This window comes from Chamaesiphon sp. (assembly GCF_041738855.1).
GTDB lineage: Bacteria > Cyanobacteriota > Cyanobacteriia > Cyanobacteriales > Chamaesiphonaceae > Chamaesiphon.
Genome location: NZ_JBGSPA010000191.1, coordinates 56556 through 114226, shown reverse-complemented (window position 1 = coordinate 114226; position 57671 = coordinate 56556). Strand labels below are relative to the sequence as shown.

Annotated in this window: 55 protein-coding genes and 3 pseudogenes (2 of these 58 cut by a window edge); 22 read left to right on the top strand and 36 right to left on the bottom strand. The window is 47.8% G+C overall.

Features of this window, described 5'->3' with window-relative positions; translation table 11 throughout:
* Positions 1-862, top strand: the 3' portion of a protein-coding gene (locus tag ACEW9I_RS20905) for a glycosyltransferase family 4 protein (RefSeq protein ID WP_373542275.1). 230 nt of this gene lie to the left of the window's left edge; only the last 862 of its 1092 coding nucleotides appear in the window; its start codon lies off the left edge, out of view; its stop codon occupies positions 860-862.
* A gap of 97 nt (positions 863-959) precedes the next feature.
* Here the strand turns inward: ACEW9I_RS20905 and ACEW9I_RS20900 are convergent, their stop codons facing one another.
* Positions 960-2408 (bottom strand): aldehyde dehydrogenase, encoded by a 1449-nt coding sequence (locus tag ACEW9I_RS20900; RefSeq protein WP_373542256.1) that lies wholly within the window; start codon positions 2406-2408, stop codon positions 960-962.
* 198 nt (positions 2409-2606) lie between these two features.
* Here ACEW9I_RS20900 and sbcC point away from each other — a divergent pair, with 198 nt between their 5' ends.
* The 3 genes and pseudogenes from sbcC to tadA all read left to right on the top strand — a co-directional run.
* Positions 2607-5645 (top strand): exonuclease subunit SbcC, encoded by a 3039-nt coding sequence (gene sbcC, locus ACEW9I_RS20895; RefSeq protein ID WP_373542255.1) that lies wholly within the window; start codon positions 2607-2609, stop codon positions 5643-5645.
* Positions 5646-5748: 103 nt separating this feature from the next.
* Entirely contained in the window at positions 5749-6591 is an 843-nt protein-coding gene (gene cobM / locus ACEW9I_RS20890) for a precorrin-4 C(11)-methyltransferase (RefSeq protein WP_373542254.1), read from the top strand.
* Between the two features lie 2 nt (positions 6592-6593).
* A pseudogene (tadA, locus tag ACEW9I_RS20885) lies at positions 6594-7058 on the top strand (tRNA adenosine(34) deaminase TadA); the annotation flags it as partial.
* A 152-nt stretch (positions 7059-7210) separates the two neighbouring features.
* Here tadA and ACEW9I_RS20880 read toward each other — a convergent pair.
* The 4 genes from ACEW9I_RS20880 to ACEW9I_RS20865 form a co-directional block, all read right to left on the bottom strand.
* On the bottom strand, positions 7211-7579 hold the full coding sequence (locus ACEW9I_RS20880; protein WP_373542253.1) for a hypothetical protein: 369 nt from the start codon (positions 7577-7579) through the stop codon (positions 7211-7213).
* Positions 7580-7684: 105 nt separating this feature from the next.
* Entirely contained in the window at positions 7685-8920 is a 1236-nt protein-coding gene (hemW, locus tag ACEW9I_RS20875; protein ID WP_373542252.1) for a radical SAM family heme chaperone HemW, read from the bottom strand.
* A 198-nt stretch (positions 8921-9118) separates the two neighbouring features.
* Positions 9119-9337 carry a hypothetical protein gene (locus ACEW9I_RS20870; RefSeq protein ID WP_373542251.1) on the bottom strand — a complete coding sequence of 73 codons (219 nt, stop codon included), beginning with the start codon at positions 9335-9337 and terminating at the stop codon, positions 9119-9121.
* Positions 9338-9414: 77 nt separating this feature from the next.
* A complete protein-coding gene (locus ACEW9I_RS20865) occupies positions 9415-10149 on the bottom strand; it encodes a superoxide dismutase (protein WP_373542250.1) in 735 nt (244 codons plus the stop codon).
* Between the two features lie 323 nt (positions 10150-10472).
* On the opposite strand from ACEW9I_RS20865, the gene ACEW9I_RS20860 reads away from it, so the two are divergent.
* From ACEW9I_RS20860 to ACEW9I_RS20845, 4 genes are all read left to right on the top strand, one after another.
* Positions 10473-10667, top strand: a complete 195-nt coding sequence (locus tag ACEW9I_RS20860; protein WP_373542249.1) for a DUF2862 domain-containing protein — start codon at positions 10473-10475, stop codon at positions 10665-10667.
* A 1-nt stretch (position 10668) separates the two neighbouring features.
* Positions 10669-11763, top strand: coding sequence for an ArsA family ATPase (locus tag ACEW9I_RS20855; RefSeq protein ID WP_373542248.1), 1095 nt, complete (start codon positions 10669-10671; stop codon positions 11761-11763).
* A 589-nt stretch (positions 11764-12352) separates the two neighbouring features.
* Positions 12353-13486 (top strand): HetZ-related protein 2, encoded by a 1134-nt coding sequence (locus ACEW9I_RS20850; RefSeq protein WP_373542247.1) that lies wholly within the window; start codon positions 12353-12355, stop codon positions 13484-13486.
* A 65-nt stretch (positions 13487-13551) separates the two neighbouring features.
* On the top strand, positions 13552-15321 hold the full coding sequence (locus tag ACEW9I_RS20845) for a M61 family metallopeptidase (RefSeq protein ID WP_373542246.1): 1770 nt from the start codon (positions 13552-13554) through the stop codon (positions 15319-15321).
* Positions 15322-15551: 230 nt separating this feature from the next.
* On the opposite strand, the pseudogene ACEW9I_RS20840 reads toward ACEW9I_RS20845, so the two are convergent.
* From ACEW9I_RS20840 to ACEW9I_RS20830, 3 genes and pseudogenes are all read right to left on the bottom strand, one after another.
* Positions 15552-17435 (bottom strand): annotated as a pseudogene (locus ACEW9I_RS20840) (CBS domain-containing protein); the annotation flags it as partial.
* A gap of 331 nt (positions 17436-17766) precedes the next feature.
* Positions 17767-17910 carry a hypothetical protein gene (locus tag ACEW9I_RS20835; RefSeq protein WP_373542245.1) on the bottom strand — a complete coding sequence of 48 codons (144 nt, stop codon included), beginning with the start codon at positions 17908-17910 and terminating at the stop codon, positions 17767-17769.
* A gap of 48 nt (positions 17911-17958) precedes the next feature.
* Positions 17959-19542 carry a rhomboid family intramembrane serine protease gene (locus tag ACEW9I_RS20830; protein WP_373542244.1) on the bottom strand — a complete coding sequence of 528 codons (1584 nt, stop codon included), beginning with the start codon at positions 19540-19542 and terminating at the stop codon, positions 17959-17961.
* Positions 19543-19627: 85 nt separating this feature from the next.
* Here ACEW9I_RS20830 and ACEW9I_RS20825 point away from each other — a divergent pair, with 85 nt between their 5' ends.
* The gene (locus ACEW9I_RS20825) at positions 19628-20038 is read left to right on the top strand and encodes a DUF4332 domain-containing protein (protein ID WP_373542243.1); all 411 of its coding nucleotides are present in this window, start codon (positions 19628-19630) and stop codon (positions 20036-20038) included.
* A 187-nt stretch (positions 20039-20225) separates the two neighbouring features.
* On the opposite strand, the gene ACEW9I_RS20820 is transcribed toward ACEW9I_RS20825, so the two are convergent.
* The 3 genes from ACEW9I_RS20820 to ACEW9I_RS20810 form a co-directional block, all read right to left on the bottom strand.
* Positions 20226-20687, bottom strand: coding sequence for a hypothetical protein (locus ACEW9I_RS20820; RefSeq protein WP_373542242.1), 462 nt, complete (start codon positions 20685-20687; stop codon positions 20226-20228).
* A gap of 28 nt (positions 20688-20715) precedes the next feature.
* Positions 20716-21330 (bottom strand): TetR/AcrR family transcriptional regulator, encoded by a 615-nt coding sequence (locus ACEW9I_RS20815; RefSeq protein WP_373542241.1) that lies wholly within the window; start codon positions 21328-21330, stop codon positions 20716-20718.
* A gap of 311 nt (positions 21331-21641) precedes the next feature.
* Positions 21642-22055: a universal stress protein gene (locus ACEW9I_RS20810; protein WP_373542240.1), complete on the bottom strand. Its 414-nt coding sequence runs from the start codon at positions 22053-22055 to the stop codon at positions 21642-21644.
* Between the two features lie 230 nt (positions 22056-22285).
* Here ACEW9I_RS20810 and pgk point away from each other — a divergent pair, with 230 nt between their 5' ends.
* Positions 22286-23488 (top strand): phosphoglycerate kinase, encoded by a 1203-nt coding sequence (gene pgk, locus ACEW9I_RS20805; protein WP_373542239.1) that lies wholly within the window; start codon positions 22286-22288, stop codon positions 23486-23488.
* Between the two features lie 358 nt (positions 23489-23846).
* Positions 23847-24099: pseudogene (locus ACEW9I_RS20800) on the top strand (hypothetical protein); the annotation flags it as partial.
* Here ACEW9I_RS20800 and ACEW9I_RS20795 read toward each other — a convergent pair.
* Positions 24058-24966 carry a TetR family transcriptional regulator gene (locus ACEW9I_RS20795; protein ID WP_373542238.1) on the bottom strand — a complete coding sequence of 303 codons (909 nt, stop codon included), beginning with the start codon at positions 24964-24966 and terminating at the stop codon, positions 24058-24060. The pseudogene ACEW9I_RS20800 and the gene ACEW9I_RS20795 sit on opposite strands and share 42 nt — an antisense overlap.
* Positions 24967-25144: 178 nt before the next feature.
* Between ACEW9I_RS20795 and ACEW9I_RS20790 the strand changes: the two genes are divergently transcribed.
* The 3 genes from ACEW9I_RS20790 to ACEW9I_RS20780 all read left to right on the top strand — a co-directional run bounded on the left by ACEW9I_RS20790 (position 25145) and on the right by ACEW9I_RS20780 (position 28918).
* Positions 25145-26137 carry a Rieske 2Fe-2S domain-containing protein gene (locus ACEW9I_RS20790; RefSeq protein WP_373542237.1) on the top strand — a complete coding sequence of 331 codons (993 nt, stop codon included), beginning with the start codon at positions 25145-25147 and terminating at the stop codon, positions 26135-26137.
* A gap of 97 nt (positions 26138-26234) precedes the next feature.
* Positions 26235-26930: a Uma2 family endonuclease gene (locus tag ACEW9I_RS20785; protein WP_373542236.1), complete on the top strand. Its 696-nt coding sequence runs from the start codon at positions 26235-26237 to the stop codon at positions 26928-26930.
* A 146-nt stretch (positions 26931-27076) separates the two neighbouring features.
* Positions 27077-28918 carry a VWA domain-containing protein gene (locus tag ACEW9I_RS20780; RefSeq protein ID WP_373542235.1) on the top strand — a complete coding sequence of 614 codons (1842 nt, stop codon included), beginning with the start codon at positions 27077-27079 and terminating at the stop codon, positions 28916-28918.
* Between the two features lie 63 nt (positions 28919-28981).
* Here the strand turns inward: ACEW9I_RS20780 and ACEW9I_RS20775 are convergent, their stop codons facing one another.
* Positions 28982-30160 (bottom strand): histidine kinase, encoded by a 1179-nt coding sequence (locus ACEW9I_RS20775; RefSeq protein WP_373542234.1) that lies wholly within the window; start codon positions 30158-30160, stop codon positions 28982-28984.
* Positions 30161-30507: 347 nt separating this feature from the next.
* On the opposite strand from ACEW9I_RS20775, the gene ACEW9I_RS20770 reads away from it, so the two are divergent.
* Complete coding sequence (locus ACEW9I_RS20770; RefSeq protein ID WP_373542233.1) at positions 30508-32097, top strand: glycoside hydrolase family 57 protein; 1590 nt, start codon at positions 30508-30510, stop codon at positions 32095-32097.
* An 88-nt stretch (positions 32098-32185) separates the two neighbouring features.
* Here ACEW9I_RS20770 and ACEW9I_RS20765 read toward each other — a convergent pair whose 3' ends face one another.
* A complete protein-coding gene (locus ACEW9I_RS20765; protein ID WP_373542232.1) occupies positions 32186-32335 on the bottom strand; it encodes a purine permease in 150 nt (49 codons plus the stop codon).
* 126 nt (positions 32336-32461) lie between these two features.
* Between ACEW9I_RS20765 and ACEW9I_RS20760 the strand changes: the two genes are divergently transcribed.
* Both ACEW9I_RS20760 and ACEW9I_RS20755 read left to right on the top strand, forming a co-directional pair.
* Positions 32462-33298 carry a class I SAM-dependent methyltransferase gene (locus ACEW9I_RS20760; RefSeq protein ID WP_373542231.1) on the top strand — a complete coding sequence of 279 codons (837 nt, stop codon included), beginning with the start codon at positions 32462-32464 and terminating at the stop codon, positions 33296-33298.
* 73 nt (positions 33299-33371) lie between these two features.
* Positions 33372-34067, top strand: a complete 696-nt coding sequence (locus ACEW9I_RS20755; protein WP_373542230.1) for a serine/threonine protein kinase — start codon at positions 33372-33374, stop codon at positions 34065-34067.
* Positions 34068-34159: 92 nt separating this feature from the next.
* Here ACEW9I_RS20755 and ruvB read toward each other — a convergent pair whose 3' ends face one another.
* Positions 34160-35296 (bottom strand): Holliday junction branch migration DNA helicase RuvB, encoded by a 1137-nt coding sequence (gene ruvB, locus ACEW9I_RS20750; protein WP_373542229.1) that lies wholly within the window; start codon positions 35294-35296, stop codon positions 34160-34162.
* A gap of 278 nt (positions 35297-35574) precedes the next feature.
* Between ruvB and ACEW9I_RS20745 the strand changes: the two genes are divergently transcribed.
* Positions 35575-36051 carry a hypothetical protein gene (locus ACEW9I_RS20745; RefSeq protein WP_373542228.1) on the top strand — a complete coding sequence of 159 codons (477 nt, stop codon included), beginning with the start codon at positions 35575-35577 and terminating at the stop codon, positions 36049-36051.
* Between the two features lie 150 nt (positions 36052-36201).
* Complete coding sequence (locus ACEW9I_RS20740) at positions 36202-37188, top strand: ABC transporter ATP-binding protein (protein ID WP_373542227.1); 987 nt, start codon at positions 36202-36204, stop codon at positions 37186-37188.
* Positions 37189-37215: 27 nt separating this feature from the next.
* Here ACEW9I_RS20740 and gmk read toward each other — a convergent pair whose 3' ends face one another.
* The 9 genes from gmk to ACEW9I_RS20695 all read right to left on the bottom strand — a co-directional run bounded on the left by gmk (position 37216) and on the right by ACEW9I_RS20695 (position 43025).
* Entirely contained in the window at positions 37216-37767 is a 552-nt protein-coding gene (gmk, locus tag ACEW9I_RS20735; protein ID WP_373542226.1) for a guanylate kinase, read from the bottom strand.
* Positions 37768-37976: 209 nt separating this feature from the next.
* A complete protein-coding gene (locus ACEW9I_RS20730; protein WP_373542225.1) occupies positions 37977-38246 on the bottom strand; it encodes a 2Fe-2S iron-sulfur cluster-binding protein in 270 nt (89 codons plus the stop codon).
* 9 nt (positions 38247-38255) lie between these two features.
* On the bottom strand, positions 38256-38900 hold the full coding sequence (locus tag ACEW9I_RS20725) for a hypothetical protein (protein ID WP_373542224.1): 645 nt from the start codon (positions 38898-38900) through the stop codon (positions 38256-38258).
* 108 nt (positions 38901-39008) lie between these two features.
* Entirely contained in the window at positions 39009-39479 is a 471-nt protein-coding gene (locus ACEW9I_RS20720) for a phycobilisome protein (protein ID WP_373542223.1), read from the bottom strand.
* Between the two features lie 76 nt (positions 39480-39555).
* Positions 39556-40050, bottom strand: coding sequence for a hypothetical protein (locus ACEW9I_RS20715; RefSeq protein WP_373542222.1), 495 nt, complete (start codon positions 40048-40050; stop codon positions 39556-39558).
* Entirely contained in the window at positions 40047-40799 is a 753-nt protein-coding gene (locus ACEW9I_RS20710) for a V4R domain-containing protein (protein ID WP_373542221.1), read from the bottom strand. The genes ACEW9I_RS20715 and ACEW9I_RS20710 overlap by 4 nt, the downstream gene beginning before the upstream one ends.
* Before the next feature lie 124 nt (positions 40800-40923).
* Positions 40924-41394, bottom strand: coding sequence for a 2Fe-2S iron-sulfur cluster-binding protein (locus ACEW9I_RS20705; RefSeq protein WP_373542220.1), 471 nt, complete (start codon positions 41392-41394; stop codon positions 40924-40926).
* Positions 41395-41419: 25 nt separating this feature from the next.
* Complete coding sequence (locus ACEW9I_RS20700) at positions 41420-42304, bottom strand: hypothetical protein (RefSeq protein WP_373542219.1); 885 nt, start codon at positions 42302-42304, stop codon at positions 41420-41422.
* A 505-nt stretch (positions 42305-42809) separates the two neighbouring features.
* On the bottom strand, positions 42810-43025 hold the full coding sequence (locus ACEW9I_RS20695) for a hypothetical protein (RefSeq protein WP_373542218.1): 216 nt from the start codon (positions 43023-43025) through the stop codon (positions 42810-42812).
* Positions 43026-43059: 34 nt separating this feature from the next.
* Here ACEW9I_RS20695 and ACEW9I_RS20690 point away from each other — a divergent pair, with 34 nt between their 5' ends.
* Together ACEW9I_RS20690 and ACEW9I_RS20685 are read left to right on the top strand one after the other, a co-directional pair.
* On the top strand, positions 43060-44244 hold the full coding sequence (locus tag ACEW9I_RS20690) for a hypothetical protein (RefSeq protein ID WP_373542217.1): 1185 nt from the start codon (positions 43060-43062) through the stop codon (positions 44242-44244).
* Between the two features lie 90 nt (positions 44245-44334).
* Positions 44335-44934 (top strand): hypothetical protein, encoded by a 600-nt coding sequence (locus ACEW9I_RS20685; RefSeq protein ID WP_373542216.1) that lies wholly within the window; start codon positions 44335-44337, stop codon positions 44932-44934.
* 148 nt (positions 44935-45082) lie between these two features.
* On the opposite strand, the gene psb34 is transcribed toward ACEW9I_RS20685, so the two are convergent.
* The 3 genes from psb34 to ACEW9I_RS20670 all read right to left on the bottom strand — a co-directional run bounded on the left by psb34 (position 45083) and on the right by ACEW9I_RS20670 (position 47572).
* Positions 45083-45256 carry a photosystem II assembly protein Psb34 gene (gene psb34 / locus ACEW9I_RS20680; protein WP_373542215.1) on the bottom strand — a complete coding sequence of 58 codons (174 nt, stop codon included), beginning with the start codon at positions 45254-45256 and terminating at the stop codon, positions 45083-45085.
* A gap of 201 nt (positions 45257-45457) precedes the next feature.
* On the bottom strand, positions 45458-46204 hold the full coding sequence (locus ACEW9I_RS20675) for an SIMPL domain-containing protein (protein WP_373542214.1): 747 nt from the start codon (positions 46202-46204) through the stop codon (positions 45458-45460).
* A 108-nt stretch (positions 46205-46312) separates the two neighbouring features.
* Complete coding sequence (locus ACEW9I_RS20670; protein ID WP_373542213.1) at positions 46313-47572, bottom strand: hypothetical protein; 1260 nt, start codon at positions 47570-47572, stop codon at positions 46313-46315.
* A 257-nt stretch (positions 47573-47829) separates the two neighbouring features.
* Between ACEW9I_RS20670 and ACEW9I_RS20665 the strand changes: the two genes are divergently transcribed.
* Complete coding sequence (locus ACEW9I_RS20665; protein ID WP_373542212.1) at positions 47830-48624, top strand: hypothetical protein; 795 nt, start codon at positions 47830-47832, stop codon at positions 48622-48624.
* Between the two features lie 57 nt (positions 48625-48681).
* Here ACEW9I_RS20665 and ACEW9I_RS20660 read toward each other — a convergent pair whose 3' ends face one another.
* The 9 genes from ACEW9I_RS20660 to ACEW9I_RS20620 form a co-directional block, all read right to left on the bottom strand.
* Positions 48682-49170 carry a DUF4079 domain-containing protein gene (locus ACEW9I_RS20660; protein WP_373542211.1) on the bottom strand — a complete coding sequence of 163 codons (489 nt, stop codon included), beginning with the start codon at positions 49168-49170 and terminating at the stop codon, positions 48682-48684.
* Positions 49171-49636: 466 nt separating this feature from the next.
* Positions 49637-50107, bottom strand: coding sequence for a TspO/MBR family protein (locus ACEW9I_RS20655; protein WP_373542210.1), 471 nt, complete (start codon positions 50105-50107; stop codon positions 49637-49639).
* Between the two features lie 159 nt (positions 50108-50266).
* Positions 50267-50704 carry an NADAR family protein gene (locus tag ACEW9I_RS20650; RefSeq protein ID WP_373542209.1) on the bottom strand — a complete coding sequence of 146 codons (438 nt, stop codon included), beginning with the start codon at positions 50702-50704 and terminating at the stop codon, positions 50267-50269.
* A gap of 288 nt (positions 50705-50992) precedes the next feature.
* Positions 50993-52303, bottom strand: a complete 1311-nt coding sequence (locus tag ACEW9I_RS20645) for an HhoA/HhoB/HtrA family serine endopeptidase (protein WP_373542208.1) — start codon at positions 52301-52303, stop codon at positions 50993-50995.
* 213 nt (positions 52304-52516) lie between these two features.
* Positions 52517-53365, bottom strand: coding sequence for a lysostaphin resistance A-like protein (locus ACEW9I_RS20640; protein WP_373542207.1), 849 nt, complete (start codon positions 53363-53365; stop codon positions 52517-52519).
* A gap of 159 nt (positions 53366-53524) precedes the next feature.
* On the bottom strand, positions 53525-54862 hold the full coding sequence (locus ACEW9I_RS20635; protein ID WP_373542206.1) for an N-acetylmuramoyl-L-alanine amidase: 1338 nt from the start codon (positions 54860-54862) through the stop codon (positions 53525-53527).
* Positions 54863-55316: 454 nt separating this feature from the next.
* Positions 55317-55871: a peroxiredoxin gene (locus ACEW9I_RS20630; protein WP_373542205.1), complete on the bottom strand. Its 555-nt coding sequence runs from the start codon at positions 55869-55871 to the stop codon at positions 55317-55319.
* Between the two features lie 245 nt (positions 55872-56116).
* Complete coding sequence (locus ACEW9I_RS20625) at positions 56117-57178, bottom strand: DUF3474 domain-containing protein (protein ID WP_373542204.1); 1062 nt, start codon at positions 57176-57178, stop codon at positions 56117-56119.
* A 187-nt stretch (positions 57179-57365) separates the two neighbouring features.
* A protein-coding gene (locus ACEW9I_RS20620; protein WP_373542203.1) for a phycobiliprotein lyase crosses the window boundary here: on the bottom strand, positions 57366-57671 show its 3' portion. The gene runs 249 nt beyond the window's last position; 306 of the gene's 555 nt are visible here — the last part of the coding sequence; its start codon lies off the right edge, out of view — the gene reads right to left on this strand; its stop codon occupies positions 57366-57368.

Here is a 57671-nt window from a genome sequence, read left to right as displayed (position 1 = left end):
AACTCAGGAACAGGCTGCATCGATCTCCATGCCTGGAGATCCCGTACTGGCGAATATGTGGGCAACAGCCAGAGCGATCCAACATGATTATGACCTGATATTTAATACTGCCTTCGACTGGCTCCCCTTTTATCTCACGCCATTTTTCGATCGCCCGATCGCTCATTTCGTCAGTATGGGTTCGCAGATAGCCGCGATCGATCTGGCGATCGAGCGAGTCGCGGTCGATTTTCCAGGTACGATTGGCGTCTGTACCCGCACTCAAGCCGCGACTTTTAGCTTTGGCGATCGCTGTCACATCGTCGGTGGTAGTGGCGTCGATCCGGCTGTCTATGACTACTGTGACACTCCCGAACAGACGCTGGCGTGGTTGGGTCGGATTTCGCCCGAAAAGGCTCTCCAAGACGCTGTGGCTGCCGCTGAGCGTACAGGGATGAAGCTCAAAATCATGGGCAAGATCCAAGATCCAGATTATTGGGCGCAAATCCAATGTGACTATCCCCACGCCCCGATCGAATATCTGGGATTTTTGCCCACTCATCAGTTACAGCAAGCTCTCCGCACCTGTAAAGGACTATTGATGACACCGCGCTGGGTCGAAGCTTTTGGCAATGTCGCCATCGAGAGCTTTGCCTGTGGCGTCCCAGTCATCGCATATCGGCGCGGGGGGCCTGCCGAAATCATCACCGATGGTAAAACGGGATTTTTGGTAGAGCCAGACAGTATAGACGGCTTAGTGAGCGCGATCGCCCGATTGGATGAGATCGATCGTGCTCAGTGTCGTCACGCCGCTGAGACAGTTTTCTCACAATCCGTCTGGGGCACGGTGATGGAAAGCTGGTTTTATCGATTAGTGGACTAACATCAGTAGACCTCCTGCGAAAGTAAAAATACCATCTTTTTTAGTACTGTTTTCATCTGAAATTCCCCCTATCCCCTATCCCCTATCCCCTGACTGCTCACCCTGTCACAATTCCCTTGATTTGTTTGAGCTTTTGAGCAGTATAAGGGGCATAACGCCAACCCAAATCTAGCCAAAATTCACGTCTGAGCACACTTTTAGAGTGAGAAAAAGTATCGAAACTTGCTTTGCCGTGGTAAGCACCCATGCCACTTTCCCCGACACCACCAAAGGGTAAACTATTGACACCAACCTGCATAACTGTATCGTTGATACAGACACCGCCGGATGAAGTCGCCTGCAAAATCCGGTCTTGCTTGTGGCGATCTTGACTAAAAAAGTACAGGGCTAGCGGTTTGGGGCGAGCATTGACTTGAGCGATCGCCTCTTCTAGCTCGTCATAGGTCAGAATTGGCAAAATTGGGCCAAATATCTCCTCCTGCATCACTGGATCGTCCCAAGTGACCCCATCGATCAGAGTTGGAGCCAAATAGCGATCGGCCAGATTGTGGTCACCACCTAGTACAATCTCCCCGCGATCCAAAAAGGTAATCAGTCGATCGAAGTGTCGGCGATGGATAATCCGACCATAGTCGCGGCTGACGGCTGGATTTTCACCATAGAATTCTTTGATGTAGTATTTGATGCGATCGACCAGATCGGGCTTGATTTGACGCTGTACCAGCAGGTAATCCGGTGCAATGCAGGTTTGACCAGTATTGATAAACTTGCCCCAAGCAATGCGTTTGGCGGCCCGATCGAGGTGAATATCACTATCGACGATACAGGGACTTTTGCCACCCAATTCTAAGGTCACGGGCGTGAGATGCTGTGCCGCCGCCGCCATCACAATCCGCCCGATCGCTGTCCCACCCGTAAAGAAAATATGGTCGAATTTTTCAGCTAAAAGTTGTTGGCTAATATTGGCATCGCCTTCGGCAACAGCAATATACTGGGGGTCGAAGGTGTCGGAAATTAGTTCAGCCACCACCTGCGATGTGTGAGGCGCATGTTCGGAAGGTTTGAGCATAGCACAGTTACCCGCCGCGATCGCCCCCACCAAGGGTGACATCATCAACTGAAAAGGATAGTTCCACGGGCCAATAATCAACACCACACCGAGGGGATCGGGCTGAATCCAAGCCGAAGCTGGAAACTGATCGATCGGACTTTTGACCCGTTGTGGCTTGACCCAATGTTTGAGCTGTTTGAGGGCGAGATTAATTTCGCCCAGAGTCGCAATTTCAAAGTAAGCTTCAAAAGCTGGACGACCGAGATCGGCTTTGGCTGCCTGGATAATTGCCTCTTGGCGATCGATGATGGCTTGTTTGAGCTTGGCAAGCTGTTCGAGCCGAAAGGCGATCGATTGAGTCTGTTCTGTCCGAAAAAACTCTCGTTGTCGCTGGACGAGGTTGGGGATGGGCAGGGCGGTGAGTTGCTGGGTCATGATTAGCGGTTGAGAATCTGCTAGACATTTAGATTTTAACGAATCAGACTTAGCCTGCAATCTGTCGAGGATCTTGCTTTACTCTCAACAGATACTTTCAACCGTAAAATAAGTCGCAGCATCCGCAATTATCGATTATAAATTATCAATTAATTTAAGCAAGATCCCCCGTAGTGATTCAACTAGCACAAAAATACCACAAATGTCCCAAAACTCTCTATCCTAGAGGTTAGATGCTTTCCCCTTCAGCGAGCGATTATGATTCCACTGCAACTGTCACTCAAGAACTTTCTCAGCTATAACGAAGCCAGCTTGGACTTCACAGGGCTGCATACCGCTTGTATCTGCGGTGCCAATGGGGCGGGCAAATCCTCACTTCTCGAAGGGATTACCTGGGCGATTTGGGGCGAATGCCGTGCGGTGAGCGAGGATGACGCGATTAGTATGGGGGCGATGGATGTGCGGGTGGACTTTACCTTCAAGATGCACGGCGAGACTTGTCGGATCATTCGCTCCCGTCAGCGCGATGGTAATGGAGGGTTGGAGTTTCAGATTCAGACGAGTGGGGGACAGTTTCGCACCCTGACTCAGAAGGGGATTCGGGCTACTCAAGTACTGATCGATGACTATCTCAAAATTGATTACGATACTTTTATCAATTCTGCTTATTTACGTCAGGGAAAAGCTGATGAGTTCATGCTCAAAAAGCCTACCGATCGCAAACAAATTTTAGCAGATTTGTTGAAGCTCGATCGCTATGAGCAGTTAGCCGATCGCGCTAAGGAGTCCGCTAAACAATATAAACTGCAACTAGAAGTATTGACCGAAAGTTTAGCTGAAGATCGATTGCAGTTGGCGCAAGTTGAGGGGATTACGCAGCAGCGAGATGCGGTAAAAGTCGAGATCGATCGATTGCAGCAAGCCCAAACTAATGAGCAACAAGAATTAGAAAGTTTTAAAACTATTGCCAGACAGCGCGAGACTTGGCAACAACAATTGGCATGGGAGCAAAAACGCGATCGCGAATTGAGTCAAGCGGCAACTCAAATTCAAGCAGATATGCAACTGCTGCTGCTCGATCGCACTCGCTTGGATAGTTTATTAAGTCGCTCGGATGAAATCTCGATCGCTTATCAAGCCTATCTCAGTTTACAACAGCAAGTAGCAGGATTGGACAAGCAGTTTGATACTTATCAACAGAGTCAAATCCAACAGCAACAACTCCAGCAACAATTGGATCGCCAAACTCAAGAGTTGCAATTAAAACTTGGCAAAAGTCAGGCAGAATTAGCATTAGTTGCTCAGCAAGAGCAAGAGCTAATCACGATCCTAGCGACAGCCGGAGATGTTACTAAAGCAATGGCGCAATTACAAGTATGTCGTCAGCGATTAATAGAATTGGATCGCCTTCAAACTGAAGTCTTACCACTCCAGCAAGAGCGTGTCAGATTAAATAGCGATATCGATCGCGAGACAGCCAAAATCCAGGCGAAATTAAATGAGCTAATCTTACGAGAACGACAAATCAAAGTCAAAATTGACGAGCAGCCCCAGCTAATTACCCAGTTGAGTTTACTCGATACCCAGATTACTGAATTAGACAATAAAAAAGTTTATCAAAAGCGGATTGAAGAGAAAGGGCTGGTTAAGCGAGAAAATCTACACCGACTTGATGCCGATCTCCATAATTATCAGCGACAATTGGTAGAGCTAGATCGCAAGCTCGAACTATTAGCCGTTCCCAATGCTAGTTGTCCGGTATGTGACTTACCATTGGATGAAAATCATTGGCAACATGTATTGACAAATGCCCAAAGTGAGCGCGAGAATATCGAACAGCAGATTTCCGCAACTCAAGAAGAGCAATCGCGTTATGTGCGCGAACGTGAAGTGCTACTGGCTGAATATAAGCAGTTAAGTCGTGAATTAGCTGATTCTAAAAGTCTATGCGAACAACGGGGTAAATTGCAAGCAAAATTAGATACGATCGCGGAATTACAGATCGATATTCAGCAACTAGTAAGTGAAAAATCTCAGATCGAAATAGCGATCGACTCCAAGAGTTATGCAAGTGAATTACAAGCTCGATTGGTAGAATTATCGAGCCAAATTGAATCAACTAAATATAACGAGCAAAGTCACGCTTTAGCTAGAGGTGATGTTGATAAATTACGCTGGGCAGAAATCAAACAAGAACGAATTAAAGATGCCGAACGCAAACAAATTCAACTAATCGATCGTCATAGTCAGTTACAAAGCGAGATTACTAAAATAACTGAAGACATCGCCAAACTCCAGACTGAATCTGAGCTATATATAGAGTTACAAGAACTAGATCGCCAAATCGAAAAATTGGGTTACGATCGCCACACTCATAATCAACTAACTACTCAGCTCCGTCAATCACAATCAATTCAATTTCAATATCAAGAATTACAGCAAGCACAACAAACTTATCCGCAATTACTAGAACGGATTAAAATATTAGCAACTACCGAACACCAAAACTTGGCAGATCGTCAAAGATCGATGGTAGAAATCGATCGTATCAATCTGGAGATTGCCAAAATACCCGATACTGATGAACGAATTGCATCGATCGAATCTCAGCTAGCTCAACGCCGTCACCAACTAGATACCAACCTCTCTATCTTAGGTAGTCTAACCCAACAACTCACCCAACTAGACAATATTCAAGCCCAACTGCGATCGCAAGAACAACAACTAGATATCTACAAAACCCAAGCTAAAATCTATGAAGAACTCGGTAAAGCCTTCGGTAAAAATGGAATTCAAGCATTAGTGATCGAAAATGTCCTCCCTCAACTCGAAGCCGAAAGCAATCAAATCCTCTCCAAATTGAGCAACAATCAATTTCACGTTCAATTTATCACTCAAAAAGCAACTAAAGCCAGCCGTACCAAGAAAGCCAACATCAAAAATGCCAAATATATCGATACATTAGATATCGTCATCGGTGATGCCAATGGTACCAGGTCCTACGAAACATACTCTGGCGGCGAAGCCTTTCGGATCAACTTCTCGATCCGCCTCGCACTCGCCAAACTCCTCTCCCAACGCGCCGGGACACCCCTCCAAATGTTGATCGTCGATGAAGGCTTCGGTACCCAAGATCGCGAAGGATGCGATCGCTTGATCTCCGCGATCAATGCGATCTCTGCCGACTTTGCCTGTATCCTCACCGTCACCCACATGCCCCAATTTCGCGAAGCCTTCCAAACTCGAATTGAAGTCCAAAAAACTAATCAAGGTTCGCAAATTCAGGTAATTACTTAGGATTGGTGGATGGTGAATAAAATAGAATGGTAGGGTGGGCACTGCCCACCAGCTAAGTTTGCAACTATCCACCATCCACCATTCACCATCCACTATTTAATGAATGCCTGAAAATATCATCACTAAACAATCGAATCATCAACCCCCAAGCCCCCAAGTATATATCATCGGTGTCGGCCCAGGCGATCCCGATTTATTGACAGTCAAAGGACAAAGAATCATTGCAACTGCTGACGCGATCTTGTACGCTGATTCACTTATCCCCGATCGGATCTTACAAGACACCCGCCCAGATGCCGAAATTATCAAAACTAGCGATCGCACACTCGAACAAATCGTAGCAATAATCGGCGATCGCGTGCAAGCTGGTCTAATTGTCGCCCGATTGCACTCCGGCGACTTGACACTTTATAGCGCGATTTCCGAACAAATTCACGCCCTGAGAGCGGCAGAGATCGCGATCGAATTAGTACCAGGAATTAGTGCTTTCCAAGCGGCTGCTGCCCAGCTCCAAGTCGAGCTGACAGTGCCTGAAATCGTCCAAACGATAATTCTCACCCGCCCGACGGGGAGAGCCTCAGCCGTCCCCCCAGCCGAAGATCTCGCCAGTTTAGCCGCCCATCAAGCGAGCTTGTGTCTTTATCTCGCCGCTCGTCATGTCGAGACAGCTCAGGCTCAATTACTGCAACATTACCCACCACAGACACCTGTGGCGATCTGTTTCCGTGTCGGGTGGGAAGATGAGCAAATTTGGGTAGTTCCGCTGATCGAGATGGCACTAGCCACTACTACTCAAAATCTCACCCGCACAACGATGTATATTATCAGCCCAGCATTAGCCCAAATTCAGCACCAGAGCAGCACTCCACCCACCCGATCGCAACTTTATCATCCCGACTACGATCGCTTATTTCGCCCCTCATCCCACCCTGTACCCCCTCTGTAACCATGGAGCTAGATTTTGAATTACATCAACGCTGGATAGCGCGATCGATCGAGCTGGCGACAATTGCTGGCAATGCTGGTGAGGTGCCTGTTGGGGCGATAATCGTAGCTCCTGATGGAGCGATAATTGCTGAAGGTGAAAATCGGCGCGAACGCGATCGCGATCCGACGGCTCATGCGGAAATTGTGGCGATCCGAGCGGCAGGGAGGAATCTAAATAGTTGGCATCTCGATCGCTGTACACTATATGTGACGCTGGAACCCTGTCCGATGTGTGCTGGAGCGATCGTCGCAGCGCGGTTGGGATTGCTGGTATATGGTGCTGATGATGCCAAAACTGGCAGTGTGCGGACGGTGTTAAATATTCCTGATAGTGCGGCTTCCAATCATAAGTTAAGGGTAATTGGCGGCATTCTAGCAGCTACTTGCCGTCAACAGTTACGGGATTGGTTTAAGCACAAGCGGATGTCTGACTCTCTTCCTAGTGTCAAATTGCGGAGTTCGTCCGGCCTTTGTTCCCACGGCTCGGGTGACCCGAGACGACGACCATGGAACGAACCCAAGTTAGATCTCTAGGGTAGTGAGTGAATGGTGAATGGTGGTGGTAGAGCGTCTATTTCTTAGCTCGATCGCTTGACTGACAGGATTTCAATCACCTCGATGTGGTAGGCGCACATTTGGCGATCGCCGCATCCTTGTGCGACAATTTTACCTCTAAATTCAATATTTAAGGTGCGATAGTAACCTGATTTAGTAGTGGTTCTCAATGCTTCAATCAGCAGATTGCGATCGCTTTTGGCTGGAATATCCAGTTGACAGTTGACAGACATCAATTCAAATCTAGATGTCTCCCAATGCGAGACATATTTGCCTCGAAAAATACATACGGCACCAAGCGGATATTCAGCTTGAATCAAGGTGTCGATCTGTTGCCACCTGGTGATATTCGACTTAGTGGCGCGATCGAGAATTGCCGCAATATTTCTCATCCTCAAAAAAAGTACTAACTTTAAAACGATCGATAGACCGAGTATTAGCCCCAATATGCAGATTAGATTTAACATAACTAAGTCCAGACAGGTTCGCAATCGAGATTAGAACTCTTGACTAAATATTTCTGTCAATACCACATTAGAAAATAATAATCCTTCTGGATCTGCCAATCTCAACTGGCGATTGTCATCGGTATGGGTGACAATCTCTACCCAGCCCTGTTGTTGATAAGGCTGCAAACATGTCAACAACCGCTCGACTCGATCGATTCCAAATTCAGCCGAGATCGATCGCAAACTCACACCTTGCGTCAATCGCAATCCCAGCATGAAAGTTTCTAAAAACCGATCCTCTACTGATGTAATTACCTCGTGCCAATTGCAGCCAGCGGCTACCCATTGGTAATACTCCTGAGTTTTGCGGGGACGCGTAAACCGATAACCCTCCAGATAACTAGCCGCACCCATGCCGAAAGCATAATACGGCTGGTTGCGCCAATAGGTGAGATTGTGACGACACTGATAATCTAAGTGGCGGACATAGCTAGAGATTTCATAGTGCGCGTACCCCGCCTGAGTGAGCTTCTGTTGGGCGATCCGAAACATCTCGGCGGTGGCTTCATCGCTAGGTAAAGGAGTATCCCCTGGTTGATACTGTTTGGCGAAGGGAGTTTGGACTTCGACTACTAGATCGTAGCAGGCAATGTGCATCGGGTTGAGGGCGATCGCACACTCCAAAGAAGCTTCCCAATCGGCGATCGTTTGTTGTGGTAAGCCTGAAATCAGATCCAAGCTCCAGTTCGTCATCCCCCCTTGATGAATTAGCTCTACAGCCTCATAAATATCCCGCACACGATGCGATCGACCGCACAATTGCAAGATTTCGTCTTGAAATGCTTGCACCCCAATACTGACGCGATTTACCCCCGCTTGGCGATAACCTTGAAGTTGCGCCAAATCGAATGTCCCCGGATCGATCTCCATCGAAATTTCAGCATCACTAGCAATCCCGAATTTGGCGGCTAGCCAATCTACGATTTGAGCCAGTTGTGCTACAGTCAGGAGCGAAGGGGTACCTCCACCAAAAAAGATCGTTTCTAATGGTCGATCGTAACTGACTTGGGCGGCGATTTCTGTGCCCAACTGCTCGACATAGAGTTGGATATTGCCAGAAGTAGCTCCATTGTGCCGATCTCCAACGACAAATACTGGAAAGTCGCAGTAAAAACACCGCCGCCGACAAAAGGGGATATGAATGTAAGCCGCAGTTGGCAGCATCTGTACATTCGCTAGATATTTGTCCATTGTGAGATATTGAAGATCGATCCGATCGAGCATTGCCTCCAGAGCTTAACTCAGATCGATCGATAAATGATTGAGAATGTGCCTAAAAAAACTCCAGTCTGGTGTAGCGATCGCACTATTAAACTTTGAGATTTAAGTTTAAATTCGATCGCCAATCTGTGGTCAAAGTGATATCGATCGCTACTAAGCCGATCGTCAACTGTCAACTGTCAACTTTTTAAGAAGAATCTCTCAACTGCTCGATCGGAATACCTCATTTTCCATCCCCACCCACCATTCACCCAAATTCATCATATCTTGGTGAATATCTTCCAATCTGACAATGTATTCTTCCGGTGATAGATCTGGCTTGGCTTCGGCTAGCTTTTTCAGGCGGAGTTGCACCAATAGCCATGATTTACCCATGCCATCGGTGTGTTCGATATATTTAGCTAAATCTTGGCTATTCATGGTGGGTAACTAATCTCATCTCGATCGCTAGAAACTTGATGCTATAAGTGCAGCTATTACCCTGGCCAGGGCTGAATTTAAGCTGTGAGCGATCGCTCGAATCGCCGATTTACTTCAGTCCAGTTAATCACATTCCACCACGCTGATAAGTACTCAGGGCGACGATTTTGATAGGTGAGATAATAGGCATGTTCCCACACATCATTTCCCATAATTGGGTATAAACCTTGGAAAATTGGACTATCTTGATTAGATGTAGTCACGATTTTTAGCTTACTTTTATCATTTATCAACCACACCCAACCACTGCCAAATAACTTGGTGCCTGCGTCATTAAATTGGGTTTTGAAAGTATCGAATGTCCCAAATTGAGACTTAATTGCAGTGGCGATCGCCCCTGTCGGCGCACCGCCAGCTTTTGGTCCCATGATTTGCCAAAACATCGTATGGTTGAAATGTCCGCCACCGTTGTTTCTCACTGTGGTCTGAATATCTTTGGGGAGTGTGCCGAGGTTGGTGAGCAGTTCTTCGACAGTTTTGGGCTTGAGCTGAGGATATTTGGCGATCGCCGCGTTCAGATTTTTGACATAAGTAGCGTGGTGGTTATCATGATGAAATTTCATCGTCTTGGCGTCGATATGCGGCTCTAGGGCGTTGTAATCATAAGTCAATGGTGGTAGCTTAAATTCGCCCGTGGTTGCGGTGGTGGCGATCGCTGGAGCCGCCCAGACGGGAGGATTGGCACTACCCAACCAGGTGACAACGGTACTCGCACTGAGTAGATAAAGGAAGTTGCGTCTGGTGGTCATCATAAGTCGATCGCCGCGATGAGATACTCTCTATAGTCTGACATATTTCACCAAGCGATCTAGCGATTGATGAGTTGCTTGTCAATTAAACCATTCACTGTCTTGATTCTCTAAACCCTTGGGGAACCCGTAGACGTTGGCGTTGGCGTAGCCTGCCGTAGGCATACGAAGCTCGGCGTGTCGTTGGCGTAAGCCTGCCGTAGGCACAGACGGAGCGAGAATCGCCATTCACCTTCCACACGATCGCTCCCATCCAAGTTAATCTGCGCCAATGATTGCTGGTAAACTGTGGAGTGGAGAAATTACACCAACTAACTAGAAGTTCAATGGAAATCGGTCAACAAGTCAAAGTTTTTCGCCTCAGAGATCGGGTATCGGACGGCATTGCCAGTAAATTAGGTAAAATAGGGACAGTGACAGAGTTCAAAATGACCGATGGTAGCGGTGTCGGTGCTGTCGTGCAATTTGAAGACAAAACCAGTACGTGGTTTTTTGAAGACGAACTCAAAGTTGTAGAATAATATGCCCCAAATTCTCACCTTCCTCGGCAAAGGCGGTTCAGGTCGGACTACAGTGGCGATCGCCGCCGCCAAACAACAAGCCAACCTGGGTCGGCGGGTGTTATTTGTCAGTCAAGATCCCACGCCAGCTACGGGGATCTTACTGGGTGTGCCCCTCACTGACAAACCCCAATCGATCGGTGCCAATCTAGCCGTAGTCTCAATCTCAGCGACTGCGGCAATCGAACGGGGTTGGGAAGATATCAAGCAAGTGGAAGCCCGCTACTTGCGATCGCCCCTGCTCCGCAATGTGTATGGGCAAGAGTTGGCAATCATCCCTGGTATGGATAGCGCGATCGCGCTCAATGCCCTGCGCCAGTATGATGCTAGTGGTCAGTACGATACGATCGTCTATGATGGCACTGGCGATATTACCACGCTGCGGATGGCGGGAATGGCAGATAGTCTGAGCTGGTATCTACGTCGTTTTATCACTGTCGTGGAAGCATCGGATCTCTGGAAAACGGTTTCCCCGATCGTGCAGCCAGCAATGGCAGGTATTTTGGCGATCGCTTGGACGGGTGAGAGTGTGACTGGGCAACCGCTCCAAGAGGCAAATAACGCCCTTTCAGCTAGTCAAGCTGTAATCAGTAATCCCCAGCGCGTGGTGGGTTATCTGGTGACGACAGACGAGCCAGCAGCGGTGGCTACGGCTAAATATTTGTGGGGAAGTGCCCAGCAATCAGGATTGACGATCGGTGGTGTGATTTTCAATCAAGCCGCTGCGACTGGGATCGGGTTGGAATTCGAGCCATTGGCGATCGCCGCGCTTCCGACGCGGATCGATACTGATTGGCAACCTTTAATGGATGCGATGCCGGACTTTAGTCAAGCGATAACTGCTCCCAAACCGATCGCCATTGATGTCTCCAAGCGGGAGGTACGGCTCTATTTGCCTGGTTTTGACAAAACCCAAGTGAAGCTGACACAATCGGGGCCAGAGGTGACGATCGAAGCTGGAGATCAACGCCGGAATATTTTGTTGCCGCCACCGCTGAAGGGGGCGAGTGTGACGGGGGCGAAGTTTCAGAATGGTTATCTGATTATTTCGTTTTAATCTAATAAATATTTACACTCATCTCCTGAGACGGTGAGCAACTGCCAAGCGCGGGACAGATCGCCGACTTCTCAAAGAAGTCGGCGATCTAGCGTGGTGTCTTGCAACTTTTTAGTTACCTTTTAGTTACCTTTTAGCTCTGATTTGGTACCTAATTTGGTTAGAATATATCTATCCTAATACAGATGGCTGACAAGCCAAAGCTGTAGGGATTCAGTTCCAGCCAGATTGGCTGTTCGCTCGACAGCAGCAATAGGCTGTCAGTGATGGCGATCCCTCACAGCCGCCCGATCTCATCACCTACATCTCGTTTTACATCCATACAATTAGTAATACACCGATCGCCACTTCTAGCCGATCTTGATTGTCTCGGATTAACTTGTGCTCCAAATTAGAATTAGCTATGCCGATCTACCACTTTCATCCCACTTCAGCATAATTACGCCCTGCCCATCCAATTAACATTTACATCGAGATCGAGATCGAGCCATTCAGCCGCCCCGTAGATCGAATACCATCAGTTATATTGTGGATCGAAGCTAAGCTGAGGCATCTTAATTTATACCGAGGGGATAGGAGCAATCGCCAGATGACGAAGGTAATCACAGATAAAATCGCCACTCAATGGGAAACCCGCATCGCCACAGAATGTCAGGGGCAAAGCCCCACCAATCAAGCAACTATTCTCAACTGGTTGCTGGGTGAAGATCGGGAACGGCTGGAAACACTCGATCCCGAACATCTCAAAATTGTCGATCGCGCGATGGACTATCGGTGGCGGATTCTGCTCCAACGTTACCTCGGATTGCCACCAGAACGAGCGTACAAAAATCTGATGCAGCGGTTGGGTGGACTGCCAGTATTGCGGGACAAAATTCGGGCATGGTTGACACTGAGCAACGATCGCCAACGTCAAGTCATCGATGTCTTGCAAGAAGTAATTCAAGAGCTACTTCAGGGTGATAAATATATCCAACAACAAATCGCCTGGATCGGACAATGTACCAAAAATCCGCGCCTACGCGATACGCTCCTATTTGCCAGTATTGAAGAGTATTGTCTGCGCCCAGTTCGCAATCAACCACTACTCGCCCATCGGTTTGTCAACTATCTACGCCGATCGCAAAAAGGTGGCGTCACCAATGTCCCTCAAAGCGATCTCATCAAGATTGTCTCTGATGAGATCGTGGGTGATAGCGACTCCACCTTCAGCCTCCTTGACAAGCAGGCTCAGGATGATTATCAGCAGCAGCAAGAGTGGGAGGAAACCCAAATTTCACGCGATCGTGTCAAAGGTACACTTCGCAACTATCTGATCGAAAATGTCAGTCCCGAAGCTGGGATCTGGCTCGATCTCTACCTTCAGGGCAAAACGCCAGAAGCGATCGCCATTGTCTTGAAAATGGACATCAAGCAAGTGTATCGGCTCCGCGAAAAAATCAACTATCACACGCTCAAAGTCTTCGCGATCAAAGCCGAGCCAGAACTCGTTTCGCAATGGCTACATATCTCCCTCCAAGAACACAATCTCGGCTTAACTCCCCACCAATGGGAACACTTTTGCGAACAGTTGGAGCCGAAGCAGCGCGAGATTACGCTCGGCTTAAAGGCTGGTACTTCTGTCGAATCGATCGCCAAAGCTCTCAAACTCAAAACCAATCAAGTCATGGGAGAATGGGGTCAAATCTATCTAGCCGCACAAGCACTCCGAACCAGTAGCTAGCGATAAGCATTAACATAACTGCTCATTTAGGATCGCCATCTAGCCCCAAGGATAAAATTTTCCCAATGACTCAATCCACAGCGAGTGTCATCTCCGCGACTCCAGCTCATCCGCCAAAATTAGCTTATCAAGTAGCGATGCCTCAGCCGCAGACTCATTTGTTTGAAGTACAGTTGACGGTGAGTAATTGGCATGGTGACGTTCTGGATCTAAAGATGCCTGTTTGGACACCTGGATCTTATTTGGTGCGGGAATATGCCAAGCAGTTGCAAGACTTTTTGGCAACAGATGGCGATTGGCAAAGAAAATTAGTTGCAACAAAGGTTGCTAAACATCACTGGCAAGTTCAGACAGCGAATGTGGATGTAATTGTCATTAGTTATCGGATGTTTGCCAACGAACTCACCGTGCGGACAAATCATTTAGATGCGACACATGGATATTTCAATCCAGCCGCATTATGTTTTTATATATCTGGTTACGAACATTGCCCGATCGAGATTAGCATCGTACTACCTCATCCCGATTGGCAGATCGCCACGCCACTACCATCAATTAGTCCTCAAACTTTCTTAGCTTCAGATTTTGATACCTTAGTAGATAGTCCATTTGAAATCGGTAGACAGCAGATTTATGATTTCACCGTCTTAGATAAACCGCATCAATTAGTAGTGTGGGGAGAAGGCAATCTCGATCCGCAGGTAGCGATCGCGGATATTCAAAAAATAGTCGCAGTGGAAGCCAAAATCTTTGGTGGATTGCCCTATGAAAAATACATATTTTTACTGCATCTTTCACCCGCTGGTGGCGGCGGATTGGAGCACAAAAATTGCTGTTCCCTACTATATCCGCGCTTTAGTTTTCAAGGTGGCGAAAAACACAATCGCTTCATGCAGCTAGTCGCGCATGAGTTTTTTCATCTCTGGAATGTCAAACGGATTCGTCCCGCAGCTTTGGAAAAATTTGATTATGAAGGTGAAAACTATACCCCTTCACTCTGGTTTAGCGAAGGAACGACTAGTTATTACGATCTGATAATTCCCCGTCGAGCAGGAATTTATGATGCTAAAGAGTTTTTAGCCGAACTTAGTAAAGAAATCACCCGCTTTCTCACCACACCAGGACGATTGGTACAACCGCTAAGTGAGTCTAGTTTTGATGCCTGGATCAAATTGTATCGTCCCGATGCCAATAGTGCCAATTCCCAAATGTCCTATTATCTCAAAGGAGAAATGGTGACATTATTACTAGACTTGTTAATACGCGATCGCACCAATGGAGCCAAATCTTTTGATGATGTGCTAGTTGCTATGTGGGCACAGTTTGGGAAAGATGAAATTGGGTTTAGTGAACTTCAGCTAAAAAATATTATCGAATTAATTGCCGAGCGAGATTTAACGGAATTTTACGATCGCTACATTCATGGTGTCGAAGAACTCCCTTTTAATGAATATTTATATCCCTTGGGGATCGAACTCAAACCAGTCGAGCGAGATATTCCCTATTTAGGGATCGATGTCAAAACCGAACATGGTAGAGAAATTATCAAATCTGTCGCCAGCAATTCCCCCGCTCAATTAGCCGGAATCGATCCAGGTAACGAACTCCTCGCGATCGATGGATTTAAAATTAGTGCCGACAAACTCGCCGAGCGACTCAGCGCATACCAAGTCGGACAACAAATTAATATCACTATTTTTCATGCCGATCGATTAGTCACACTACCAGTAACTCTAGCCGCACCTCAACCCCAACAATACCACTTGCGGACTGTGGAATATCCTAGCGATCGACAACATCAACTATTTAAAGCTTGGTTGATAGTTGATAATTGATAGAGCCAGATATAGATCTTTGTAGGTGGGTACTGCCCACCATCTAGGGTTTAAGCAATCTCTATCCGTTCGCGGAGCGTACCGTAGGTAATCGATATTTGGACTTAACTAACGTGAGTTTGGGTTAAGAATAGCCTAGAGACTGAAGTCTCTGCTCATGATGCAAAGTCCGCCTGCGCGGACTAGTTAATCAGTCCGCGCAGGCGGACTTTGCAATATGAGCCACGATTTCACTCGTTGGCACTCCAGTCGCTACGGACAAACTCTTCGGCACTCGCACGATCTGTGACTTCACCATCTAAAGTTGCCGCGAGTAAACTATCTAATATTTGGCGATATTGTGGCCCAGGTTTATAACCCAATTGTCGCAAATCGTTACCAGTTAAAATCGGTTGAATATTTACCCACACCGTCAAATATCGCCAAATCTGCCGCCGCATCCTCAGATCTCGATACCGTACAGCAATTAAGATGAGCATCGCTAAATCGTATTGTCGTAGCAGTCGCACTACTTGACTAATGCGATCGCAAGTGGGTAATGATGAGACGATCTGCGCTTGCGATCGATCCAAATTTTCCAATCTATTGATACTATCTTCAGGTAATTGGAGATTTTTGGAGACAGGCTGCCGAAATGGGGGGGCGAGAGCGGCAATTATCGCCTCCAAGCGGATTTGCCAGTGGCTGAGTCGCTGCTGAGTGTCGAATCTTCGCAAACACCGCTCTAGTAACCGGAGTTGGTGCAACAACTCTGGCTCTAGCTTTAGTGTCGGGTGGATACACTGCAACGCTCCCAAGTCAGCTAATAACTCCAGTGCAGGCTGCCAATAACTAGTCTCCAGCAGATATTTTAATTCAGCTTTGAGGCGAGCTTGCAATGCGGGAGTCTTGGCATGTGCGTGGGCGGTGCGATCGTAAACGCCACTAGCGATGGCATAACGGATATAGCCCTCCGTTTGAGTTTCGATTTCAAAACCCAAGCGTACAGCAAATCGCACCCCCCGATAAATACGCGTCGGATCTTCAATTAAACTATTGGGATGCAATACCCGAATTTGTCTAGCTTGTAAATCTGGCAGCCCACCAAAAAAGTCTAGCAATGGCGCACCCGCAGCAGGTGTCAACCGCAGAGCCATCGCATTGATCGTAAAATCACGACGATACAAATCCTGACGAATCGAACTCGCTTCTACTTCAGGATTGGCGGCAGGATAAGGATAGAACTCGGTTCTAGCAGTAGCGATATCGATGCCCAACTTACCAAGCTCAGGATCGCCATCCCATTGCAACGCCGCCGTCTGAAACGCGCCATGAATCTCCAGATGTGCGGCTGGATATAGCTCCTGAAGTGCAGTAGCAAGCTTGACACCCGCACTGACATCCGCTGCTTGATGAAAGCCATCTACTACCAAGTCGATATCTTGCAGTGATAGCTCGGCTGTTGCATCAGCCAAAAGTAAATCTCGTACTGCTCCACCGACGAGATAGAGATGCCAGCCCCATTCCTGAGCGGCTTGGGCGGCTGTAAGCAGTAATTTCCATAATTGGGGTGCAAGCTTGGTTTGCAACTGCTCAAGAGCCAGAGGAGCCGCGATCGGGTTGGTATTCGAGTCGATGGGGAGGGTTGCGGAGATCTTTACCCCACCCCAACCCTCCTCTTGGAAAGGGGAGGGAGTACAAGCCCCCTCTTTATAAGGGGGGGTTGGGGGGGTAATATCTGGTGTAGTCGCGATCGATCCTACGATCTGTCTATACTGCTCCCACCCTCTCAACACATCAGTACGAGTCACTATCCCGACCAATTTTCCATCTGCTACCACTGGCAATCTACCAATATCATCAGCCACCAGCAACGCCGCAATTTCTGGCAAAGACGTATCTGGCGCAACAGTCTTCACCTCGGTTGTCATCCACCCCTTGACAGGCATCAGATCGAAACCATGATGCGCCGCAATCTCCACATCCCGCCGCGCCACAATGCCAACTAATACACCCGATCGATCGACTATCGGCAACCCCGAATGTCCATACCGTAGCATCGCCGCTCGTACCTCACCAATCGTCGTCTCTGGCGCGATCGATCGGATCGGCGCAGACATGATATCTCTAGCAGTAAGCATTACATCGATATCGATCGCTGACAAATTATGCCCATCTCCATCCATTAATCCCAACTAAACCCTAAAGTGGAGTGAATTCCGCACCACGCTTCACACTAATCGAACCTTATGCAGGGGAGTTTGAGGGGCGGCATCCCGCCTCTCAACGGGGGGTCTGGGGGTCGGCGGCTCGCGCTCCTCGGCTTTGCCGAGGGTTTAGCGAGACAAGACAGTACCCCCAGATCCGGGTTCTGCCCCCACTAGAAAACTCGAAACTCACAAATTCTCTTCATTTACCGCCACGCCGAAGACAACAAGTCATAAACAGCACAAACCTCAAACCCAACTACCGATTAGCCCGCCGATCCTGCTCCCGCCGTTGTCGATCGCGCCAACCCAATACAGTCAGGTAAACTATCCCCAACGTCACCACCACCAACAGCCCAAAAGCACCAATTCCCAAAACCTGCACCAGCGAAAAAGTATCCATCAATCGCAAATATTGTTGTCCAAGAACAGAAGATCCTCTCTCATTCTACTACCTCGATCGAACCTCACTCCGCCGCCCAAATTGTAGCAATATCAACCCCACCACAAATCCGATCGTCAGCCCCGAAAAATGCCCCGAAATACTAGTGCGCCCATTAGTAAGATCGAAAATCAGCTGAAAGCCCACACTAAATAACACCGTCTGAAACTGACGCCCAGCCGCCGCCACCTTTGTCTGTCGCCACCCGCGCAGGTGAATCGCCCCCATCGCCCCCAGCATCCCCATAATCGCCCCAGAAGCACCGACAGTCACTTGTAGTTGATTAGCCCAGCGCGTATCAAAATAGGTGATAAACGCCATCGAGCCAATTCCTGCTAGTAGATAAGCCAGCAGATAGCGCACCGAACCCAGTCGATGCTCGACAAATTTACCCAAATAAAACAAGCCCAACATATTCATCCCCAGATGCAAGATCCCCAGATGAATAAAATTCGCTGTCACAATCCGCCACCATTCACCAGCCAGCACCAACGGAGCCGCCAACCCACCCCAGGAAATCAAACTAAAATCTCCATTGCCCGCCTTCGATTGCCACGCCAGCTCCGCACAAAAAATGAGCACATTGAGCACGATTAAGAGATTGGTAACGGGAGTTGCGGCATTGGTGGGCGTCTGAATGCTATATCGAGCATCCTGCGATATTGTCGCCTCAATTTGCGCTACAGTTGCCCAGTCGATGGGGGTGAGTTTATCCAAATTCGGTAATGGTTGGGACAACCGCCAAGTGATATCTTGTTGAATGCAGCGATCTGTTGTACTTTTGCGCTGGAGTTTTGTCAATTTGTGCCGTGCTACCTCGACTTTGCCAGCAGCTAACTCAGCAGTGCCGATCCAAAATTGGTGGATGTCGGCTGGATACGTCGAGAGGAGCGTATGAAATAACTCGCTCACTGCTTCTACCCGCCCACAGTAGGCGAGAATATACATTTTCAGGAGCTGTAAATTCTGCGTGTTAAGCTGACGATCGCGATCGAGTTTCATTACCTCCGCAATACAGCGACGCAAATCCCCCGTCTCAGCAAATGCCCGTAAGTAATATACTAGGGTTGTCGATCGATCGAGTTGCAACTGCTCCCGCGTCAGCCGTGCCTCCACCCAAGCAATATACTCATGCCAACGATCCAGAGAGCGATATAATAGAGCGGTTGCCGATCGCCCGATCTCCGTGCGATCGCCCCGACGATCGCGATCGAAGATCGCCTGAGCTGCCTCAAATTGCCCCGTCTGAGCTACCTCAATCCCTGCCAGTAGCTGGTGGTAGTTCCACATCCCATCGGTCGGCATCAGCCATCTGAGCACCTTAGCCAGCCGACTCGCTGCCAGATACTGCGACTTGGCGATGAGTGATTCGAGTCGCTGCATCAGGGACATCGGGATCAGTAGTAAGACAATCCATGCGCCGATCCCGATCTTGGACATCCGCTCGGGCTGATAGTACCAACTCATAGATAAGATAATCAGCACCACCACCGCCGAAATCTTCAGGCTGGTATTACTCCGGGACGTCGGCAACAACATCGCCACACAGTAAAACATCGCAATCTGAACCAAAACAATACTGGTAAAGTCCATTAGTATTCGATCGTGGATATTTACTTGAATACTTACTATCTTAGCTAGTTCTCGATCGCTCGCTTACTCTATCACCCTCCTGCTCATGATTTGCGATTGGTCGATCGGCGATTTACCTGGATTAAATGATACCGAGCAAGCTTTATTGATCGAGCTAGGTATCACCACCACCAGCCAATTATTGACAGTTGCACCCGATGCTGCAACTAAACAACAATTAGCCATTAGTCTGGGTACCAAAATCCAATACGTCAACAAATTAGTTGCCTTAGCCGACTTAGCCAGAATCCCTGGCATCGGTTGTCAATACAACGGTTTGCTGATCCATACAGGCATCATCTCTGTCAAACAATTAGCCCAAATGCCCGCTCACAAAATCCATCAACAAATCCTCAAGCTTCATGTCGCCACCCTCCAACGCCGCGATCTCTGCCCAGATCTCGCCCAAGTCCAGAACTGGATCGGACAAGCTCAGGAGTTAGGCTTTAGGCTTTAGGCTTTAGGCTTTAGGCTTTAGGTTTTAGGCTTTAGGCTTTAGGCTTTAGAGGTAGGGTGGGCACTGCCCACCACCTAAGGTTGACGCAATTTTTATCTAACAAATATTTGCGTCCAGCCACTTATATCAGGGCTGAAATCTAGATGGTGGGCAGTGCCCACCATACAAATTATCTAGGTTTTAGGTTTTAGTGAGAATTTGAATTTCCTGAGATCGCTACTTTAATTAACATCGCTCCTAGCCAAACTAGCACACAACCGATCGCGATCCCTCCGCCAATTGGCACTGGTCTAATTGTCATCCGACTGCCGCTCTGAAGCGTGCTAATTACAGACCATAGTAGTGCAAATGCGACAATCATCCCGATCGCCATGGACGATACTCCCACCACTATCGCCTGACTACGCTCCTGCTGTGCCCAATCAACTAAATCCTGCCACGTCCGCTGCCGATTTTGTAACAATGTCAACAATTGCCAGCTACTGACACCAGTCATCCCCATCCCCGCAAATGCCATGTATTTGCCCGCCGAACGTGGAATATTCAATGTGCTAAATAATTCCTCTGGCTCAAAGCTCCCGCTGAAAATCAAAAAGATGCCGACAGATAAAGCAACAATACTAATAATTAGGCGGTGATGAGTTTTCATTTTTACAGTCAGCTCACATCATAATTTACTATTTTTTAGCTAATACCCCATTCAAAAATATATCTGCTAATCCTTCCGCCATCTCCTTCATTTCCAGTGGACTAGCACCTGGTTGCGCGATCGTTTCGTGACTAAATCCCGCCACTACAAACATCCCTAAAAATACCTGCGCGATGACGCGCGGATTCATCTGCCGATAGACACCCCGCTCCATCGCTGTCTGAAAAAATGCTTCCGCCACATCAGTCATTTTTTCAATCACTTCGGACTGAATGCGATCGCGTAAATCTGGATGGGATTGGACTTCCATAAAACAGACGCGCATCATGTCATAGTTTTCTCCCAACCGTAGCATCCGCTTGTACATCACTTGCGAGATCGCTTCATAGCTCGCCATCTCGCTCAATTCTGTTAACAAATCTGTCAATAATTCGATCCAGCCATTGGTTGCCACTTCGACCAAGATTGCTTTTTTGTTAGTAAAATGACGAAATAAAGTCCCTTCCGCAATCCCTGCTTTTTCGGCTAATTCTTTAGTAGTAGTCCCATCATAACCATTGCGCGCAAACAGCTTTTGAGCGGCTTTGAGGATTTTATCATGGGTACTTAGCTCGGTCTTTTGTCTGCCATTAAATATCTGCATACATACCCAGCACGATCGAATGCCTATTAAGTGAAATCTCTACAATTATTACGTTAATAAAAGTTAGTAGCTACTGTTTACTTCACAGTTCTTTAGAGATAGTCTCTTACTAGTGTCAAATTGGCTCTCTGGGGGAGTGGGTGGATGGTGGATGGTGAATGGTGAATGGAAGGTTGTCTATCGATTGGGTGGGAAGAGAGTAGTTACTGGGCTGCACGATCTCGAACTTACTTTAAGTTGCTGCACATATTCAGTCTGATTTTAGTAAGCCTCACATCTAAGGAACGATCGACACTGGACAGGGAGCCAACTTATGGCACGATCAGCACTGGACAAGGAGCCAAATCGATCGTCCGACTAGCGACACTTTCCGAGACATGCTCCAAATCCAAACCATTGCCTCGACTGCCCATCACGATCAGATCGACATTGAGTTCATCGGCGACATCGCAGATCGTAAACGCTGGCTTACCCTCGCGTTGGATGATTTCCGACTTGATGCCACGCTTTGCAAATAATTCTTGTGCCGAATGCAGCAGCTTATCGACAGCATCGGGAGACTGCATCACCGGATCTTCGAGCACCTCGGCATCGAGATCTGGTGTCTCGACGACAGATAGCAAGATCAACTGACTCTGATACTTTTGCACCAGATCGATCGCGACCGCAATCGCTTCATGGGCTTCGCGAGAGCGATCGATCGGAAATAGAATTTTGTTAAACATACACTGAGGCTAACTAATCGCGACGTTTATCCTCCGACGATCTTATTCTCGATCGCTAGCTTCAACTCGATCGCGATTGGTAACAAATCTACACGGGTTTTCCGGTAGAATTGAGAACGGCAGAGCTAAATGTTGTCTTTAATACAGCACAAATCAGTATTAATAATTTTCTCAGCTTTAAAATCGAGATAAAAATTAACCACAATATACAAGTTTCAGGAGTTTAACCAATGCCCAAGAAGTCTATTTCTAGTTTGTCCGCTGCCGATCTCACAGGGAAGCGCGTCCTCGTCCGTGCCGACTTCAACGTCCCTGTCGATGATGCTGGCAACATCACCGATGATACCCGGATTCGCGCCGCACTTCCCACCATCCAAGACCTGACTAGCAAAGGTGCCAAAGTCATCCTCAGCAGCCACTTCGGTCGTCCCAAAGGCGTCGATGAAAAATTGCGCTTGACGCCAGTTGCCCAGCGGTTATCGGAGCTACTAGGACAAGATGTGGTCAAATGCAATGACTGCATCGGCGATGAAGTCGCCAGCCAAATCGCCGCGATGGCAAATGGACAAGTTGCCCTCCTCGAAAACGTCCGCTTCTACCCCGAAGAAGAGCAGAACGATCCTGAGTTTGCCAAGAAATTGGCGGCTAATGCGGACTTGTATGTCAATGATGCGTTCGGTACCGCCCACCGCGCCCATGCTTCCACTGAAGGCGTCACTAAATACCTGAGTCCTGCCGTTGCCGGATATCTGATCGAGAAAGAACTAGAATATCTCCAAAACGCGATCGAAAAACCTCAAAAACCATTAGCCGCGATCGTCGGTGGTTCCAAAGTATCGAGTAAAATCGGTGTCATTGAAACCCTCCTCGACAAGTGCGACAAATTATTCCTCGGTGGTGGGATGATTTTCACCTTCTACAAAGCGCGGGGTTTGAATGTTGGTAAATCCTTGGTCGAAGAAGACAAATTAGAATTAGCTCGTGCGCTGGAAGCCAAAGCAAAAGAGCGCGGTGTCGAGCTGTTATTACCCACAGACGTAGTAGTTGCCGATAGCTTCTCCCCCGATGCCAACTCCCAAATCGTCGATATCAATAATATCCCCGATGGTTGGATGGGCTTAGATATCGGCCCCGATTCACTCAAAGTTTTCCAAGCCGCTTTAGCTGATTGTAAGACTGTAATTTGGAACGGCCCGATGGGTGTATTTGAATTTGCTAAATTCGCCGCTGGTACCGAAGGCATCGCCCACACTTTAGCCGAAATCTCCAAAACTGGCGCAATCACAATCATCGGTGGTGGTGACTCAGTTGCCGCAGTCGAACAAGTTGGTTTAGCAGACCAAATGAGCCACATTTCGACAGGTGGTGGTGCTTCATTAGAATTACTAGAAGGCAAAATTCTCCCTGGGATTGCAGCATTAGATGATGCGTAATTTTACGATTTAACTGCAATCGATCGATAAATATAGCCCCGACTTATCTAATCAGTCGGGGCTATATTTATAAGAATTAGCAAAATCTGCTAACTTAAAGCAGAGCATCACCTCGTAGCTCGCTCGATAGCTTAATTATCAGATTCCATCATCAAACCAATCGCTAATTTAAAAGGAGATCGTAGGTTGGGTTCTGCTCTGCTCCACCCAACGCTACAAGTATCGGCATTGTTGGGTGTTGGGTTTCATTCTTCAACCCAAACTACAGTAAAAACGAACTCGAAATTAAAGTTGTGCGTGATGAACTAGCAATTTTGACTTGGAATAGAATCGGGATCTCAATATGAAGGAAGCAATTAAGCGATCGATCGCGATCGTCAAAGGGATAATAATCGTCGAACAAACTCCAGACTATATCATTCACGGCAAAACAAGTTTTACCGGATTTGACAATGGTATCAAACCACAAATAGGCTGGTATGTAGAGTATTTAGAAAGGGGCAAAACGTCTATTTTTTTGCTACTAATACGATATTCGCGATCGCACATATCTAGCTGCTCGAACAGAATCAACCCGCCGCCGCCACCCAATTAATTACGGTGTTATGTGAGACTCCAGTTTGCCGTTCGATCTCGCGGAAGCTCATTCCCTGCTGATGCAGTGTCAGACATTGCTGCTTAACTTCTGGAGGATAGCCGCGCTGACTGTATCCATCAGCGAATTGTTTGCCACAAGCCTTGCAAATATAACGTTGCTTGCCATGTCGATGTCCATTCTTTGCTACTCGATCGCTACGGCAATGTCCACATATCATTACATTGCTGTGCATTAATAGATCGTCACCGATGTAGGGGCTGAGATACGCACAGAGTAATTTTTTTAGCTCCGAATATAGCTTTTGCCGATGTTCGCGATCGCTTTTAAGGGCAGTTAGGAACAAGCCATTGTAAGTGCGATGAAAGACTTCAGCAATCAGTTCGCTGTTTTCTCGACTGAGATCGGGGTTGCGCTGTTGGCAGATATTGGCGAATTGGTCGATTATCATCCGATCGAACTTATCGTCAAATAGGACAAATAGTCCTGGGATCGGGGCAAGAAAGTACTGTAGGTAAACAATCTTGTGGATCGGATGCTCGAAGTACTCGGCATGAGTATCGACCATTTCATCGATCGTTTGGGCGAGGGGACGGTGGACATCTTTGGTGAGGAGTCTGGTATTGACGATCGCCACTTGCTCCATGTGCTCGGCTTCTAGAGCGTGAAAGATCGCCAATTTGTCAGGGAAAAATTGATAGATCGAGCCAATACCGCAGTCGGCTCGATCGGCTATTTGCTGGGTGCTGGCGGCGGCATAACCCACCTCAGCAAAGACTTCTGCTGCTGCGGTGAGGATGGTGGCTACTCGCTGTCGTCCCCGTTGCTGCTTGGGTTGACGGCGCAGCGAATTCTTACTTGACATTTGTGAGGATTTATTCATAAAATTGTGATATCGACGTTCCATCAGGATTTAGAAATTTACAGGATTCGCCGGATTAGCGGTTCGCGATCTGGAGGAAACCTCCAGATTAAGCGAAACAAGACGGTTATCGGTGCTAACCTGCGTTCCCTATCCTCTACCCTCTACCCCCTATTCACTATTCACTATCTCCTAAACTATGAACATGCTCCAAGGCTCACCCTGGCTGCTGGCTCACAAATCTATGCTAACAGTCAATAAACCTCACAAAGTATCGCTCTATGGCAAAGATTATGTATTGTGGAAAGATCGCCAGGAAAATATCAATGCGCTCGAAAATATGTGTCCACACATGGGTGCGATGTTGTCGGCGGGTTGGTGTGAAGTGAAATCGGATGTTACTAGTACGGTAGTTTGTCCATTTCATGCACTGGAATTTGATGCAAAAGGATGTACGATTTTACCTGGTTCTAATAAGCAAACATTACCGCAGTTAGCACCATTAGAGTTGATTATGCAAGGCGACTTTATTTGGTCTTATGGCGGCTGCGAACCAAAAATACCGATTCCAAATATTCTAAATGAAATTGCGGCTAGTTACGATCTTGTGGGTCATACAGGAGATTGTAGCGTTGAGACAGACTTGCGCTCGATGTTATTAAATATGCACGATTACAATCACCAGAATGGTACTCATCGCGAGATGTTTAAAATTACAGAGGTACAGTTCGATCGATTTATCGATGAGGGGCATCATTCTCATGCTTATTATGATATGCCAACTGCACCGAATAGTCTTCAGGAGAAAATCAAGAACCCAGCTTTATTTATGATGCCGAAAGTGTTGTCGGCACATTTAGAAAATTACTTTCCTTATTTAGTGATTTTTCATAACGATCTCCCAGTTGGAACGGTAGCTCAGTGCCACTTATTCGTACCAGAGTCAGAAGAGAGAACTCGAACTTATGTATTATTGTTCGGTCAACCTAAGAATCCTCTATTTAAGCTGATAGGTAAGAACTTTTTAGATGTTGTGAAAGTAGTGGTGGAGCAGGACGCTGAGATTTTAGGTAAGATTTATCCTAATGCGCCGCAAAAGATAAAATTAAATAATGAAGTTGGAATGGACTGGGTACATCGGAATTTTGATAGTTTTCCTACCATTGAATCATCGAGCTTATCTACTAATTAGTCAAGCTTTTAAAAGAGTGAAACCCAATGCTCTCACAAGCATCGTCATTGATAGATCGAACGAGTAAAATAACTATAGATCTTTTGGTATAGTAGCCATGTTCCAGTACGAACTACCCAGATACCTCCCCACCGCAGACGAATTACCCTGCTCTGATGATACTCCAGTGGATAATGAACTCCAAGAACTCATACCTGGCTTGCTCAAATCAATTTTACAGATTTTATGGGCAGAGCGAATGGATTGGTTTTTTGGAATTGATATGGGGATTTATTATCATCCAGAGCAACCACCGATTGTGCCTGATGGATTCCTCAGCTTGGGTGTAGAAAGATTTTACGATGAAGAGTTACGTCCCAGTTATGTATTGTGGGAAGAACATGTCGTACCCAGCTTTGTGCTGGAAGTAGTTTCGGCTACTCCTGGTCGAGAATATACCAACAAGCTCGATGAATATGCCAAGATGGCAGTCTTGTACTATGTCATTTATAATTCTAAGCGGCGACGTCAGCCAAAATTAGAAGTTCATAAACTTGTAAATGGGCGATATGAATTGCAAGATAGTAACCCATTTTGGATGCCGGAAATTGGTTTGGGTATCGGTTGTGAGCGTGGCGATTATAGTGGCTTAACGCGAGATTGGCTGTATTGGTATACAGAAGACAATCGCCGTTATCCCACACCAGCAGAACAAATAAAAGAAGGGCAAATACAAGTCGAGCGAGAACGAGATCGATCGAACAAATTAGCTGCTAAATTACGATCGTTGGGTATCGATCCAGATGAAGATTAGCCGAGTCGATCGACAAACTATCGATCGTCAACGAATACATTTACAATGATAAACAGCTAAAAGTCCGGTCGAGCCAGTAGTAGTTATTAAAAGTCGATCTATGGGCAGAATAGATCGGATATCCATCATCAGAATGGTCATAAAATATGCAAGTTACTTATGCTCTGAGTCAGCCCATTGTCGCTGTAGGCGAGTCGATCGCGGTAGACTTATTAATCGATTTTAATGCCGCCCAGACTGTCCAACTCGCGACGCGTCGCCCGCTCAATCTTAGCTTGGCGATCGATCGATCTGGTTCGATGGGTGGTAATCCGTTGCGGTATGCAGTCCAAGCTGCACAGCAATTAGTTGACAGGCTCACACCTGAAGATTATCTCTCCGTGGTTATCTATGACGATACCGCCAAACTCATCTTACCCCACCAACCAGCGATCGATCGCGCCGCAATTAAACAGTTAATTGGCAATATTCAGGCGGGTGGTTGTACCAATCTCAGCGGTGGGTGGTTGCTAGCTTGCGAACAAATCACATCGCAGCAGTCACCCGATAGGTTGAATCGCGTCTTATTACTCACTGACGGACAGGCAAATCGCGGCATCACCGATCCGCAGATCCTGATTAATACTGCCAAAACTCAAGCAGCAGCCGGAATTATTACGACGACTTTGGGCTTTGGGAGCAATTTCAATGAAGACTTATTGATTGGGATTGCCAATGCTGGCGAGGGCAATTTTTACTTTATCCAGTCACCCGACGATGCCACTGAGGTATTTCGGATCGAGCTAGAAACCTTACTCGCTGTAGTCGGTCAAAATCTCACCGTGACGTTGATACCGACGGCAGGGGTCAAATTCGGAGCAATACTCAATAACTACCGCTCTCAAGTCCAGGGAGAGGGCATCACGGTCTATTTGGGAGATATCTATAGCAATGAATCGCGACAACTGGCGATCGCTGTTACCACTGCCGCTCGGACGACACCAGGGGAAATCCCCCTCGCCCAGGTGAGCTACAGTTATCAGGGCATCGAAAACCAAGCGATAAAATCATTTAGCGATCGCCTATCAGTATCAGCCAGAGTCGATGTTGCCGCAGTCGCGCAGAGTGCCGCACCAACTCCGCAGACAGTCGAACAACTGAGTAAATATCGGATCGCTAGCGTCAAAGAACAAGCGATCGCCTTAGCAGATCGTGGCGACTTTACCACCGCAGTCGAGCGACTCAATACCGCCATTGCCGACATCAAACGCCTCTTGGCGATCGAGTCATTTAAAGTCCTCGAAGAAATCTCCCAACTCGAACACTACGCCCAACAACTCGATCGGCGTCAGTTCAATCCCGCCATCCGTAAGGAGATGCGCGATCAGGCATATCAAGCCCAATCTCGCGATCGCGACGATCTCAAACTACGCGGTGTCACATCTGGTTCCGCTGCTAGCCTCGAAGCCACTACCAGTGCCGACAGTGGTGTCCTCGTCGAATGTCTGCGTGAAGGTGGCAAATTGCGCGTGCGCGTCCTCTCCGAGGGCTACGATGCTAGCCTCAATGTCCAGTTTCCCCGCAGCATCCGCGAACCAGATGTCCGATATGTTGTCGATGAGGTGACACTCTCCACCGACGGCACATTTTATCGCGTCAACGGTACCATTCGCGAGCTAGTTTTGCCAGGTCAACAACGTCGTCAAGCCCACACCGCGACGCGCCACCCAGCCAGTACGCCCAAGAAAACTGCGGCAAATGCGATCGGTTCGGCAGCAGATCTCCCAACCATTACTAGCGTGGGTAATGGCGTGTTGATTCAATGCGTGAAAGATAAAAGTAAGCTCCGCGCTCGCGTAGTTTCCGATGGTTATAATCCCGATTTTAATATCCGTTTTCCCCGTAATATTCGAGAGGAAGGGATGTTGTTTGTGGTTGATTCTGTCGAGGAAATTGCTAGTGGCGGTTCTTATATTCCCTATGGGAAGATTCATCGCTTGGTGCAGTAAAAGTGGATGGTGGATGGGTTGCTCGATCGGCAACTCTCTAACTAATCTAGATCGCACCAACCCCTAACCCCGATACACCAACAATGTAAAATTAAACACACTTCCCTTCCCCAGCGACGATTCCACCCAGATTTGACCATAATGAGCGCGCACGATCTGTTGACACACTGCCAAACCGATCCCATAGCCAGATTGGCGCAGATCGCGATCGAGTCTGTGGCGATCTTGGAAAATATGCTGGTGATTTTCCTTGGGGATGCCTAGTCCATTATCAGCGATCGTGACTTGAATGGTTTGAGCGGTGCGGTGGAGGGCACTGACGCGGATGTGACCGCGATCGGGCGTATATTTGATCGCATTGTCCAACAAGTTGGTCATCACCTGCCGCAGCTTATCGGGATCGCCATAAACACAGGGAATATCCAGCGGGATATCGATCGCGATCGTGTGTGATTTGGCTTGAAATTGCAGATCGAGCTGAGAAATTACGCCAGAAACTAGGTCGTTAAGATCGAGTTTTTGGGGGCGCAAATCGACTTCATTGGTATTGGTGGCTAGCGGTTGGAGGATGTCTGTGACTAGGCGATCGATCGATTGGAGCTGAGTCCGCGCGCGTTCGATCAATTTGGCAATCTGGGCGGGTTCGAGCAAGTTGGCACGATAATCAGCGGGATTGTGGATAATTTCGAGCGTTCCCAAGGCGAGAGCGGCAGCGGTGAGCGGATTGCGGAGATCGTGTGCCAGTACGGACATCGCGCGATCTTGTAACTGCAAGCGATCGAGTAATGCGGCTTTTTCTTGTTTGAGTTTAAAAATTTCGTCAGTGAGTGCGATCGATTTACTCACATACCCGATCGACTCACTCAATAAGATCTGCTTGGTTGCTTGCGGATCTGCGTTTACCGTACCAGCATCAGCATCATCTTCGCTAGCAATTAGCTCCTCTTGCCATCGTTCCCACCAATTATCGATCTGATCGCTGAGGTTGCTCCCCGCCAAGATCTGGCGAGGAGTCGGATAGAGCTTGAGCAGTGCGGGGGTGGCAATTACGCGATAGTGTTCCGCCAGATCGGGCTGTTTGCCCACATCGACTACTTGTAGCTCGAACGCATGTTCGGCTCTGAGCACTTCTAACTTGTCACGGATTTCTTGATTGTGGATGTAACTAGTCATCCGCTCGTCCAGAAACAGCAACAACTGTAACGATCTCGATGAATTACTGAGTGGATAGCGATCTGACATTCATTTACTGGGCTTACCTTGACTCCGCTTGGCACTAGCACCCGCCACCGCAACAACATCGACAGCTAAGTTTGGTATTCGGAGTCTTGAAATTTGACTAGGCTTTAGTATGACTGGATTTTACGTTTTCTTAACAAAAAATTAATATTAGTTAAAAAATTGTAATGCTGGGACGCAGAGGGCGCGGAGATGGGGGAGAGCGCGGAGATGGGGTTAGTGGGGATCGGATTGGAGCGTTGTACCAAGAATAAATAACAAGTAACAAACAAAAGAGGACGCAAAGCTTAAAATAAGATTAACGATAGTGTCTTGCTATCTGCCATTTCCTGTTCCCACATGCTATCCCTATGAGTACTCCGCTCGGTTATGTTGCGTTGGTATTACACGCTCATCTCCCCTTTGTCCGCCATCCTGAGAGCGATTTTGTGCTCGAAGAAGAATGGCTGTACGAAGCCATCACCGAAACATATATTCCCCTACTCCACGTTTTTGAGGGATTAAAACGGGATGGGATCGATTTTAAAATCACCATGAGCATGACGCCGCCATTGGTGTCGATGCTGCGCGATCCCTTGCTCCAAGATCGCTATGACGAGCATCTCGCCAAGTTAGAAGAATTAGCCCACAAAGAGATTGACAGCAACGAGCACAATGGACATATCAAGTATCTAGCCGAGTATTATGTCAGCGAATTTGCGGCAATTCGCAAAACTTGGGAACGACACGATCGCGATCTGATCGGTGCTTTCAAAGGATTTCTAGATAGCAATAATCTGGAAATCATCACCTGTGGCGCGACTCACGGTTATTTGCCACTGATGAAAATGTACCCCGAGGCAGTGTGGGCACAAATTCGCGTCGCGTGCGAACATTATGAAGAAAATTTCGGTCGCGCTCCCAAGGGGATTTGGCTGCCAGAATGTGCTTATTATGAAGGCTTGGAGCGGATGCTGGCGGATGCTGGCTTGCGCTATTTCCTGATGGATGGACATGGGATTATGTACGCCCGTCCCCGTCCGCGATTTGGCAACTACGCACCGATCTTTACCGAAACTGGGGTCGCAGCCTTCGGACGCGATCAAGAGTCTTCGCAACAAGTATGGTCGTCGATGGTGGGCTATCCAGGCGCACCAGAATATCGGGAATTTTATAAAGATCTAGGTTGGGATGCGGATTACGACTATATCAAGCCGTACATCATGCCCAACGGTCAACGCAAAAATATCGGGATCAAGTATCACAAGATCACCTCGAAGACTGGTGGCGAAAAGGCTCTCTACGATCCCTATTGGGCGAAGGAAAAAGCTGCCGATCACGCTCAGAACTTCATGTACAATCGCCAGCAACAGGTCGGTAATCTCGCGGGGATGATGCCGCGTCCGCCGCTGATTGTCTCGCCCTACGATGCCGAATTATTTGGTCACTGGTGGTATGAGGGACCGTGGTTCATCGATTTCTTCTTCCGCAAATCTTGGTACGATCAACAAACCTACCAGATGACGCACTTGGCGGACTACCTTCGCGCCGAACCGACGCAACAAGTATGCCGTCCGTCCCAGTCAAGCTGGGGTTACAAGGGTTTCCACGAATACTGGTTGAATGAGACTAATGCATGGGTGTATCCACACCTCCACAAAGGTGCCGAACGGATGATCGAATTGGCACGGATGGAGCCAGAGGATGAATTGCAGTGGCGCGCGCTCAATCAAGCCGCACGGGAATTGTTACTAGCGCAATCTTCGGACTGGGCATTTATCATGCGCACGGGGACGATGGTACCTTATGCTATTCGCCGTACGCGATCGCATCTAGTCCGCTTCCACAAACTGTATGACGAACTCCAAGCGCGAAAGGTTGATAGTGGCTGGTTGGAAAAAGTCGAGACGATGGACAATATTTTCCCCAGTATCAACTACAGAGCTTATCGCCCCTTATAATGCGATATCTATCCCCGATTTTTGGCAAGCAGTCGGGGATATTTAGGAACAATTTTCAGCTACAAATATGGTAACTATTTTATCAAAACTAGGGATTAATCACATGAGAAAATAAGCCGACGAGTACTAGAGTCAATGGGAGCAAGATCAGAATCCCATTAATAGTTGTGCCAATCGATGGGGTAATATTTTCGGGAGGATTGAGTTCGGAAGCGTGACTATTACTACTAGTTTTCATATTCAAATATTCAGGGTAATTAACTGTTAGGTCTAGTGTGAAGCAAATCGCCCCCAGTGACATCACTCGATCGAATGATTGTCACCTTCTAGACAGTCAACCAAAATGAATATCGATGTAGCTACCATGTCAAATTCTGAAGCAAGCATCAACTGGTATCAAACATTTACTCCAGAGTCACACCAACGCCATAACTGGTATAATGCTGTCGCCGCAACTTACGATCGCGTCAGACCAAAGTATTCAGTACAATTGTTGGATCGTGTTGTCGAAGTTGCCAAAATACCTGGAAATGGGAAGATTTTAGAAGTCGGTTGTGGCCCAGGTACAGCGACGATATCGTTAGCTCAAAGAGGATTTTCAGTAGTTGCTTTAGAGCCAAGTGTAGAGGCGAGTGAGATCGCTCGTCAACAGACGGCTGTCTATCCCCATGTCGAAATTATTAACAGTAATTTTGAAGAATGGGAGCCAGCAGATCGCTCATTCGATGCCATTATTGCAGCAACTTCTTGGCATTGGGTCGCCCCAGCAGACAAACATCTCAAAGCCGCATCGCTGCTCAAAGCTGGCGGTAAGCTCATATTATTGTGGAATACGGGGATGCAGCCACCGATTGATATTTTTGACAATTTAGCTGAAGTATTCGAGCGATATTTACCGACTTTTGCCACATACAAAGAGCCAGAAACTCAATTAAGTGAGGTGAGTACGATTGCTAGATCGGCGATCGATTCTGGACTATTTACAGACCTACATCAAGAATACCGAGCGATCGAAGTTAATTATTCGATCGATGATTATCTCGGACTTTTGACTACCTATTCACCTTGTATTGCCTTATCTCCAGCAGACAGATCCGAGCTATTAGCAAGACTGCGAATAGTATTATCACAAAATGACGATCGCCAGATCCCACTCTCGTATCTTGCTGTTTTTCAGATTGCGACTAAAATCAACCACTAATGATTAACAAACTCAATCGCTCGTCCCAGTAGGTGCGAACTTAATCTATCCAATTACAGCAGGAGTAGCGACCATGACCATGCGCCCACCTCACATCAGCGGAGCGGAAAGTCCAGAGTTCGATCGATCGTTGTTGAGTCAACTTATCCAATGTATCGACCGAGAACTATTAACCCAGATTCACCTCAAAAGTAGTTCTACTCATAATCCGGTAGTAGTCGAGCAAGTACCAATTCCTTGGCAGCTCTTGGGTGCTGGCAATTATGCAGCAGTATTTGCTCATCCCGACTATCCCCAGCAAGTGGTCAAAATCTATGCTCCTGGCTTGGCTGGTTTTGAAGAAGAAACCGAGGTTTATCGGCGGCTCGGTGCTCACCCAGCTTTCTCGGAATGTCTGTATGCTGGCGCAAATTTCCTAGTCCTCAAACGGCTGGATGGAGCCACTCTGTATGACAGCGTGCAACAGGGATTAAGTATCCCAGAGCAAGTCATTCAAGATATCGATCGCGCCTTGGATTATGCGCGTGCTCAAGGACTCAATCCCTTTGATGTGCATGGACGGAATGTGATGATGTTTGAAGGCAAGGGCTACGTCGTAGATGTCTCTGACTTTTTGCATCCCGGCACCTGCCCCAAATGGCGGCACTTAAAACAAGCTTATTATTGGCTATATTGCCCCATTATCCGACCATTAAAATTACGTATTCCTTACTCATTGCTAAATGTAGTTCGCAAGAGCTATCGATATGTCCGATCGCACCTGCTTTGAAGAAATTCGCGATCTCTTCAAAGCCGCAGGTATAGCAACCGCCAAGTCTGTGATGCTATACTACCGCGATGTTTGGCATGTTCGCCGGAGGTCTATTCCTCTAGGAAGGACAACTGTGCGCTACTATCGCCCCCTGTCAATCCCAAATGCCGCCGCGCCGCCGCCGTTACTACCCGCCCCCGTGGCGTCCGTTGGAGGTAGCCGATTTGCAATAGATACGGCTCGTATACTTCCTCGATCGTCTGACGATCTTCGCCTGTAGATGCCGCTAGCGCGTCCAAGCCCACTGGGCCACCATTGAACTGCTCCGTCATCGTGGTGAGCAACAAGCGATCGACCCAATCCAATCCCAGCGGATCGACATTATAGATCTCCATCGCGGCACTAGCGATCGCCCCGTCGATCTGAGCGCACCCTTTCACCTGCGCGTAATCCCGCACCCGCTTGAGCAAGCGATTGGCAATCCGAGGCGTCCCGCGCGATCGTCTGGCGATTTCCGCCGCACCCTCGAATGTGACTGAAGTTTGCAAAATATCTGCCGTCCGTTGGACGATAAGTGTCAATTCGTCCACCTCATAAAAGCGGAGCTTTTGCACCAGTCCAAAGCGATCGCGTAATGGAGCTGTCAGCGAACCGATCTTGGTGGTTGCGCCTACCAGCGTAAATCTGGGTAGCGCAATACTCCGCATCTTCGCCGTTGCATTTTGTCCCTGTGTGATATCTAGCCGAAAATCTTCCATCGCTGGATAGAGGATCTCTTCAGTGACACGCGGTAAACGATGAATCTCATCGATAAATAAAATATCACCAGGCTGCAATCGCATCAAGATCCCATAGATATCGCGGGTACGCTCCAGTGCTGGAGCTGCCGTAATCTTGCAATTTACGCCCATTTCCGACGCCAATATCAACGCCATCGTCGTTTTACCCAGTCCTGGCGGCCCATACAAGAGCAAATGATCCAAGGATTCATGACGGACTTTGGCAGCTTGAATGGCGATATCGAGGACGCCTTTGAGATCTTTTTGACCGATATATTCGCGGATACTACTCGGTCTGAGACTTTCTTCCTGGATCTTTTCTTCAGGATTGGTGAGATCGGCTTGGAGTATTTCTGAGTCAACAGTGGCTAACTGCATGGGGAGAGATGGTTTATTGCTACTTTTCTTCCTCTGTTTGGGCGGCTGTTCGGCATCAGATGCTGGCTGTTTTGAGGAGATGATTGCCATGTCAGATGGGAGATGAATAATTTACCCCATTATCTCAATTATTAGTCAACGCGATCGTTAGACGATCTAGCCAACATTTTCAGCTCGTAGCTCCCGACCTTGGCACCAAGGACATCTACTATATTATATCTAGATATTATACTCAATTATGCAAATACAGGTACAAATGAACTTAGTTGCTGCTGACTTTGCGCTGGCATCACCGCTAGACAATCCGGTGTAAATAACTTGAAACTGTTAAAATACACTCAGTCTGAGCAACCCAATCAAAAATTACCATGACATATACTCCTGAAGAACTCAACACGATCGCGCAAGCTCCGATGTCGATCGGGATGGCAGTCGCACTGGCAGATATGGGCATTGTTTCCACTGCGATCGAAGCCGTCACCCTGTCCAAAGAACTCGCTGGTGCTGCCAAAAAGTATCCCAATAACTCGATCGTCCAAGCTACATTTTCCGAAGCAGTGCTAACTAGTGGCAAGATCCACCGCAGTAAACCAGATGTCACCGCCGCTGATATCGAGTCTGGCGCCGTCATCACCAAATCGATATCGGCTGTAGATCGGGCGATCGCGACAATCGGTACCAAAGCAACACCTCAAGAAATTACCGAATTCAAACAATTTATCTATGCTTGTGCCGAAGCAGTTGCCAGCGCGGCAGGGAGCGGATTATTTGGTTCGGGAGATCCCAAAGTCAGCCCCGCAGAGGCATCCGCCCTCGCTCAAATCAAAGCAGCATTGAGTATTTAGCTGACTTCATTTACGAAGGATTCGGCACAGGATAAAGTAGAGAGGCGATCGGTTTTTTGCGAGAGCGATTTTGGCTCCATACCGCACCAGATGCGCGCATTGCTCGACACTTGGCTCCGATCGATCCTCTCTACCCCGACCCCGATAATTATGACTATCACTACTCAAGTATTAGATCGAGCGGCACCGACTTACACGATCGCATCCGCGATCGAGACCGATCGACTAGGCAAAGTCTACCGCACCGGATTTTGGCTCAATCGCAAGGTTGAATCATTAAAACAATGTACATTGCAAGTCGAACGCGGTGAAACTTTTGGGCTGTTGGGCTTGAATGGTGCGGGCAAAACTACGCTCCTCAAGACCTTGCTAGGAATTGTCAAACCAACTAGTGGCAAGGGATTATTGCTCGGCAAACCATTGGGCGATCGCTCGATCAAACAACATATCGGCTATCTCCCAGAGAACCCCTACTTCTACGACTTTCTGACAGGTTGGGAGTTGCTTGAATACACCGCCGGACTATTTGAAATACCGCGATCGATCCAGAAACAACGCATTCCCGCCTTACTCGAACTAGTGGGTTTGGCTCAGTCAGCCGCCAAGAAAAAACAACTCCGTCAGTACTCCAAAGGGATGGTACAACGGGTCGGGATGGCTCAGGCTTTAATCAATGACCCCGAACTCGTTTTCCTCGACGAACCGATGTCTGGACTCGATCCACTAGGCAGAAAACAGATGCGCGATATCATCGTCTCCCTGGGCGATCGCGGTAAGACTGTGTTCTTCAATAGTCATGTCTTAGCTGAAGTCGAACAAATCTGCAATCGAGTGGGGATCTTAGCCCAAGGCGAATTAATCTGCTGCGGAACTTTAGCAGAATTACTGACCGATCGCGATCGCTATTATTATATCGCTGGTAGCGGCGGCGATCGCGATATCCTCAATCGCTGGATCGATAATATCGATTATCGTGATGATATTTGGTCGGGAAAACTGCATGGCGACCCGCAAGAGTTTATGGCTACTTTGCGCTTGATGAATGCCGAATTGATCTCGCTCCAACAAGGACGCGCCTCGCTTGAAGAGTTTTTTATGGAACAGATGGAACTACGCGGTATTAGATCGAGTAGCTAGTACAAAAAGATCTATAGCGTTAACTCTTTAAATTGGTGACACCAACCGATCGAGTTCTGCTAAAGCTATCTCAAAGTCATCATTGACAACTTGGAAGTCGAATTCAGCTTGGGCAGCTATTTCTACTTGCGCCTGCTCCAAGCGGCTGAGGATCGCTGCTTCGCTTTCAGTACCGCGTTCGCGAATCCGAGTTTCGAGCGTCTGAAGATCGGGTGGGAGGATAAAAATCCGTAAGGCATCAGGAAAGATGCTGGCAACTTGTCTGGCTCCAGCTAGCTCGATTTCGAGGACGATCGATCGTCCTCGATCGAGTTGCGCTTGTACTGGGGCGATCGGTGTACCATAATAATTCCCAGCAAACTCCGCCCACTCCAGAAGTGCGCCAGCGGCGATCTCCCGCTCGAAGCGATCGCGGGGATAAAAATAGTAGTGAGTGCCATCAACCTCGCCTTCACGGGGCGATCTGGTGGTCGCAGAGACAGACAAATATAGTTCGGGATGCCGTGCGAGGAGAGCTGTGAGTAGTGTCCCTTTGCCGACACCACTAGGTCCAGTTAAAACTATCAGTCTGCCTGTCATATCTAGCTGGCGATCGCCTAAAAACTCATGAGTATTATACTCTCGATCGATGGCTTACTCCTAGTGTGAAGTTAGATATCTGGGGTAGTGGGTGGATGGTGGATGGTGAATGGCGATTCGCTCCCGCCTTTGTTCCCCGACGGTTTAGCGCGATTCTCCTGAGGGAGAGGCTACGCCAACGAGACAGTGAATGGTGGATGGTGCGAGGTCTAATTGGTGGTAGCGATGTAGCGATGGACGATCGATAATTCGTCGCTGGGGACAGTCGCAATACACGCCCGAACGGGATTGTCATGCCCTTCGATTGCTACTTTACAGGCATAACAGGCACCTCGGAGACAACCAGTTGGAATCGAGACACCGCCGCGCTCGGCGACATCGAGCAATGACTCACCTGGTTGCGCGGTAACGGTAATGCGATCGGGTAAGAATAGAACGGTGACAGGCATCGGTGTGGGGTGATGGTGGGGTGGGAGCAAACTGAGGGACTAGAGCGAGTTGAGTGCATCGGGGGTCAACATCCCGCGATCGAGATGGGCGCGTTCGATCGATTCGATGTGTGGCACACTCCCAACTAGGAACTGGATCGAGGTGGGAGCTTCTTGCCAATTCGTGGCACAGGCTCCAAGTTTTTGGCTAGTTAGAGTAGAGAACCAACCTGCGAGGAAACCTGCTTCAAGACTGAAGGAACGGTGGGTAGGAGTATCTTCAACAGTCATCCCGCTGGCAATCCCCGAATTAGCGATCGTCACGATTACTAGTCCGCGTTTGGCAAGTCTAAAATCGATCTCAGGTCTACCCAAACCATGAACTGCCCACACTGATTGGACATTGGCAAAAAATTCCGTGGAAATCGTTTCCAATAGCGGCTGGCGATAATATTTGACCATATCCTGTACCATGCGATCGCCAAAAGTTTTGCCCCAGTTGTTGCCAAAAGTATAGAGGGCTAGATAGGAAGCTTCGCCTGCTTCTACTCGCAAAATTTTGGGGATACTGCGTAATAATACTTCGGGGATAGCAATCAACCGATCGCCATGTCTAGTTGATAACAATCCCGATGTAGGGTGGGATTTGACATAGCTTTTGGGATTAAAGCAATTTGCCGGAATGGAAATTGTCGATGTGGTCATAATTTGGAAAACTACTCTTTTACCAGTATCGAGTTATGTATTAAGGATGGTGGATAGTGAATGGTGGATGGTGAATCGCTGTCAACTGTCAACTGTCAACTGTTTACTTTAATTGGACATGATTGTTTGTTCGCCGAGTTTGAAATAAGGCTTGAATAAGTTAGCTTGTTCTTTGGGTAGCTCAGTACAAATTGACTCGAATACAAATTGAACGCCATGATAATGATGTAAACCCATTGCTTGGAGGACATTTTTCTGCCAATACAGAAACCGATCCTTCAACATTTCCTCATCTTGCAACAGCATTCCGAGCGCATAATATCTCAATGCCAAAGTGAGATCGCGACGACAGCGGACAATTCTCGCTTTATCGATCGCATTATCATTTGGAGTAGTTTTGCTTGCTTGCATCAATGTCATCGCGCGATCGATGATTGATGTTTCGTTGGTTTGGACTGCCAAATATGCCTCTTTGCGCTCCGCCCAGGAAAACATTGCATGTTCCAGGTTACGAAGATCTTGCTTGCTGGCATAAGTGCCATCGGCACCTTCAACTAATGCTTCTAATAATGTAATCATGTGTTAGCTCTGTATGAAGAAAATCTAAATTATCAAAATATTTGGTGAGCAGATCGCGCCTGACTGCCATCGAGTTTCAATTTAGCGAAACATCGTGAGTCCTCACAACTCTACCAGTACTAGCAACTTTTGCCTGGATAGTTGGAGTTGAAATCTGCCATTTGACCCGCTCGAATAATTCCCCAACTGTCTCCAGCGACAATCCACTTGGACTAGCTAAATTAGTTCGTACAATTTGAGGAGGAGCCGCTACTTTGACTACAATCGGTGTTGGTAGCATCTGCCACTGTACCCGATCGAATAATTCCCCAATCGTCTCGAATGAGGAAGCTTGAGTAGAGATTGCTAGTGGTGTAGCGATCGAGATCGCCGTAGTTTCACTCGGCACATCGGGGGCGACTTGCTGAAAATCGGGAGGTAAAAGCTCGAAGCTGCTGCTCCGGCTACCGTGGCGATCGAGCGATCTAGAGAGGCGTTTTTTGGGCTTGAGGATCGCCCGAATCAACCTCAAAACCGATCGAATAAATCGAACAAACGGATGTCTTTTCCGACGTTGGTTGCGGTTACTCATACTACACTTGCAGCGTTGGCGGAGCCTCTCCCTTGAAGAATCGCGAGTTCGGGTTCGACGGGGAATTCGCCTGCTTCAAATCGTTCGGCAATCTCGGTCGCATTTGCTCCAGTAGTAATCCAAAATTCGGCGGCTTGAATCCGGTCTTCCGAACCGACCAAAAATCGACAAAAATCATTACCCATTGCATAGCACTGGATTTCAGTACTGCATAGATTCTGATTGAAAGCGACGCTAAAGAAGCCAGCCAGCAATCCCGAATACAGATGACAGACTGGTTTGCCTACATATCCCAAGGATTTGGCTACTGCCGAGTCATACAGATCGATGTAGAAAAAACCACTTTCGCGACCACTGAGATTGGGCGACCACTTGCCCCAGCCTTGGGCTGTAAAGGGCCACCACCAAGTTTCCAGCGCAAATGCCAAGTTGGTAGTCTCGATCGTCAGATTGTAGAATTCCTTGAACCAAGCCTGAAACAGTACCGCATCCTGTTTGCCCCAATCATACCCAATCTGATAGCACAGCCATCCAGCGGCTTCGCCAACTTCGTGTTCTAGCCCTTTCAATAATGAGACGATAAAGTCTTCACCGACGAGGAGATTGCGCTGGTGATGGTAGTCTTCAATCTTGCCCTGTTCCGTGTCAAAGTTGAAAAACTTGGCACGACTGTAGTGACAGGCATCGCGGGTAGCGCGACTCGGCACGAGGGGATCTCGTGAAATTTGGTTTCGCTCTTGAGAGATCATAAGGTAACTCTGTAATGATTGTCGATTGCCACAACTAACGCAGTGAGAATTGAGCGCAGATCCGATCGTCTGTATCCTTCTGTATATAGTTATCCCAAGTTGTCGATCGTTATTGCTATCGAGATTATTTTTTTGCTAAATAATCTGTAAACTTGTCGCTTGCTGCTTTCATTTTTTCGAGAGCCGATCGCAATACCAACTTACCTGCTTCTACCAATACCTCACCCGTCAGCGGGTGGATCAGTGTTTTGGCGGCTTTTTTGCCGATCTTTTGTTCCAAGTCTTGCTCTGACTCGACAAAAGTTCCGGTCGGCAACTCGATGACGATCCCATCGCCGATCGCCCGAGTTTGACAAGCCAGCCTCGCCCCAGGTCGATCGATCTTGGTAAACTGAAGTGTCATCTGCTCTTGCTGTGTGGGCGCAGTCAAAGATTCCAACCCGTTTACTACGAAAAAATGGCACGAAGCACACATCCCTTGCCCGCCACAGATCTGGTTGACGAGGATATCATGCTCTTTGAACACCGACAACAAGGTGGAGTTTTCTGTGGCTGTCACTTGCTTGCCTTCGATAGTGATGGTAACTGTTGCCATGAGATGGTTGATTAGTTGTGGGTGGTTAGGACGTAGTAGTGAGTAAGTCTTGGGCGGGTGGCGAGAGATCGGAATTTTGCAATATCGATCGATAGTCAATAATAATTCGTTCGCATTCTTCAATAAATAACCCGACCCAGATCCGCAAACTCTGGATATCTTCGGCTGTCAGTTCCCGATCCAAGACGCTCTCGGTACAATCAATTTTGCTGAAGTGATCTGCCGACCAGTTGGCAACAAACGGAAATTCATTGACGATCCGAGTATGTGCCTTGCGCCAGTAATTACCTTGCGCTAGTGGCCCAAAGTAGTTGTTGCTCACCTTGACAATCTCTGCCAATGCGGCAAGCATGATGTGTCCCGCGATCGCCCTTTGTCCTAACGCACTAGGCGGCGGTGGGATCGTCGCTGTGAGCGGTTTTCCCAACGGCTCAGTGACGAGATGCTGGCGACTGGGTTGAGCCGTCGGCGTTCCCAATCGTTGAGTCTGTGACTGCGATCTGACAGTTGTCGCGATCGTCTGCAACAACCGATCGAGATCCATTGAGTCTCTAGTAATCACCTCTGTCAGACCACAGGTTTTGACCAATTGGCGAAAAGAATCGATAATAATCCCTTGTGAGGAGAGCAGCACGATCGGTAGATCCGGTAGGATCTGGTGACATGCGTGGGCGATCTCCGAGTAACTAGAGCGATCGATCTTGCCCAAAATCACCACATGCGGTCGCTCGATCGTCACACTTCCTACCAGTTGGTCATAAGTTTTGACAATCTTGATACCACTTTGGAATACGCGATCGACATTAGCTTTGAGGCGATCGCTCTCTGTTGGATCTGATTCCGCCAACAACACGCGGATGGGTTGCAGATCGGCATCTGTCATATTTCTGATTTCGATGGGGGTAGGCATCTCTGGCTATCTGACAATTGTGTAGAGACTAGAACGGCGGCACCCAAAATCATCGCGGCAATGATGCTTGAAACTGAGCTAATATGCAGTACCACCCTGACAATACAGTTTCTATTTAGAGTATGCCCAGCTCTGTTGGTAAGATCGCACTTTGAAGCTAATTTGTAAGCCAACAGACTTCTTGCTTAGTACTCAATCTCACATTTTGTGACAAAACAAAATTACTAGTATTGGGAGGGTAGAGGGTAGCGATGCGCGATACGTAGGCTTTGTCGAGGGTTTCGCGAGACAAGACAGCGCATCAAGACAGAGGGTAGAGGTGAACGGTGGATGGTAAATCATGAATGCCTATTTCTTCGGTGGCAAGAAGTAGTATTTTTTATACCAATTGTTACTGAGGCTCGATCTCAACAGTAATTATAATTTCTTAACTATCTCCCATAACTCCTGCCCCATCACACTCTGGGAATCTATCTTTTGAGTGTGCCACTTGGACAACTGTCCATTACAAATCTGCATTGATTCGCAACAAATCTTGACTCAATCCGTTACAAGTAGCAATGTCACCAGTCGCTGAAAACCACAACTCACTCTGACGTTGAGCTACTAGCCGGATGTTTGCTGCTGTATCACCAAGAGTAGCGATCGATCTAATGTAAAAAAAGTGACACACGTCATACGTATTTCCAGGATTTAGCGCGTACATTCGATATGTAAGCAACTATCAGCTCACATCGTCAGGGAAAAATCACACCATGAACGCGCATCCACACTGTCTGCCAGCTACTAGCAATCGTCAACGATCGCAGTCGAACTTAGTATTACTATCTAGCAAGCAGCCACTGCCGGAGATGTTGGTCGCGGCTCTGGACGTTCATGTCAAGGCACCGGGAGGGCAAGTCAGAGCGATCGCCGAGCGGATTGCGGTGGAAATCGATCGGATCTGTGCCAAGAGCGAGCGGATTCAAAATTCGGGCATTTGTGAATCTTGGCGGGTGGGTTTGGCACGTCATCGGGTGTCAAAATGTCTTTATTATTACCAGTTGGGTTCCAGACAAGGACGGATCGAACTGCACACTCATCTGAGTTCGATCGTTTATCGCTATATTACGATCCCCCAGTCTCAACTAGGATTTCAAGCTCGGTATGCACTGATTGAAGACTTTCTCCAAGAATTTTATACCGAGTCGCTCAAAGCTTTTCGGCGGGAAAATGCGCTCGGCGACACCTATACGCCACGCACTCTGCTCCAATTGGTAGAGTACATGGTATTTACAGAATGCTATGGCAAGCGGCGGATTCAGCTCCGCTATGGTAGCAGCCAACAACTGATCGTCCTCCGCGCTCAGACTTTTGCCAAGCGGCAGCCCAGCGAAACATCGGTAGATATCGAGCAAGCTTTTGAGACTGCCCGCGATGAAGATAGTGATGCTGGCTCCAAGATGATGCAACAAATCCGTGCCAAAATGGTCTCGGATAATGTCGATGCCAGCGATGGCGTCCTCAGAGATCGGGTAATTGAGGAATTAGTAGCTTATTTGACAGCACAGAATCAACCAGCTTGTATTGATTATCTGCTGTTGAAGCTAGAAGATATCTCAGCACTTGAAATTGAAAAAACACTAGGATTGACGACTCGCGAACGCGACTATCTCCAACAAAAGTTTAAGTATCATATCGAAAAGTTTGCGCGAGTTGCCAATTGGGAACTAGTTCACCAATGGCTAGGAGCAGAGATCGATCGCCAACTAGGATTGACAGAGCGTCAATGGGATGTGTTTGCAGCTCAACTATCGATCGAGCAGCAGACATTGATGCAGCTCAAACAATCCAATCATAGCAATGAATCAATCATGACAACTCTCCGATTGACAGAAAAGAAATTCAAACTCCGGTGGTCGGAATTGTTGCAGTTAGCCGCCCAAGTCCGAAATCAGTAGATAGTTGATAGTTGATAGTTGACAGTTGATAGTTGCACGTCATGGAGGTTCCCTCCAGCGGATATTTTGTAGTTTGGGATACCGATCGTTTTGGATTATAATAATGGGCGATCGCTCAAACAATCGGTTGTGAATGTGAATTATCTACCCCCATGTCCACAGCTCGTTGAATATGCGTGTGACGATCGCGCCCCCAGGTTGCAACCACAATTGAGAGCGATCGTGGGAGCAGTACCAAATACCTGTCCAGAGCAACTAGATACCCTCGCCAACCTGTTGGTGCGAGACTTGCCCAGCTATGCCAACCGCATCATTCAAACCAGGCGCAAGCGGACGGATAAAGTGTATAGTTCGATCGAGATTGCAAGTAGACCAGAACTTCAACCGCTCGACATCCTCAGTCGTGAGTACACACCGAACTTTCCCCAAGCTGCGCCTACACAGATATTTGTCACTACTTTAGAACGTCAATATACCGGAGTGCGATCGGCACAGTTACAGCAGTTTCACTGGTTATTTATTGCCAAGACGCGGCTGGGATGGCGATTGGTGAACATCTATACGCGGACTGGCGGCTTCCCTCTCGCCAACAATCTCATCTCACCCCCAGTCGAGAGCAGCAAAACGATCGTCGGTACAGCAGTCGCCATCTGGCTCAATGACTGTTATTTAGGGCGTATCAGGAGTTAGGCTTTAGGCTTTAGGCTTTAGGCTTTAGGCTTTAGGTGTTAGGCTTTAAGTGTTAGGTGATGAAATTTGGGACGCTTGCGTCCTAGCGATCGACAATTTTCTCTACCCTCTACCCCTAAAGCCTAAAGCCTAAAGCCTAACACCTAATTCAAGACACAGCCACGGCAATTAAAATCGAGCCGACGACTAGCACTAAACCAACGATACCGATCGTGAGATAGTTACGATTGAGATCGGTACTGGTTGATTGGGCTACATACATTTTGGGTTCGGTGGGGAAATTATTTAATCTGGTATCTCCGTCATTATTGATATAAGGCATCTGCTCAAAAAATTAATTAAATTCTGTCTATGCTACGATCGAGCGCAAACATCGATCCAGCTCGGGACAAAGAACGTAATAAAAATTTGTAGACGGCAATTGTGACATTGCCGCAGATGGGGATGAAATGCGCGATCGATCGCCAGAAAGCACAATTGATGAATTGCTTTTTGTTGTTATTTAGCAATTGATGAGCATCGATTACTCAATCCCAAATGTGACTGATACGACTGCGGTGATTTCTTTGTCGATCGAACTAGTATCGTATCGCCCTTCACTGCTCACCACCGTTGAGTAGCGCGGCGTGATTTGAAATACGCCCGTATCAGCACTCCGCACGCCACCGACGCGGTTACCAGTAGTTTTGGCGATCGATTCGGCTCTGGCTTTGGCATCTTTGGTTGCTTCAGCCACCATCTCGATCCGGACCTTGCTTAGTTCGGTATAGAGATATTCTGGTGGTTCGGAATTGAGGGGGATACCTTCGGTGATGAGTTCGGTAATCTGCTGTGATAGTTTGGCATAACGATCGACTTGATTCGAGCGGATTTCTAGTCTTTGGCTGAGTTTGTAGGCAGCAGTTTTGCCTGTTTCTTTGCCGTCAAACAGTTCGGGAATCGCCACGGTTTCGAGCGAATCAAGGGAAATTTCTGAAGCTGGCACCTTTGCCGCTTGGAGATAGCGTTGGACGCGATCGATTCTGGCTTTTAGCTCTTGATAGGCGGCTTGAGTAGTTGGCTGCTGACTAGATACCGATACTTTCCAGACGATGTAGTCGGATTTAATCGGGCGTTTTGCCGAACCAGTAATCAGCAAGGCATCATCGACGCGCTTCATACTCCGAATCGCTCCCGCCCACAGAAATGAGCTAACAATCAGCGATAGAGACAGTAAACTTAACCCAGCTAGTAATTCAGGGAATCGATAACGCGATTCAGTGGTTGCCATGATTTGTAACACTCACACACAATATGTTGTTGGTGAGGCATGATGACAATCCACCCGCCTCGATCGAGTCTACAGCAAGGCGATCGATTATTCCTGAAAGTTCATGCGTTAGTTGAGATGATTGTCGCGATCGAGGATGACTACTTGAGAGATCGGGCGATCTACTACCAACCGCTGGGCGACACCGCCAGGGAGGACACCATAGACAGCACTACCATTGCTATAAATGATTTGCCCATTGGCACCAACGTCAAAAGCCAAGACGCCACGACCGATCGTTTTTGGTTCCCGATGGGGATATTGCTCGATCAGTTCCCACGAGCGAGGTACTAGTGCAGGCGAGTCAGCATCGCCGAACCGTCGATTGCGCTCGATCTGGGTGCCAACATCGATCGCTCTCCCCAAAAATACCATCTGCTGGGCGTGACTGTGTGCCAATGGTGGTAGTGGGATCAGTGACTTGCCTGTATGGCTGCGGGTGAAGAGGTTGAGCCACTCACAGATGGCTCTGAGGAGCCGTGCTGGTGAGAGGATTGCTTCTTTGATTAGTTGCGACAACGACATTCTTTGCTGGAGCGAACGGTAGGGACGGCGAATATAGTAAAGGGTACCGTCGGCAGTCATTTGGGGGCTGAGGAGGTCATATTTGGGGTCACTGGCGAGGGTTATCACTTCTTGGCGATCGATGTCTAGTTGCTCGATTGTCGAATGCTTTTGTTCGACGATCGCACCCATACTATCGCGCCCGATCCCTGCTGACTGAAAGACGATCGCCCGTCGAAAGCCAGGAATCCACTTGGGCGCGAGATCGATCGAGTCGCCTTCGGTTACCTGTTCGAGCTGGACGGCATTGACAGGCATCGTCGCGATATTTGCCGTTCCATCTTTGCCGATCGTCGCACAGGCGATGAGTTGATAATCAGGATGAAAGTCCACGCGATCGACTTTAAAATCAGCACTATGAAATAATCTTTTCTCTTTTGCTTGCTGATGCTGCTCTGCGGGCGATCCACCGCTGATATTGACGGGGACAAACCGTTCGAGCGTAAAAATCCCTCCCACTTCTCCAGCGGCGAGGGTATACAACAAGCGATCGGCACCAGTCGGGCAAACACCCTGTACGGCGACCGGAACTATGCCTGCGGCAGTCTCTACTCTCAAGCGATCCTGTTGCTGGACATCGCCAGAGATACCGTTGGGCATCAAACTCGCACTCAGATTCTTTTGCTTCCAGCCATTGCGCCGCTGCAACTCCAATCCCCGCTGCTGTGCGGCTCGTCCAAACTCACTGGCGATGGCTTGGGCAGTCGCCGCACCCAATTTCAGGTACAGTCTACCCCCAGATAGGTATGCAAAATTAAAACTCATGTGACAGTCTTCAGTAAGCGTTAGCTAGTGAGCATTTGAGGTATGGCAGGAGATCTACTATCCTGTCTATACTGTTCCCCAAGAGTGGCACAGAGATCGCATTGTGGTAAAAATTCCTCATATATAGGGGTCTAAATACCGACCTTGGCGAGATCGTGCCGATAAATGTTCGATCGGATCTTGAGGTCTATACTAGAAGAATTGCTGACAAGATCGGATCGATGCTGTCGGTTGACCAGTGCCAAAATTCAAATAAGATGCAAACTCCTAATTCCAATCGAGTAGATCGATCGCACCTCATCGCGATCGAGATGTCGGCAATCGGGCAAGCTCGGTGGAAAGCAATGCTCACTGCTCGAAAAATTGGGACTGCGAAGAAATTATTATCGCGAGTTCCAGAAATTCATACCGAACCAACTGCTAGAAGAGCTTTTAATGGTCAAAAGTTGGATCGACCGACTTGGGAAGCGATTTTCTATGGACTGAATCTCGATCGAGCAGATTTTTTTACCGATGTGCAATGGTTCGATCGCAATCTCAACACGCAGTGGGAAATGCTGTGGAAATTAGCCCAAAATGCCAGCGATCGATTTGGGTTGGTATTAGCTGAACCAGTAGCAAAGATCGCTACTAATGATGGCGTAAAAAATGAAAAATTTGTGCAGACGATCGTCAGTCGGACATCAGTATCGATCGAGATACCTGCGGGGCTTACTGGTTATCTATTATTGCTAGAACGAGACGCATCTGGCAATATTGTCATGCTTTCTCCCTCACCTTTGATCGCCAATCCCATACTCTCAGGCGGATTGCAACGATTGCCGCAATCACCACCATCGCCCTTTCCCTACTTGCAACCTCTGACTGTCGGCACTACCGAGCTGTGGGCAGGTATTTTTGCCAAATCACCAGATTGGCGATGGTTGACAGCAGCACAAAATAGACCACTCAGGTTAGATTTGGCGCAGCTTACAGAGGTATTTGAGTCTGCCCGTAAACAGCCCAAAGGTACTCAAATTTGGCGATCGAGTTATGTAGTTACAGAGCTTTGAAATAGGACATTGATGTGTTACGGCGAAGCAACACACCCTACTTCAAACTACTCGAACCTAAATCGACAAACCCAACTTCAAGCCCATGAGTGCATGGACGACCATCAATACTCCGATCGTACTGCCAAAATAGGCATGAACTTTCCGCAATTCTGGTTTGTTACCACCAAAGCCAGTAACCGAAATGAGGCTATTGATGGCTAGAAAAGTCAGGACGATGGAGCCAGTCAGAAAGTGCGGACTCGCCATAATGGCATGTTTTTGGATGACTAATGATAAGATCCCACCAGTGGCACCGATCGCCATAAAGGCAAACATCACTGGCATGATTTTCCGATGCTCTGCCTTGCTAGCGATGGCTAGTTCGGGATCGCTAGCTGTCAAGATTCTTCCTTTCCAACCAGCATAAGCACCATACCCACCCATCGCAAACATGACGATGCTCATAAAGAAGGGATGTCCCCATTGAGTCAGCAATGTGGGCAGATTGAGGGCGCGAAATTGACTAGCCAGCGGTTCTAATAGTAGTGATAAATTTTCGCCCACGATCGCTATATCCTTGTTGTGTGATGGTTTCGATCGCTATTGTACTAGAGTAATTAGGCTTTAGGTTTTAGGCTTTAGGCTTTAGGGGATAGAGGGTAGGGAGATAGCGGACAAGTTCGCTATTGTTCGTTGTATTCAGGTAGCATCTGCCACAGATCGATGTCACTTTGACATCGATCCCCACTCATTTCGACCCTCTATCCCTAAAACCTGCTTGGTGCGCTGTCTTGAACTAAACACATGCGGAGGGAACCTCCGCGTGATTTGGGTCGCTAAACCCTCGGCGAAGCCTACGTATCGCGCATCCGCTAAAGCCTAAAACCTAAAACCTAAAGCCTAATCAATACGGTTCGGTTAAGTCCATTTTCTTAGATATTGTCAGTCCGCGAAGGCGGACTTTGCATCACTAGCAGCGGTTTCAACCGCTACCTAACTAGCTAACCGAACCGTATTGAAAGCCTAATGCCTAATTCCGATTCAACCCTTCCATCGCCCAAGTTACATAAGTACCGATCGGACTCCAGAGGAGATAGGGCACGAGTAGCCATGTGGCTGTACTGGAGACGGGGTAAACCAAGATCGCCAGTAGCAACCCGATAAACCATCCTGACGCGCCGACGAGCGTACCAGCGTGGAGATTCTTGAACCAAAACATAGAAGGCGTGTATAGCATAATTGCCACCTCTAGCAGCAGATACAGTGCCATCAGTCCCCACGGTGAACTATTGGCGGGAGCGGCTTCCCAGACATTGTATGCCGACCACACCCCACAGATGAGAATTACCGTCCAAATAACTGGAATCAAGCCCTCAAATGTCAACCATTGGGGGCGGCGTTGCCGATTGAACCACCGATATCCTTCTGGCGTATTCAACCGCCCCAACCCAAATGCGACTAAGATCGCCACGATGCCAATTACCAGCCAGGATTTAATCATGCAATTAGGGGGTGGAGGGTAGAGGGTAGAGAGTAGGAGTATAGTTGTCATCAAAGTCCCAGACTCAAACCATTGACGATTTGCAGCTTACGCCGTTATGTCTGCTGAGAAAACTTCGTCAGTTTGGTTGGGAGAGTGAGGCAAAACAGTGACTTTCAACTACCCTTTCAATATCTCTCTGACTCGCATTAAAGTCAATCCAAGTTGATTGCGACCACTCCCATCTTTACCACATCCCCAATAATAATCATTGGGAGCATTTTCGACGAGCGGTTCATCGCCAGTACCGAGCAAAATGTCGCGAATATCCAGGTGGATCTGAAACTTGCACAACACCGCCCGATACATAATTTCGTCTTTGACTTCATCCCAATCACTGCGGAGTGGGAAAGTACGTTTGCGCCCTAGTTTGGCAGCATCATTGGGTGTCCGAATCGATCGAATCTGTTCGAGATAGGGTGTGCCGACAAATTTCTGGGCTTGGAAATAATGTTCGGTAGTATACCACCACAATTTATCCATCACAAATCCGTGCTTGGAAAAGTTGGAGAAGCAACCATAAGGTAGCTCTCGATCGGTGTAAAAATATATAGTCAAAGCAGAGGATATAGGGGACGATAAACGGGGGCTTGGGCGAGGTAAATCAACAACCCGATGTCGCTCAATCGATACCTCATGAACGTGGATTGCATAACTTACAACTAGCTAGTAGGGGCAATTCATGAATTGCCCCTACTAGCATCGTACCGCGTACCAAGAAGTTATTTGATTTGCTGCGGAGATCTTTACCCCACACCAACCCTCGCCGAAGATGCGGGGATGGGCAAGAGCCTCCTGCCCTCGATCGGGGGGTTGGGGGGGTAAACCAATCGCAACGAAGCCTAGTTATTCGGGTTCGGCGGTGATGGGTGGAGCGGCGACGGGGGTGATATTCAGGCTGATGTCTTGTCCGTTGCGGCGCACTTTAATCGGGATACTTGTGCCTATCTTGGTTGTTTCGACAGCTTGCTGCACTTGGTTGGAGTTTTGGACAGGTTTGCCATTGACGCTCTGAATGATATCTCCAGAACGAATTCCAGCGGTAGCTGCGGGGGAGTTCCGCACGACGCGGGCAACGAGGGTACCTTTATCGACATCGACTTTGAAATTGACGTTGGGGTCGTTGGCGATCGCTCGTTTGAGTTCGGGGGTGAGATTGACCATCTGTACGCCGAGGAAGGGATGATCGACTTTGCCTGTGGCGATCAGTTGGTTGGCAATCCGCATGGCGGTATTAATCGGGATCGCAAATCCCAAACCTTGGGTACCGCGCAGGATCGCAGTATTCATGCCGATGACTTGTCCGGTGGCATTGAGGAGGGGGCCACCAGAGTTACCAGGATTGATCGCGGCGTCGGTTTGGATATAGCTGACGCGCTTGTTGGTCGCACCGATTTCGTCGCCAGTGCGTCCGGTACCACTGATAATCCCTGCTGTCACCGTATTGTCCAATCCCAAGGGATTGCCAATCGCGATCGCCCATTCACCTGGTTTGATCTGCTCGGAATTGCCAAGTTGAATACTCGGCAAATTCTTGACATCGACTTCTACGACAGCCACATCGGTGACTCGATCCAGCCCTCTGACTTTACCATCGATCGTCCGACCATCTTTGAGCGTGACGGTGACTTTGGTCGCACCAGCGACAACGTGAGCATTGGTGAGGATGCGTCCGCTATTGTCGATCACAAAACCGGAGCCTGTCCCCTGTCTGACTTCGCGCTCTACTGGCTGCTGTCCTTGAGGAGTGCGATTGCCAAAAAATCGCCGGAAGAAGGGATCTTCAATGTCATCCCCTGCACCAGGACGGGCAGCGACAGTGGTTGAGGCATTGATTCTGACTACTGCTGGCCCGACCTTATCGACGACTTGAGTGACAAAGTTGGTATTGACACTACTGAGGATACTGCTACTATCCGCTACTTGGGCACTAGCGGCAATGGATGGTTCGATATTGGTGGGAAGCTGTTCTTTGGCAGCCAAGTAACCAAATGAACAACTCGCGATCGTACTGAGCAGCAGCAAGGAAATATACTTACTCCCTTGGCTCAGTGTTTTGAGAGTGGGATGTGATTTTGCTAAAGTAAGCGGATTATCGGCTGGAGCTAAGATTTCGGAGCGATCGTCGCTAGGGGGCGTTTGGTTTGGTTCTGACATACAAATCACATCTATACAATTCTTTTAGCAATCTCAGCTAGCTGGCTTTACTTCCAGGGTTGAAGTCGAGCGCGACCCACTCTACTGCATCTATACACTAGAGTTTAGCTGTTTTTTTTGACGCTAGCGACATTTAATTTGTTGCCGTGAGGTTTTATCTTAATAATTTCCCAAGATTTTCACATGAGTTGCCGATCGCACCAGCCACCCTCGCTATTTAGAGCTAGCAAGTTGCTTGACTGGAAAGTTACGCCGAATAAATCTTCCCAAGAAAAACAATGATATCCCCATCATCACCAACCCCGCCCACAAATTAGATTGGAGACTTTGCAGCGATAAACTGGTTGTTTCAGTAGCTGAAGGTGTCTGGAGAGTCATGCAGAATACAATAAAGTTATTGATAGCATGAGCTGCGATCGGTACCCAGAGAGTTTTTGTTTTGAGATAGAGTAGCGCGAGCACCAATCCAAACATGGAAATCCCGATCGGATTGATATGTAAAAATCCAAATACTAGTGATGTGACAATTACGGATGTCGGTAGACTCCATTTTTGTGCCCATCGATGTAAAATGACGCCGCGAAAAATCAACTCTTCAGCTAATGGTGCTACTACCACTAGCATCAGAAATACGAGGAGGCGATCGAGTGGAGTATCATCAGCACTTGGAGTCAAACTATTGCGGCTGGTAATACTTACCAAGACTTGTTCGGTAAACTGGGGGAATAAATAGGAAATTAACCCCAAAAACACAATAAATGAAGCTAGTGAGAAAATTACTCCGGCAACAGCCAAGCCAATGATCTGCCACCATCGTACCTGCCGATCTGGCTTGCCGATAACTTGCAAAAGATCGATACCTACCTGTTGGCAGCGATAGCAAATCCACACACAGGTAGCCAGAAATGAGGAAAGATAACTGAGCGGTGTAAATAATTTATTGTTGACATCAATGCCGCTCGAAATCAGTAAAATGGCGATCGCCACATTGATGATTCCAAACGCCAGTAATAGATGGCGCACCTTCAATCGATCGAACCTAATGGTAGATAAATCCTGCATGTCGTAGAGATTTTGTGGTCTCAAAGGTAGATAGATTTAGCGTACCCAATGCCATAGCGGAAATAGAGCCGATCGCCTCTCAACAACAGGGTGAAGTCACCATCATCATTGTAACCTCATTCTCTGGAGATCGATGTACGCGATCCATCGCCAGACACTCTAGAATAATCCAGCCGTCTCATACAACCGCCGCAGTACTGCGGAGATTTTGACTGTATACTGTCCGTCTGCCGACCAGCGACCAGTCAACTGTCGCATCGTTGGTGCAATCCCCCGCTTGACTAGTTCAAATCTAGGAGCGACACATTCTTGAACCAACAGATCGTTGCTAGCATAGGCTTTGAGCTGTTGAATGTGCGCGCGAACGCCTAGTCGTAGACTCGGGAATTTTGCCCATTCCGCCTGTCTGTCGCCCAAACTAGCAAAATTATTAAATTCTGGTAAGATGGCACCGCCAAAGGTCAGGAAACGTGTTTCTAGACACATTTGGGCGAAGGCTAGATCGTGGTTGATATCTTCAGCTTTGGCTTCTTCGATATAAATTTCGCCGATGCTGGGAAATTGGTCGATCGCCTCTGGATTGTTGGCGGTGATAAAATCATTGAGGTGGTTGGCGGTGGTATGACCGCAACCGCTTAATCGATCGAATTCTTCAGCACTAAATGGGTGTTTAGAGCGAATATTATAGGTACGTCCGATTTCGGAGACGATCGAGATATTGAGATCGCGTAATTCGATCGCTTTGATGTAGACTATTCCGCGATAGCGGATGCGCCGCATTTGAGGATTGAGCGCGAGGTTGACTCCCAATCGATCTGCGAGATCGATCGGGATATAGACATTACCATCGATCGCAATTCCCCATTCTGGATATGGTTCGTTATTGACTTTGAGGTGGACTGGTACCGTATGATTGCTACTAGTCGCTTGCATCTGCACATCGCGACTCCAAGTGACCAAGCCATCAGCAATCCCCAGGGCGATCTCACGGCGATAAGCTTGGATCTTCTGGCGATCTTCACTATCGATTCTAAAGCCGATTTCCATCAATAATGATGGAATTGTCAATCGTCGGCAAAAGGCGAGACTTCCCGTACCAGTCACTGTATCCGGCTTGGCTCCACGACTGGGTAAATCGGGAACGCGGCTGGAAAAGGATAGCAACAACATCTGAGCGTGATTTTTGCGTTCGCCGTTTTTGGCAATATAAAAAGTACTCACTCCTCTAGTTTGGGAATGAGCGTAAGCATCGGCATGAATACCGAGCGCGATGTCACCTGGTTTGGCGCGTCTGTCGATCCAATCGATGCCTAATCTAGGGTTATCAAAATCAGGTACGGCAATGACTTCAAAGTGGCGATTGCGAAGTTCTGGAACGATTAAGTCGCGCAAAAACACCATTTCTTTAGCTTCATTTGGCGCACTCCCAATTGTTTCTGGATCTGTAGCAGCACCTTCATAGCCACCATAAAGCGCACAGATAAAAATCCTTCCCATAAACATCGAACTCCCTTGCTTATTAATAGTAAAGTAGACTTAGTGTGCAGTATCTGTACCGATTCTTGGCTGTCCAATGATGCTGAATATTTAGGCAAGGAACACAGTCGATCCTTACTGGCACAAATTGGATATGAGGTACTCACTAGCCACTATGCTAATAATAATGCTGATACCTTTGCTGCTTTCGATGGTAACTGATGGAGCGATCCCGCGACTTGGGACATTTGGCTGTTTCACAGCTTCTTTCAGTCTTACGGCTGAGTTCGAGTCAATTTAATGGATGCTTTCGGCTATTTGTCGCGCTCGGTTAGGTGGGATTGTGGCGATCGATCGCTGAGACTTATTGCTATTATTTGGCTAGGATCGAGTCTTTTTTTTAACGCAAAGGGCGCGAAGGGGGGATGATTGTGTGTGGCTGAGGTGGGTTGTTTTTGATGCTCGATCGCCTAATTTAAATTTTAGCTGACTGGAGGCGATCGAGTTCGGTGAGTACTTCTCGGCTATGGGCGGTGGGGTTGACGTCTGTAAATGTGGCGCGCAAGACTCCTTGAGGATCGATGATGAAGCTATGGCGCATGGAGTAGATCCCCATCCAGGAACCGTAGGATTTACTAACTTTGCCGTCGGTGTCAGCCAGTAGTGGGAATTTTAATCCTTCTGAGTCGCAAAATTCGGCATGAGAATCGATCGAATCAGCACTCACACCGACAATCTCAGTTTGACGTTGTTGATATTTATTGATGTCTTGTTGAAATCGTCGCGCTTCTAAGGTGCAGCCGGAGGTAAAGTCTTTGGGATAAAAATATAGAACTACCCATTTACCAGCATAATCAGCTAGAGCCACTCGTCCCGTTCCAGTGTTTGTCGGTAATCTAAATTCGGGCGCAGGTTGATTCATTGCAGGTAATTTACCACCCATCGCCCCTGCTGGCGGGGTAAAATTGCACCACGCGATCGTACTCAAACAAATTGCTAACAGGCTAGTCAAAAAATAACGTCGAAACATAGGGTTGGGAAGGCTTTAGGCTTTAGGCTTTAGGCTTGAGGTTTAGGGTTTAGGTGTTAGGGTTGGGAAGGCTTGAGGCTTGAGGTGTTAGGGTTGGAAATTAGGAATTAGGCTTTAGGAATGGGTTTTTTGTTTATCATCAGCTTAGTTTTTAGCTGTACCAGAGATTTAGGACACTCGCATTGCATCCAACGTCCTAAAACCTCAAGCCTGAAATCTTACCCCTAAAGCCTAAAGCCTAAAACCTACTTAGAGCGATAGTAGACCTTACTACCAGTATTCGAGACATAGTGACAGTTCTCCTTGGCGTCCCAGAAGGCTGCCCAGATGGAGCGATCGGATTTCCGATAATACTCTCCTAAAACGGGTTTAATCGCCTCTGTTGCCTCTAGGAGGTGGTAGTGAGGGATCGATAAGAAGATATGGTGCGCGACGTGGGTACCGATATTGTGATGGATCTCATTAATCACACCATAATCGACATCGATTGTCGAAATCGCACCCTTGAGAAAGTACCAATCTTTACCGCGATACCACGGAATATCATCGTCGGTGTGATGCAGGAATGTGACTAAATCCAACCACACTACAAATCCGAGATAAGGCATCAGATAAAACTTCACTAGCCACAGCCAACCCCAGGTAAATGTCCCCGCAGCAACTAAAGCCACCATCGCCGCACACCAAATACTGCTAGTAATCACATCCCACTTTTCGGACTCGCGAAAGAGAGGACTGGCTGGATGGAAGTGCGAACCACCTGGACGTTCGGGCGAACGACGGAATAAATAAAGGGGATAAGCCAATAGTAGCGTCAGGTCGAACCGGAGAAACTTCTCCCAGCCAGCCATATCCTGATATTTGGCTTCAGATACTGGATACCAACTTTCGTCAGTTTCGATATTGCCAGTGTTCTTGTGATGTGTCCGGTGGCTGATCCGCCAGCCGTGGTAGGGGACTAAAATAAATGAGTGGGAAACGTGTCCAACTAAGTCATTGAGCCACTTGTGTCGGGAAAATGAACCATGACCACAATCGTGTCCAATCACGAATAGTGCCCAAAACATCGTTGCCTGTAAGAACCAGAAGACTGGATAAAACAACCAAGAATCCAACTTGTAAGCGATCGCGTACAATCCAGCTACAATTACAACATCACGGAAGAAATAAGATAGTGACTTCCAGGTAGAAGGCTCAAAACAATACTTGGGGATCGCTGCTCGGACATCTTGAATGGTGAACGGCAGCCGTTCGCGCTCAAATTCAGATCCTTTCTGACTAGCTGGTTCGATTAAATTAGATTGCACGTACTTTTAAAATTTACCTGAGTAATAGACCAACCGCATTGTCACACTCCATACCAATTTTGGCAACCGCGCAATCCACAAAATCTGTCCTGGGATCGATGGTAGTTCATGTCGGTACTGTCACTCATTTGGTGATCTAATCGCTACAAGCTAGGCACTGAGCGCAATTATCCAGATAATATCTACTCTAGCCTCCCATCCGAATTTCAGAATAGAAAGCAGCTAACGAGTCACCATTTGGCTGCGTAACAATGGTGGTACGGAGTCGCACGTTATTACTCTCGAACCAAATTCGTTCCTCCGCAGAGCTATCTCCATCTGCTGTGACTAGAGTCAGTGCATCATCATCACCCAGTGTATACCGAGCGACTTGAGGTGTCAGGGCAGCATCCTTGGCAAATGGACTAGTGCTAGTCTGCGCGTGATAAAGCTTGCCAGTACTAGCATCTGGCGCATCAGCAACTACAATCGCGATCGATTCACCCTGGCGATT

Coding starts and splice junctions, on each gene's coding strand:
- ACEW9I_RS20820 (WP_373542242.1), bottom strand. CDS start 20,687: ATGAAAACTCATCACCGCCTAATTATTAGTATTGTTGCTTTATCTGTC.
- ACEW9I_RS20870 (WP_373542251.1), bottom strand. CDS start 9,337: ATGAATAGCCAAGATTTAGCTAAATATATCGAACACACCGATGGCATG.
- ACEW9I_RS20790 (WP_373542237.1), top strand. CDS start 25,145: ATGAACATGCTCCAAGGCTCACCCTGGCTGCTGGCTCACAAATCTATG.
- ACEW9I_RS20630 (WP_373542205.1), bottom strand. CDS start 55,871: ATGTTTCGACGTTATTTTTTGACTAGCCTGTTAGCAATTTGTTTGAGT.
- ACEW9I_RS20775 (WP_373542234.1), bottom strand. CDS start 30,160: ATGTCAGATCGCTATCCACTCAGTAATTCATCGAGATCGTTACAGTTG.
- ACEW9I_RS20880 (WP_373542253.1), bottom strand. CDS start 7,579: ATGAGAAATATTGCGGCAATTCTCGATCGCGCCACTAAGTCGAATATC.
- ACEW9I_RS20755 (WP_373542230.1), top strand. CDS start 33,372: ATGACCATGCGCCCACCTCACATCAGCGGAGCGGAAAGTCCAGAGTTC.
- ACEW9I_RS20855 (WP_373542248.1), top strand. CDS start 10,669: ATGCCCCAAATTCTCACCTTCCTCGGCAAAGGCGGTTCAGGTCGGACT.
- ACEW9I_RS20635 (WP_373542206.1), bottom strand. CDS start 54,862: ATGGGAAGGATTTTTATCTGTGCGCTTTATGGTGGCTATGAAGGTGCT.
- ACEW9I_RS20780 (WP_373542235.1), top strand. CDS start 27,077: ATGCAAGTTACTTATGCTCTGAGTCAGCCCATTGTCGCTGTAGGCGAG.
- ACEW9I_RS20720 (WP_373542223.1), bottom strand. CDS start 39,479: ATGATTACATTATTAGAAGCATTAGTTGAAGGTGCCGATGGCACTTAT.
- ACEW9I_RS20835 (WP_373542245.1), bottom strand. CDS start 17,910: ATGGATACTTTTTCGCTGGTGCAGGTTTTGGGAATTGGTGCTTTTGGG.
- hemW (WP_373542252.1), bottom strand. CDS start 8,920: ATGCTCGATCGGATCGATCTTCAATATCTCACAATGGACAAATATCTA.
- ACEW9I_RS20850 (WP_373542247.1), top strand. CDS start 12,353: ATGACGAAGGTAATCACAGATAAAATCGCCACTCAATGGGAAACCCGC.
- ACEW9I_RS20760 (WP_373542231.1), top strand. CDS start 32,462: ATGTCAAATTCTGAAGCAAGCATCAACTGGTATCAAACATTTACTCCA.
- ACEW9I_RS20655 (WP_373542210.1), bottom strand. CDS start 50,107: ATGATTAAATCCTGGCTGGTAATTGGCATCGTGGCGATCTTAGTCGCA.
- sbcC (WP_373542255.1), top strand. CDS start 2,607: ATGATTCCACTGCAACTGTCACTCAAGAACTTTCTCAGCTATAACGAA.
- ruvB (WP_373542229.1), bottom strand. CDS start 35,296: ATGGCAATCATCTCCTCAAAACAGCCAGCATCTGATGCCGAACAGCCG.
- ACEW9I_RS20865 (WP_373542250.1), bottom strand. CDS start 10,149: ATGATGACCACCAGACGCAACTTCCTTTATCTACTCAGTGCGAGTACC.
- ACEW9I_RS20710 (WP_373542221.1), bottom strand. CDS start 40,799: ATGATCTCTCAAGAGCGAAACCAAATTTCACGAGATCCCCTCGTGCCG.
- ACEW9I_RS20700 (WP_373542219.1), bottom strand. CDS start 42,304: ATGCCTACCCCCATCGAAATCAGAAATATGACAGATGCCGATCTGCAA.
- ACEW9I_RS20740 (WP_373542227.1), top strand. CDS start 36,202: ATGACTATCACTACTCAAGTATTAGATCGAGCGGCACCGACTTACACG.
- ACEW9I_RS20640 (WP_373542207.1), bottom strand. CDS start 53,365: ATGCAGGATTTATCTACCATTAGGTTCGATCGATTGAAGGTGCGCCAT.
- ACEW9I_RS20845 (WP_373542246.1), top strand. CDS start 13,552: ATGACTCAATCCACAGCGAGTGTCATCTCCGCGACTCCAGCTCATCCG.
- psb34 (WP_373542215.1), bottom strand. CDS start 45,256: ATGCCTTATATCAATAATGACGGAGATACCAGATTAAATAATTTCCCC.
- ACEW9I_RS20785 (WP_373542236.1), top strand. CDS start 26,235: ATGTTCCAGTACGAACTACCCAGATACCTCCCCACCGCAGACGAATTA.
- ACEW9I_RS20690 (WP_373542217.1), top strand. CDS start 43,060: ATGAACGCGCATCCACACTGTCTGCCAGCTACTAGCAATCGTCAACGA.
- ACEW9I_RS20825 (WP_373542243.1), top strand. CDS start 19,628: ATGATTTGCGATTGGTCGATCGGCGATTTACCTGGATTAAATGATACC.
- ACEW9I_RS20815 (WP_373542241.1), bottom strand. CDS start 21,330: ATGCAGATATTTAATGGCAGACAAAAGACCGAGCTAAGTACCCATGAT.
- ACEW9I_RS20715 (WP_373542222.1), bottom strand. CDS start 40,050: ATGAGTAACCGCAACCAACGTCGGAAAAGACATCCGTTTGTTCGATTT.
- gmk (WP_373542226.1), bottom strand. CDS start 37,767: ATGACAGGCAGACTGATAGTTTTAACTGGACCTAGTGGTGTCGGCAAA.
- ACEW9I_RS20675 (WP_373542214.1), bottom strand. CDS start 46,204: ATGGCAACCACTGAATCGCGTTATCGATTCCCTGAATTACTAGCTGGG.
- ACEW9I_RS20725 (WP_373542224.1), bottom strand. CDS start 38,900: ATGACCACATCGACAATTTCCATTCCGGCAAATTGCTTTAATCCCAAA.
- ACEW9I_RS20705 (WP_373542220.1), bottom strand. CDS start 41,394: ATGGCAACAGTTACCATCACTATCGAAGGCAAGCAAGTGACAGCCACA.
- ACEW9I_RS20665 (WP_373542212.1), top strand. CDS start 47,830: ATGCAAACTCCTAATTCCAATCGAGTAGATCGATCGCACCTCATCGCG.
- ACEW9I_RS20860 (WP_373542249.1), top strand. CDS start 10,473: ATGGAAATCGGTCAACAAGTCAAAGTTTTTCGCCTCAGAGATCGGGTA.
- ACEW9I_RS20745 (WP_373542228.1), top strand. CDS start 35,575: ATGACATATACTCCTGAAGAACTCAACACGATCGCGCAAGCTCCGATG.
- ACEW9I_RS20830 (WP_373542244.1), bottom strand. CDS start 19,542: ATGGACTTTACCAGTATTGTTTTGGTTCAGATTGCGATGTTTTACTGT.
- ACEW9I_RS20670 (WP_373542213.1), bottom strand. CDS start 47,572: ATGAGTTTTAATTTTGCATACCTATCTGGGGGTAGACTGTACCTGAAA.
- cobM (WP_373542254.1), top strand. CDS start 5,749: ATGCCTGAAAATATCATCACTAAACAATCGAATCATCAACCCCCAAGC.
- ACEW9I_RS20645 (WP_373542208.1), bottom strand. CDS start 52,303: ATGTCAGAACCAAACCAAACGCCCCCTAGCGACGATCGCTCCGAAATC.
- ACEW9I_RS20765 (WP_373542232.1), bottom strand. CDS start 32,335: ATGAAAACTAGTAGTAATAGTCACGCTTCCGAACTCAATCCTCCCGAA.
- pgk (WP_373542239.1), top strand. CDS start 22,286: ATGCCCAAGAAGTCTATTTCTAGTTTGTCCGCTGCCGATCTCACAGGG.
- ACEW9I_RS20795 (WP_373542238.1), bottom strand. CDS start 24,966: ATGAATAAATCCTCACAAATGTCAAGTAAGAATTCGCTGCGCCGTCAA.
- ACEW9I_RS20770 (WP_373542233.1), top strand. CDS start 30,508: ATGAGTACTCCGCTCGGTTATGTTGCGTTGGTATTACACGCTCATCTC.
- ACEW9I_RS20810 (WP_373542240.1), bottom strand. CDS start 22,055: ATGTTTAACAAAATTCTATTTCCGATCGATCGCTCTCGCGAAGCCCAT.